At 60.5% G+C, this 57,671-nt stretch carries 47 protein-coding genes and 5 pseudogenes; 17 read left to right on the plus strand and 35 right to left on the minus strand.

Going from position 1 to position 57,671, the window contains the following annotated elements; translation table 11 throughout:
- A pseudogene (locus NKI29_RS24565) lies at positions 1-253 on the plus strand (TadE/TadG family type IV pilus assembly protein); the annotation flags it as partial.
- A 1,074-nt stretch (positions 254-1,327) separates the two neighbouring features.
- Positions 1,328-1,753: a YidB family protein gene (locus NKI29_RS24570; RefSeq protein WP_352797452.1), complete on the plus strand. Its 426-nt coding sequence runs from the start codon at positions 1,328-1,330 to the stop codon at positions 1,751-1,753.
- Between the two features lie 335 nt (positions 1,754-2,088).
- Here NKI29_RS24570 and NKI29_RS24575 read toward each other — a convergent pair whose 3' ends face one another.
- Positions 2,089-2,211, minus strand: coding sequence for a KTSC domain-containing protein (locus tag NKI29_RS24575; protein ID WP_352648747.1), 123 nt, complete (start codon positions 2,209-2,211; stop codon positions 2,089-2,091).
- Positions 2,212-2,491: 280 nt separating this feature from the next.
- Here NKI29_RS24575 and NKI29_RS24580 point away from each other — a divergent pair.
- Positions 2,492-2,822 (plus strand): annotated as a pseudogene (locus tag NKI29_RS24580) (transposase); the annotation flags it as partial.
- Between the two features lie 33 nt (positions 2,823-2,855).
- Here the strand turns inward: NKI29_RS24580 and NKI29_RS24585 are convergent.
- From NKI29_RS24585 to eglC, 3 genes are all read right to left on the minus strand, one after another.
- A complete protein-coding gene (locus NKI29_RS24585) occupies positions 2,856-4,166 on the minus strand; it encodes an HlyD family type I secretion periplasmic adaptor subunit (RefSeq protein ID WP_352797455.1) in 1,311 nt (436 codons plus the stop codon).
- A complete protein-coding gene (locus NKI29_RS24590) occupies positions 4,166-5,911 on the minus strand; it encodes a type I secretion system permease/ATPase (protein WP_352694419.1) in 1,746 nt (581 codons plus the stop codon). Before NKI29_RS24590 ends, NKI29_RS24585 begins: the two co-directional genes overlap by 1 nt.
- A gap of 97 nt (positions 5,912-6,008) precedes the next feature.
- Positions 6,009-7,400 (minus strand): endo-1,3-1,4-beta-glycanase EglC, encoded by a 1,392-nt coding sequence (gene eglC / locus NKI29_RS24595; protein WP_352725125.1) that lies wholly within the window; start codon positions 7,398-7,400, stop codon positions 6,009-6,011.
- A 337-nt stretch (positions 7,401-7,737) separates the two neighbouring features.
- Here eglC and NKI29_RS24600 point away from each other — a divergent pair, with 337 nt between their 5' ends.
- From NKI29_RS24600 to NKI29_RS24610, 3 genes are all read left to right on the plus strand, one after another.
- Positions 7,738-8,847: a sensor histidine kinase gene (locus tag NKI29_RS24600; RefSeq protein ID WP_352725123.1), complete on the plus strand. Its 1,110-nt coding sequence runs from the start codon at positions 7,738-7,740 to the stop codon at positions 8,845-8,847.
- Between the two features lie 419 nt (positions 8,848-9,266).
- Positions 9,267-10,376, plus strand: coding sequence for an OmpA family protein (locus NKI29_RS24605; RefSeq protein ID WP_352725121.1), 1,110 nt, complete (start codon positions 9,267-9,269; stop codon positions 10,374-10,376).
- An 11-nt stretch (positions 10,377-10,387) separates the two neighbouring features.
- Positions 10,388-11,641 (plus strand): caspase family protein, encoded by a 1,254-nt coding sequence (locus NKI29_RS24610; RefSeq protein WP_352725120.1) that lies wholly within the window; start codon positions 10,388-10,390, stop codon positions 11,639-11,641.
- A 74-nt stretch (positions 11,642-11,715) separates the two neighbouring features.
- Here the strand turns inward: NKI29_RS24610 and NKI29_RS24615 are convergent, their stop codons facing one another.
- Positions 11,716-12,309 (minus strand): DUF6931 family protein, encoded by a 594-nt coding sequence (locus NKI29_RS24615; RefSeq protein ID WP_031212167.1) that lies wholly within the window; start codon positions 12,307-12,309, stop codon positions 11,716-11,718.
- A 185-nt stretch (positions 12,310-12,494) separates the two neighbouring features.
- On the opposite strand from NKI29_RS24615, the gene NKI29_RS24620 reads away from it, so the two are divergent.
- Positions 12,495-13,031 carry an OmpA family protein gene (locus NKI29_RS24620; protein WP_031212166.1) on the plus strand — a complete coding sequence of 179 codons (537 nt, stop codon included), beginning with the start codon at positions 12,495-12,497 and terminating at the stop codon, positions 13,029-13,031.
- 150 nt (positions 13,032-13,181) lie between these two features.
- On the opposite strand, the gene NKI29_RS24625 is transcribed toward NKI29_RS24620, so the two are convergent.
- Entirely contained in the window at positions 13,182-13,532 is a 351-nt protein-coding gene (locus NKI29_RS24625) for a peptidoglycan-binding domain-containing protein (RefSeq protein ID WP_352725143.1), read from the minus strand.
- Between NKI29_RS24625 and NKI29_RS24630 the strand changes: the two genes are divergently transcribed.
- The 4 genes from NKI29_RS24630 (at position 13,416) to NKI29_RS24645 (ending at position 14,742) form a co-directional block, all read left to right on the plus strand.
- A complete protein-coding gene (locus tag NKI29_RS24630) occupies positions 13,416-13,706 on the plus strand; it encodes a hypothetical protein (RefSeq protein ID WP_352725147.1) in 291 nt (96 codons plus the stop codon). The genes NKI29_RS24625 and NKI29_RS24630 overlap by 117 nt on opposite strands.
- Positions 13,707-13,812: 106 nt before the next feature.
- Positions 13,813-14,046, plus strand: coding sequence for a hypothetical protein (locus NKI29_RS33500; RefSeq protein ID WP_502896724.1), 234 nt, complete (start codon positions 13,813-13,815; stop codon positions 14,044-14,046).
- Between the two features lie 34 nt (positions 14,047-14,080).
- Positions 14,081-14,308 (plus strand): CopG family transcriptional regulator, encoded by a 228-nt coding sequence (locus NKI29_RS24640; protein ID WP_352797458.1) that lies wholly within the window; start codon positions 14,081-14,083, stop codon positions 14,306-14,308.
- Complete coding sequence (locus tag NKI29_RS24645) at positions 14,305-14,742, plus strand: TA system VapC family ribonuclease toxin (RefSeq protein WP_352797461.1); 438 nt, start codon at positions 14,305-14,307, stop codon at positions 14,740-14,742. The genes NKI29_RS24640 and NKI29_RS24645 overlap by 4 nt, the downstream gene beginning before the upstream one ends.
- 41 nt (positions 14,743-14,783) lie before the next feature.
- On the opposite strand, the pseudogene NKI29_RS24650 reads toward NKI29_RS24645, so the two are convergent.
- From NKI29_RS24650 to tssL, 7 genes and pseudogenes are all read right to left on the minus strand, one after another.
- Positions 14,784-14,963 (minus strand): annotated as a pseudogene (locus NKI29_RS24650) (HU family DNA-binding protein); the annotation flags it as partial.
- A 213-nt stretch (positions 14,964-15,176) separates the two neighbouring features.
- Positions 15,177-17,510: a M23 family metallopeptidase gene (locus tag NKI29_RS24655; RefSeq protein ID WP_352725116.1), complete on the minus strand. Its 2,334-nt coding sequence runs from the start codon at positions 17,508-17,510 to the stop codon at positions 15,177-15,179.
- A complete protein-coding gene (locus NKI29_RS24660) occupies positions 17,507-17,917 on the minus strand; it encodes a DUF1036 domain-containing protein (RefSeq protein ID WP_352725114.1) in 411 nt (136 codons plus the stop codon). The genes NKI29_RS24655 and NKI29_RS24660 overlap by 4 nt, the downstream gene beginning before the upstream one ends.
- Before the next feature lie 108 nt (positions 17,918-18,025).
- Positions 18,026-20,695 carry a serine/threonine-protein kinase gene (locus NKI29_RS24665; RefSeq protein ID WP_352797464.1) on the minus strand — a complete coding sequence of 890 codons (2,670 nt, stop codon included), beginning with the start codon at positions 20,693-20,695 and terminating at the stop codon, positions 18,026-18,028.
- 5 nt (positions 20,696-20,700) lie between these two features.
- On the minus strand, positions 20,701-21,474 hold the full coding sequence (locus NKI29_RS24670; protein ID WP_352725110.1) for a PP2C family protein-serine/threonine phosphatase: 774 nt from the start codon (positions 21,472-21,474) through the stop codon (positions 20,701-20,703).
- A gap of 173 nt (positions 21,475-21,647) precedes the next feature.
- On the minus strand, positions 21,648-25,211 hold the full coding sequence (tssM, locus tag NKI29_RS24675; protein WP_352797466.1) for a type VI secretion system membrane subunit TssM: 3,564 nt from the start codon (positions 25,209-25,211) through the stop codon (positions 21,648-21,650).
- A gap of 22 nt (positions 25,212-25,233) precedes the next feature.
- A complete protein-coding gene (gene tssL / locus NKI29_RS24680; RefSeq protein ID WP_352797468.1) occupies positions 25,234-26,742 on the minus strand; it encodes a type VI secretion system protein TssL, long form in 1,509 nt (502 codons plus the stop codon).
- Here tssL and NKI29_RS24685 point away from each other — a divergent pair.
- Positions 26,696-27,007 (plus strand): hypothetical protein, encoded by a 312-nt coding sequence (locus NKI29_RS24685; protein ID WP_352725146.1) that lies wholly within the window; start codon positions 26,696-26,698, stop codon positions 27,005-27,007. The two genes, tssL and NKI29_RS24685, sit on opposite strands and share 47 nt — an antisense overlap.
- 24 nt (positions 27,008-27,031) lie before the next feature.
- On the opposite strand, the gene tagH (NKI29_RS24690) is transcribed toward NKI29_RS24685, so the two are convergent.
- Together tagH (NKI29_RS24690) and NKI29_RS24695 are read right to left on the minus strand one after the other, a co-directional pair.
- Positions 27,032-27,721, minus strand: coding sequence for a type VI secretion system-associated FHA domain protein TagH (tagH, locus tag NKI29_RS24690; protein WP_352725139.1), 690 nt, complete (start codon positions 27,719-27,721; stop codon positions 27,032-27,034).
- Between the two features lie 144 nt (positions 27,722-27,865).
- Positions 27,866-28,087, minus strand: a pseudogene (locus NKI29_RS24695) (FHA domain-containing protein); the annotation flags it as partial.
- Between the two features lie 242 nt (positions 28,088-28,329).
- On the opposite strand from NKI29_RS24695, the gene NKI29_RS24700 reads away from it, so the two are divergent.
- Genes NKI29_RS24700 through NKI29_RS24710 form a run of 3 tightly spaced genes read left to right on the plus strand, consistent with a single transcriptional unit; the run spans position 28,330 to position 31,490 of the window.
- The gene (locus tag NKI29_RS24700) at positions 28,330-30,660 is read left to right on the plus strand and encodes a type VI secretion system Vgr family protein (RefSeq protein ID WP_352692837.1); all 2,331 of its coding nucleotides are present in this window, start codon (positions 28,330-28,332) and stop codon (positions 30,658-30,660) included.
- Positions 30,661-30,672: 12 nt separating this feature from the next.
- Positions 30,673-31,098, plus strand: a complete 426-nt coding sequence (locus NKI29_RS24705) for a DUF6484 domain-containing protein (protein ID WP_352692836.1) — start codon at positions 30,673-30,675, stop codon at positions 31,096-31,098.
- Positions 31,098-31,490, plus strand: a complete 393-nt coding sequence (locus NKI29_RS24710; protein WP_352692834.1) for a hypothetical protein — start codon at positions 31,098-31,100, stop codon at positions 31,488-31,490. The genes NKI29_RS24705 and NKI29_RS24710 overlap by 1 nt, the downstream gene beginning before the upstream one ends.
- Here the strand turns inward: NKI29_RS24710 and NKI29_RS24715 are convergent.
- Genes NKI29_RS24715 through NKI29_RS24800 form a run of 18 tightly spaced genes read right to left on the minus strand, consistent with a single transcriptional unit; the run spans position 31,460 to position 51,876 of the window.
- A complete protein-coding gene (locus NKI29_RS24715; RefSeq protein ID WP_352692832.1) occupies positions 31,460-32,299 on the minus strand; it encodes a hypothetical protein in 840 nt (279 codons plus the stop codon). The two genes, NKI29_RS24710 and NKI29_RS24715, sit on opposite strands and share 31 nt — an antisense overlap.
- Positions 32,296-33,414, minus strand: a complete 1,119-nt coding sequence (locus NKI29_RS24720) for a DUF4150 domain-containing protein (RefSeq protein ID WP_352692830.1) — start codon at positions 33,412-33,414, stop codon at positions 32,296-32,298. Before NKI29_RS24720 ends, NKI29_RS24715 begins: the two co-directional genes overlap by 4 nt.
- On the minus strand, positions 33,411-34,436 hold the full coding sequence (locus NKI29_RS24725) for a beta-ketoacyl synthase N-terminal-like domain-containing protein (protein WP_352725107.1): 1,026 nt from the start codon (positions 34,434-34,436) through the stop codon (positions 33,411-33,413). The genes NKI29_RS24720 and NKI29_RS24725 overlap by 4 nt, the downstream gene beginning before the upstream one ends.
- Positions 34,433-35,536 carry a DUF2169 family type VI secretion system accessory protein gene (locus tag NKI29_RS24730; RefSeq protein ID WP_352725106.1) on the minus strand — a complete coding sequence of 368 codons (1,104 nt, stop codon included), beginning with the start codon at positions 35,534-35,536 and terminating at the stop codon, positions 34,433-34,435. The genes NKI29_RS24725 and NKI29_RS24730 overlap by 4 nt, the downstream gene beginning before the upstream one ends.
- Positions 35,536-36,063 carry a type VI secretion system-associated protein TagF gene (gene tagF, locus NKI29_RS24735; RefSeq protein ID WP_352725104.1) on the minus strand — a complete coding sequence of 176 codons (528 nt, stop codon included), beginning with the start codon at positions 36,061-36,063 and terminating at the stop codon, positions 35,536-35,538. The genes NKI29_RS24730 and tagF overlap by 1 nt, the downstream gene beginning before the upstream one ends.
- The gene (tssM, locus tag NKI29_RS24740) at positions 36,060-39,596 is read right to left on the minus strand and encodes a type VI secretion system membrane subunit TssM (RefSeq protein WP_352725103.1); all 3,537 of its coding nucleotides are present in this window, start codon (positions 39,594-39,596) and stop codon (positions 36,060-36,062) included. Before tssM (NKI29_RS24740) ends, tagF begins: the two co-directional genes overlap by 4 nt.
- 1 nt (position 39,597) lies before the next feature.
- Complete coding sequence (icmH, locus tag NKI29_RS24745; protein WP_352725101.1) at positions 39,598-40,920, minus strand: type IVB secretion system protein IcmH/DotU; 1,323 nt, start codon at positions 40,918-40,920, stop codon at positions 39,598-39,600.
- 4 nt (positions 40,921-40,924) lie between these two features.
- Positions 40,925-42,259: a type VI secretion system baseplate subunit TssK gene (gene tssK / locus NKI29_RS24750; RefSeq protein WP_352725099.1), complete on the minus strand. Its 1,335-nt coding sequence runs from the start codon at positions 42,257-42,259 to the stop codon at positions 40,925-40,927.
- Between the two features lie 39 nt (positions 42,260-42,298).
- Positions 42,299-42,754 carry a type VI secretion system lipoprotein TssJ gene (tssJ, locus tag NKI29_RS24755; RefSeq protein WP_352692816.1) on the minus strand — a complete coding sequence of 152 codons (456 nt, stop codon included), beginning with the start codon at positions 42,752-42,754 and terminating at the stop codon, positions 42,299-42,301.
- A 3-nt stretch (positions 42,755-42,757) separates the two neighbouring features.
- Entirely contained in the window at positions 42,758-44,233 is a 1,476-nt protein-coding gene (gene tagH / locus NKI29_RS24760; RefSeq protein ID WP_352797470.1) for a type VI secretion system-associated FHA domain protein TagH, read from the minus strand.
- A complete protein-coding gene (tssG, locus tag NKI29_RS24765) occupies positions 44,230-45,291 on the minus strand; it encodes a type VI secretion system baseplate subunit TssG (protein ID WP_352692812.1) in 1,062 nt (353 codons plus the stop codon). Before tssG ends, tagH (NKI29_RS24760) begins: the two co-directional genes overlap by 4 nt.
- Entirely contained in the window at positions 45,255-47,129 is a 1,875-nt protein-coding gene (tssF, locus tag NKI29_RS24770) for a type VI secretion system baseplate subunit TssF (protein ID WP_352692810.1), read from the minus strand. The genes tssG and tssF overlap by 37 nt, the downstream gene beginning before the upstream one ends.
- 1 nt (position 47,130) lies before the next feature.
- Positions 47,131-47,886 (minus strand): type VI secretion system baseplate subunit TssE, encoded by a 756-nt coding sequence (tssE, locus tag NKI29_RS24775; protein ID WP_352692808.1) that lies wholly within the window; start codon positions 47,884-47,886, stop codon positions 47,131-47,133.
- The gene (locus tag NKI29_RS24780) at positions 47,873-48,334 is read right to left on the minus strand and encodes an Hcp family type VI secretion system effector (protein WP_023678576.1); all 462 of its coding nucleotides are present in this window, start codon (positions 48,332-48,334) and stop codon (positions 47,873-47,875) included. The genes tssE and NKI29_RS24780 overlap by 14 nt, the downstream gene beginning before the upstream one ends.
- 46 nt (positions 48,335-48,380) lie before the next feature.
- Positions 48,381-49,883 (minus strand): type VI secretion system contractile sheath large subunit, encoded by a 1,503-nt coding sequence (tssC, locus tag NKI29_RS24785; RefSeq protein ID WP_023720342.1) that lies wholly within the window; start codon positions 49,881-49,883, stop codon positions 48,381-48,383.
- A 2-nt stretch (positions 49,884-49,885) separates the two neighbouring features.
- On the minus strand, positions 49,886-50,422 hold the full coding sequence (gene tssB / locus NKI29_RS24790) for a type VI secretion system contractile sheath small subunit (protein WP_352452817.1): 537 nt from the start codon (positions 50,420-50,422) through the stop codon (positions 49,886-49,888).
- Positions 50,423-50,428: 6 nt separating this feature from the next.
- Positions 50,429-51,607, minus strand: coding sequence for a type VI secretion system protein TssA (gene tssA, locus NKI29_RS24795; protein ID WP_352692805.1), 1,179 nt, complete (start codon positions 51,605-51,607; stop codon positions 50,429-50,431).
- A 47-nt stretch (positions 51,608-51,654) separates the two neighbouring features.
- Positions 51,655-51,876, minus strand: coding sequence for a hypothetical protein (locus NKI29_RS24800; RefSeq protein ID WP_352692803.1), 222 nt, complete (start codon positions 51,874-51,876; stop codon positions 51,655-51,657).
- Between the two features lie 67 nt (positions 51,877-51,943).
- Between NKI29_RS24800 and tssH the strand changes: the two genes are divergently transcribed.
- Both tssH and NKI29_RS24810 read left to right on the plus strand, forming a co-directional pair.
- On the plus strand, positions 51,944-54,694 hold the full coding sequence (gene tssH / locus NKI29_RS24805) for a type VI secretion system ATPase TssH (RefSeq protein WP_352725097.1): 2,751 nt from the start codon (positions 51,944-51,946) through the stop codon (positions 54,692-54,694).
- A 661-nt stretch (positions 54,695-55,355) separates the two neighbouring features.
- Positions 55,356-55,538: pseudogene (locus tag NKI29_RS24810) on the plus strand (DUF736 domain-containing protein); the annotation flags it as partial.
- A gap of 91 nt (positions 55,539-55,629) precedes the next feature.
- On the opposite strand, the gene NKI29_RS24815 reads toward NKI29_RS24810, so the two are convergent.
- Together NKI29_RS24815 and NKI29_RS24820 are read right to left on the minus strand one after the other, a co-directional pair.
- On the minus strand, positions 55,630-56,154 hold the full coding sequence (locus NKI29_RS24815; protein ID WP_352692799.1) for a Ros/MucR family transcriptional regulator: 525 nt from the start codon (positions 56,152-56,154) through the stop codon (positions 55,630-55,632).
- Positions 56,155-56,281: 127 nt separating this feature from the next.
- Positions 56,282-56,638, minus strand: a complete 357-nt coding sequence (locus NKI29_RS24820; RefSeq protein WP_352692797.1) for an ABC transporter permease family protein — start codon at positions 56,636-56,638, stop codon at positions 56,282-56,284.
- Positions 56,639-57,671: the final 1,033 nt, after the last annotated feature.

Raw genomic sequence — 57,671 nt, forward strand, 5'->3', positions numbered from 1 at the left:
GGAAACGTCGTCACGTGCGCTGCAAATGAAGAACTCGCTGACGCAGGCCCAGATCCAAGCCATTGCCACGGAAAAATTACTGGATTTGGGATTGAAAGACGTCAACGTAACAATAGCAATCGACGTCGCCAGCGGCGGCTTTCGCATGGCACATCTGACCGCCCAATATGCGTTCGTAATCGAGTTCCCGTATTTCGACCGGTATCCGATTAATTATGCGACAACCGTCACGGTTCCGTTGATTGGAACATAAGCCCCACTCTAGTCGGACGCCGCGGCCCGCCACCCCGGACGTTCCTCTGCCAACCACCTTTGAGCCTCTCACAGGTTGGTGCCAGAGCGGCTGTAAGACCGGCCTTGCGAAGGTTCACTTCCAGATCGAGCGCGATCATTGGCTCATCCTCAGCGACAAGGACCAGCGGCTTTTTCATATTCAGCAGCAGTGCACGTTTGTTGAACAATTCCGAGCCCGATGAGCCGAGTTAGCCTTTGCGCGCTGGCAGCTCAAGGAACAAGCCGCTTTGCCATCATTGGGTTCCAAAGGGCCGAACATAAACTTGGCAGGCTTTCAACTGGGAAAAGACATGTCCGCCCGCGAGCGACTGAAGGAGGGCAGGCCCAAGTCTTAGCCGATGAAACCGGCATTACGCAGGCGCAGGCGCGCGAGCAGATCGATGATCGGCACCGACCATGCATCATTGCTGCGCGAGGCCTGAATGCTGAAGAGCCGCGCGAGCCGGAAGTGAGCGGGCGTCGTAGAAATTACGAAGGAGCGAGCGCGTACCGATCAGTCCCAACATCGAGAGCACATAGACCAGGAGCAACGGAACCACGGATGGTTGGCTGTCGAGGGCGGCGTCCTCCTGTTCCTCGCCAAGATTGTGATCTCACCTGGCTTTCGTGACCATTATCGTCCAGCCCATTTTGCCGTCGGTCTCTCTCGAAATCCTTGTCGCCTATCTGCTCGGATCACGAGTCCCCAGGCAGGCGGCTCGGAAGCCAACCAGGACGATTGTGTCGCCATCGTTCTTGTCCATGGCGCCAACAGTGTTTTCTGCTTCACTTATGTTCCAAGTTTCTAATGCAAGATTTTGATAAGGGTGTCGCCCACAATCGGTGACGGAATATGGAAAGCCCGCGCCTCCGGAGCGAGGACGCGAGCTGCGATCTGACTCTGCGGAGGCACGGATGCTGAAGTCTAGCCAGAAGCGAGCCGAGAAGCCGCAATCGCCCGGCTAAAACCGAGCCGAATATCGGCCCAGCAGCACAACCGTGGAACCTTTCAAAGCCGCATGCCTTCTCCCTTCCTCATAGAAGGAGATGCGAAATGAGCCTTGATATAGGAAAGGTCGCCATAGCGTTGCTGGGCCTGCTTGCCTACAAGAATAGGGACAAGATCGGCGAGTTGATCGCTGGTAGGAAATCGACAAATCCCAACGCTAGCGCTGGCTCCACTGGCGGCCTCGGCGACATCCTGGACCGTCTCAGAAATGCGGGTGCGGGCGATCAGGTCGATTCGTGGGTAAGTAAAGGATCAAACCGGCCCGTTCAGCGCGATCAGGTTGAGAAAGCAATCGACCCGCAAACATTGAGCGATCTGGCTGAGCAAACCGGATTGTCCCATGAGGAACTTCTCGACCGGCTCACAAGAGAATTGCCCGACGCGGTGGACAAGCTTACGCCCGACGGCCAGATGCCCGCGGGCAACGGTCCAGATCTCTTGGACGAGGTACCAGGAGCAGCTCGTACTTAGCGCCACTGCGACAAAGCAGGCTGAAAATGAAAGCCCGTATCCCCCAGGGGACGCCGGCTTCGGGAACCGACCTGGCAGCAATCGTGTGAGGGGAAGTTGGACCTTCACCGCGAGGCGGTGTTCCAAGGTCGATCACAAAAAGTCCCGCCGCACATGCCAGGACGGCGGGACCGATCGAGCGCCTTTGCACCAGGCGGGGGGATGCGGGTTGGGCTTGCCCGGTGCGCGCGGACCGTTCGGGAACCTTAGGCGTATCACCGGCAATGCGTCCACCAACCGACGGTTGGAGCGACAAGGACAAATTCGGTCACCGGCAGGTCGGGTCATCCTGGGTGCTATCGCTCGCCACCAGACGGTACCGGATGGTTTCGGATATGGTCGTTAAAGTAGCGCCCCTTGGCGAAAGCGGCTTTGAATTCGGCAAAGGTTTTCGGCGGTACGGCCTCAAACTCGTGCAGTTTGCCGCTGGCTACGAATCAGACCGAGAGGATTTTACTGTCGGGATCGTATTCTGTTTTGCCTATCGAGGTGGAGGGCATGACGGCGGCTCGATCGAAAAGCAATCAACGAGCGGAGAGGCCGTCGCGTTTCTTATGACTGCAGCTATGGTAAGCCACCCAGCTCAATTCGGAGCGCCGCCGGCGAGAAGATGTCGATAGCGTTCGTCATCATCCGGCGGGCGCGCGCAAGATCGGCCCGACGTGGCGCGTCGGCGGGCGCAGTGGACCGGGTCGCCGCCCCATGCTCTTCGACGGGCCGATCAATGGTTTCCGGCTGTATGTCGAGAAGGTGCTCTTGCCCACCCTCAAGCCGGGCGACATCGTCGTCAACGACAATTCTTCACACGAGGACATGAGGGGCAAGGCCGTCCGGCACGCCCTCGGCAAAGCCGGCGCCAAGCTCTTCTTCCTGCCGGAAATGCTCGCCAGACCTGAATCCGATCGAGATGGTCTTTGCCAAGCTCAAGCACCTGTTGAGAAAGGCCGCCAGATGCACCATCGACGCCGTCTGCAGCGCCATTGGCGAAATGCACGATGCTCTCAGATCAAAGGAATGCGCCAACTATTTCACCGTGGGTGATGGCCGAGTCCGTCACGCGAACTCAATCCTCCCTGAATGCCCGACGGATTTGATCGTCCAAAGGTTTTACGAGGTAAGACAGCATTGTGCGGCTGCCGGTCGAGAAGAACACCTCGACAGGCATACCGGGCGACAAGGTCAGGCCCTTCAGCCTCGTCAGCTCTGCACGTGGCAGGCTGACACGCACAGTATAGAAGCTGGTGCCGCTTCGCTCATCGATGCTGAGATCGGGGGAGATTTCACTGACTACACCATTTAGCTCTGGCGTTGTCCGCTGGTTGAAGGCCGAAAGTCGCAAGGTTGCGCTCTGTCTTGGCATCAGCTGATCGATGTCCTGCGGAGCCACACGTGCTTCGACGGTCAGATCGTCTGTCACAGGGACAATCTGCATGATGAGCTCTCCCGCAGATATGACGCCACCGACCGTGTGAACGCCGAGCTGATGGACGACGCCAGTCTGTGGGCTGCGTATATCGATACGCTTGAGCTGATCCTCGGCCGAGACCTTTTGCTCGACCAACTCCGAGAGCTTTGCCTGGACGTCACGAAGCTCGGTTGCCACCTCGCTGCGCAAATCCTGGTCGATCTGAATGATCTGCAAGCGGATTTCGGATGCATGACCCTTCGATTGCGCCATGGACGCAGTCAGCTTCCCATGCTCGCCTTCAAGCCGGACTGCATCACGCTCAAGCGTCGTTATGCGATCGATTGAAACCAGCTTGCGATCCCAGAGTTTGCGCATTCCGTCGAGCTCAAGCCCGATCAATTTAATTTCCTGGCTTTTAGCATCCCTTTGCTCGGTCAAGCCGGCGACTTCTTCGGTGAGCTGAGCAATGCGCTCTCTCAACTGAGCCTTCTGGCCAGCGCGTGCCTGGCGACGAAATTCGAACAAGGATAGCTCGCCGGCCATCGCACGCCGGATCTCAGGATCGTCCTGCCGCGACGTCAGCGAAGATGGGAAGGCGATGGTGTCGGTGCCATCGCGCTCGGCTTCGAGGCGGGCCAGACGAGCCTCGAATTCATCCAGGCCCTTGGTGACGATGGCTAAATCGGCGCGGGTCACGGTTCCATCGAGACGGATCAAAACCTGGCCCGCCTTCACGGCATCGCCTTCTCGCACGAGGATCTGACCGACCACGCCACCCGTTGGATGCTGCACCTTTTTAACGCTGGAATCGACAACCAGCCTTCCCGAAGCAATGACGGCTCCGGAAAGCTCCGTGACCGCGGCCAGGCTTCCTGCCCCACCAACCAGGAGCATGCAGACCGCGACACCGCCGAACAGATAGCGTCGGATGGTCCGGTCGATCGCGGATGCCGCGTGTTGGGTCATCAGTGTGTCGCCTCCTCAGGGCCGGAGACGACCTTCAGGGGAACGCCGCCCGAACGGGTTACCTTGCTCAAGACCTCATTCTTGGGGCCAAACGCCTGGACACGGCCGTTGGCCATCACGAGTACCTGATCCAGGCTTCCTAGGGCGCTCGGCCGATGGGCGACGACGACAGCAATGCCGCCTCGCGCCCGCACGCCCTCAATTGCAGCCGCCAGCGCGGCCTCCCCTTCGGGATCGAGGTTGGAATTGGGCTCGTCCAAGATAACCAGGAACGGATCGCCATAAAGGGCCCGTGCGAGCGCAACCCGCTGTCGCTGGCCCGCCGAAAGCGCCGATCCGGCCTCGCCGATCCGCGTTTCGTAGCCTTCCGGCAGATGGACGACAAGGTCATGAACGCCGGCCGCGCGCGCAGCCGCCAGTATCTTGTCCGAAGAGGCTTGAGGTTCGAAGCGTGCGATGTTCTCGGCAATGGTGCCATCGAACAGTTGCACATCCTGCGGCAGATAGCCGACATGGTTGCCCAGCTCTTGCGGCGACCACTGGTCGAGCGTTGCTCCGTCCAGCCTGACGGTCCCGCGGGCTGGAAGCCATATCCCGGCTATTGCTCGGACAAGCGATGATTTTCCAGACGCGCTCGGTCCGACGATGCCAAGGCCGGCACCCGTTTCTAGCGCGAACCCGACATCCTGCACAACCACACGACGCTCGCCGGGTGGCGTGACGCAGATGCTTTCTACCGCAAGAGAAGATACAGGTGCAGACAGCGAGACACTCGTGGCAGTTTCAGGAAGCAGGGCCAAAAGCTGGCTCAGCCGGGTCCATGCCTGGCGAGCACTGACGAAACCCTTCCAGTGGGCGATAGCCAGTTCGACCGGTGCGAGCGCCCGGCTCATCATAATCGAACTGGCGATCATAATACCGGCTGTCGCTTCTTGATGAATGACCAGATAGGCGCCGATCGCCAGTATACCCGACTGCAGCATCATGCGCAGGATCTTCGAGATCGTGCCGAGCGTCCCAGCCAGATCGCTGGCTCTTGCGTTCGTGTTGAGAAAGTCGGCGTTGACGCTTGACCAGCGCTCGGCCATGCGCGCGCCAAAGCCCATCGCCTGCAGAGCCTCTGCATTGCGACGCGTCGCCTCCGCAAGCGTATTGCGCGCGGCCGCCTGGCTGTTTGCCCTCTTCGCAGGCTCCCTGGTGCGAACTTCGGCAAGCACAGTCAGGCTAGAGAGAATGACGGCGCCTGCCAGCGCCGTCATGCCGATCCAGAGATGGAACAGGAAGCATATTGCCAGATACAGCGGCATCCAGGGCAGGTCGAAAAGCGCAGTCGGACCAGTGCTCGACAGAAACGAACGCACCTGGTCAAGATCCCGCAACGACTGAAGGCCGTCGCCTGGGAGCTTGGTGCGCAAGGGCAAACGCATAAGGGCGGTATAGACTTGCCCGCTCAATCGCGCATCCAAAGCCATCCCGATGCGCACAAGCAACCGCGACCGGATAAGCTCAAGAACGCCTTGGAAAATGAACAGCATGCCGGCAAATATGGCAAGCCCGACAAGCGTCGGCACACTGCGGCCGGGTACGACCCGATCATAGACCTGCAGCATGAAGAACGAGCCGGTCAGCGCCAGAACATTGACGACGCCGCTCATCAGGGCAATTCCAGCGAACGCGCGGCGGAAAGAAGCCAAAACCGCAGCGAGGGTTGTTCGTGGCGGCTCGGACGAATGGGAATGCGACATCGCCTTCACATCGGTTCCAGTTCGGTCGCCGGCGCAAGGATCGTGCCCGCAATCAGGCTCGGTGTCTCCATACCGCAGCCACCGTCAGGTGTTGCGCCTAGATATGCCAATCGTTCAGCGCGTACGCGTGGATGTAGTCGATCTGCATTTCCGCAGGTGTCGCAAGCCCGTCGGCGGGCGCTCCCGCCAGGCCACCAACCGCGAGATCGACCAGCATATACATGGGGTCGTGCATATCGGAAGGCGTTGCGGCACGAGCAACTTCGACGTCGTCGAAATACCAGACGAGTTCGTCTTCTGTCCAAAGCACTCCGTAATTGTGGAACCCTTCGGTATCGGCGGCATAGGCCGTCGAGGACACTGTCGTATGAGTTCCCGTCTCGTTGGAGTGGCTTGTCAGAATGAGCTTGTTTGGATCCTGACCGAGCATTTCCACGACGTCCAGTTCCGGTGGCCAGGAGCCGTCAGCCGGGAGAAGCCAGAAGGCCGGCCATACACCTTGCTTTTCGGGCATGTCAGCCCGAATTTCGAAATAGCCGTAGGTTTGTGCGAAGGACTCATAGGTCGTCAGCAAACCTGACGTGTATTTGTAATCGTTTATGTAGGGCTGGATTGCCGCGGGAGCCTGGGCGGCGGTAATCGTGAGAACACCGTCCTGAACACTGAACGGGTTGACCGAACGCGTCGGGGCGTAGTTGGTGTCGATATACCATTGAAGCTCCTTGTTGCTCGTGAGCGAGCTGCCGTTCGCGGCACCCCACCAGAAGTTCGAGTCCCAGGTGCCGCTCGAGCCATTCCACAGGTTGAGCGTGTTGAACTCGTCCGAGAAGGTGAGTTCCAGATGCGACCTGTCCAGGGCCAGATCGAACTGGCCTGGGGTGAACTGGTCGACGGTCTTGTTGGCGAAAACGAGAAATTCGTCATTGGACAGATTAAGTCGGACGTTCGCTCCCGACTGAACCATGTTGGCGTGCACGTGCTCGAAGGAGGTGAAGCCGTAACTCCCGACACGCACGGTATCATCGACGCCAAAATCGAGGATCAGGTCACTGCCATTGCCGGGGGTCACGACGAAAATGTCCGCCCCGGATCCGCCCTTGAGAACGTCATCGCCCTGCAAGCCGTCGAGCGTCTGTTGGCCGGAGCCGCCGGCAACGATGTTGTTTAGCTCGTTTCCGAAAGCATAGTGTTTGTCGCCGGTGACCGTCAGGTTTTCGAAATTCGCTGGGAGCTTGTAGCTCATCCAGGTCGATATGGTGTCGACACCCTCGTTGGGCAGCTCGACCGCTTTGTTTTTGGAGGAATACAGATAATAGATGTCATCGCCCTTGCCGCCGTACATCGTCACGGTGACGCTACCGTCGGCGTACATTGAGTCGTTGTAGATGCTGCCATAAAGTGTCGGGCCGGAATTCGTCGCCGAATACCACTTTACGGAGGATCCGCTGTAGGGGAGTGGAACACCCTTGGCGTTCAGTACGTTGGCCATTTTGGTCCTTTCTCCTCTTGCTCGCCTCGATATCGGGCCTAACACCTATTGAGAGCAAAAGGAGCCATTACCATTTAGCCTTCGAGTTTGGAGGGTTACCAAAAGCTTAATATTCAGCGGAGCCACTTGCCGCGGGGGCCGCCTCACCCCTTCAAGGGCACAAGGCGTGGCACCCGGCGCCTGCCGCTCTCCTTCGGCCGGTCGCAATCTTAGACGTATGGCCGTTGCGCACGACGCAAGCTTGTTGTCAGGTGCATGACGCGGTGCGTCAAATGCAGCTTTGGCGATGGCGGGCGCGCTGCATTGTTGATATTCTCCGCACGGAACAGGCGCGCAAATGACACCGGATTCAGAAAAGGCCGAGGCGGTCGAGCAGTTGCTTGATACACCTGAGCTTGCAACGGCACTGGAAAGCGAACAGTTCAAAAAATTCCTTGACCAGGTGCCGATCGCCATTGCCGTTGCGAACCTGGCCGCTGAGGAGCGCGTAGTCTACGCCAACCCGGAATTCGAGAAACTGTCAGGCCTGACGGCCGCTATGCTCACACGAGGAAACTGGGCAGCCCTTTTGGGCAAAGGCCTCCACGAGCAGAAGGACCGGCCACTTGCCGAGGCCGTGGTCGAGGAAACCGATTTTGTCGGCACCTACAGGCTGGAACGCAACGAAGATAAGCCGACGATCGTGGACGTTTATTCCAACGTGATCGAGGACGACAACGGCAAGATGTGCTTCCGGCTGGTGGCGCTGGTCGACGTATCGGCCCATGGCGAGGCGGGAGATGAGCGCTCGGTGGAGGAGCTTGTCAGCGAGAAAGACACACTGCTGCGCGAACTGCAGCACCGGGTGAAGAACAACCTACAGATGATCACCGCACTGATCCGGCTGGAAAGCCGCAACGCGACCGAGGCCGACCGGAGACGGTTTGAGCGGCTTGCCGGTCGCGTCGACGCTTTGGCGATCCTCTACCAGACGCTAACGGCCGACGAGCCGAAAGAGGAGGTCGATCTTGGTGTGTATCTCAGCCAGATTGCGTCCGCGGTGATGAGCTCGCATGCAGTCGAGGGGATCCGGCTGGATATGAAGGTGGATACATATCCGGTGTCAATAAACGTCGCCATGCCGGCGGGGCTGGTCGTCAACGAATTGCTGACCAATTCACTAAAGCATGCCTTCCGGGGGCGCGACGGCGGCACGATAACGCTGCACAGCATCGTCGATGGCGACGGCTGCCGGGTTATAGTGGCGGACGACGGAATCGGCCTGCCGGAAGGCGAGGTGTGGCCCAAGCCAGGCAAGCTCGGAGCGCTGATCGCGCGATCGCTGACCGAGAACGCCAAGGCGCAGTTAGCTGTCGAGTCCAGCCCCAACAAAGGGACGAAGGTGACCATCGTTTTCAAACGGTCGGCGGCAGCAGCTGAAAGACTGCTGTCGAACATAAAGGGCTAGCGGCTGGCTCATGTCGCGGCTTTGAGCAGGTGCCTGCAAATAGGCCCGGACGCGCTTCGCGGCCTGCTTCGTATGGTCGAAATCTTCAATCGAAGAGCCGCCAGCTGCATTCCGCGGGAGAAGCAGGATGGAGTAAGCCGGGCGTTTCCCTCGCTTGGCTGGTCCAGCGTGACCGGCTTCAAGACAGCGGCAGGTAGCGCAGCGAATATTCTCCACTCAGCTCCATTGTTCGCCAACAAGACTGCTTGTTCCCGCAACACCATTTTGCCGGAGTTCCGCAGCCCGGGACCTGAGCGGAATTTACACCATTGCGGTCGATTGGCCGATGCTCGCCAAGCCTTGACAATTGTTCTATGCTCTCCTTGGCACGGCATGGTGGTGATTGCGACACGGAAGGCTGTTGTCCTGGTGGGGGTTCAATGTTCGAAGTCGTCGGAGACTGGCGGAAAACGGGCTCGAGAAGCTGGTTAGCCCTAAACACCCTTGGCTTGTTCGTCGCGCTATCGGTGCTGTTATTGCCTGGGCTGGAAAGCGCGAATGCACAGACGAATTGGACACTCGACCCGACGGCCTCCGTGCTCACCTACCAGTCGGTCAAGAAGAACACGATCGTCGAAACCAACAAGATCAGGAACATAGCCGGCACTCTTTCGTCGACGGGTGAGGCCAAGATCACCTTCGACCTCAACTCTGTCGACACGGGTGTCGACCTTCGCAATGTCCGCATGCGGTTCCTTTTCTTTGAAACATTCAAGTATCCGTCCGCCGAACTGACCGCAAAAGTTGACCCTGGGGCATTTGCCGACCTGGCGACCAAGCGAAGGGTCAAGGCAGTGCTGCCATTCCGCCTCAACCTGCACGGGGTCGACAAGGATTTCGAGGCCAATATCGTCGTGACCATGATCAGCGACAGCATGGTCTCCGTCGCTTCGGAGACGCCTGTTGCCGTACATGTCGAGGATTTCGGACTGCTGCCGAATGTCGACAAGCTACAGCAGGCCGCCAATGTGACCAACATTGTCCCGACCGCTTCCGTGTCTTTCGATTTCGTTTTCAACGCCGGCGGCAGCAAGCCCGCGGCCGTGCAGACGATCGCTGCAAGTACTGCCGACGTCGGGCCCGTCGCCACCGATGCCGCGAAAGCGAATTTCAGTGATGAGGAGTGCCTCAACCGGTTCGCGGTGCTCTCCCGCACTGGGGCCATCTACTTTCGGTCGGCGAGCGCGCGGCTCGACAACCAAAGCCGTCCGCTGCTGGCAGAGGTGGTTGGCGTGGTCGGCAAGTGCCCCCGCCTGAAGGTAGAGGTTTCCGGCCACACCGATTCCGATGGTTCGCCTGTAACCAACAAGCTGCTGTCGGAGCGCAGGGCCCAGGCCGTTGCCGATGCCATTGTTGCCGCGGGTATTGCACGAACGCAGATCACGGCAACCGGGTATGGCGAGGAGCGGCCCGTTGCGACCAACGATACGCCGAAGAACAAGGCGCTCAACCGGCGGATCGAGTTTTCCGCCACCAAGCTCGTCAACTGAGGAAGGACCTCTTGTTCCGGTGGGGCTTCGATCTGATTGCCTGTTTTGGCAGTGCCCTGCGCGCGATCGGGCTGGTGACACTCTCGCTATTATGGACATTGACGGCGGCCAATGCGGAACGCCGTGTTGCTCTAGTCCTTGGCAACTCCCAGTACCAGCATGCGCCGGCGCTGACCAACCCGGTCCGCGACGCGCAGGGTGTTGCCGATCGCCTTGCGAAGTTGGACTTTGAAGTCGTCTCCGGTTTCGATCTGACCAAATTGCAGACCCAGACGACGATTGCGCAGTTCGCAAAGCAGGTTCGCGGCGCCGACATTGCCCTTTTCTTTTACGCCGGCCACGGTTTGCAGGTTTCAGGCAGCAACTACCTGCTTCCGGTCGATGCCGCATTGGAAGACGAGACCTCGCTTGATTTCGAGGCGGTGCCTGTCGAGTTCGTTTTGCGGCAAATGTCGCGCGAGACCAGTATAAGACTGATTTTCCTCGATGCCTGTCGCGACAATCCCCTGGCCGAAGTGTTGGCAAAGGCCGCCGGCGTCAAGGGAGCGAGAAGCGGGCTTGCCGAAATCCCGATCGAGAATGGCGGTGCGGGTACGCTGGTCGCCTTTTCCACCAGTCCCAATCAGGTCGCCTATGACGGATCGAGCGAACATTCGCCGTTCACGTCCGCGTTGCTTGCCCATATCGGGGCTTCGAACATCTCCATCACCGACGCGATGAACATGGTCACCGCCGATGTTTTCAAAGCAACCGCCGGCAAGCAGCGCCCGTGGATCAATGTCTCGCTGACCACCGAGGTCGTTTTGCACACAGTCGATCTCAACGCGCCGCTGATCGTCGGCGACGCGACGGCTCCGCAACAAGCGGAAGACGGCTCGGATGGGCGCAACGCCGCCGCAAATCCGTCTGGCGCTGACGATGCCCAGCTTGCGCTCAATGTGCTGCGTCAGAAAATCCCGAGACTGGCTTCGGACGAGCCGATCTTTTTCGACCAACCTGTCGATTTCGGAGATCCAGCAATCGACGGCAAGAGTATCGCCGAGCTGATCACAGGCAAACCACTCTTCACTCCCGTGGAAGGGCTCGACAAGGCGGTGTGGGAGGGCAAGCACTGCAACGGCTGTCATGAGTGGAGTGAGGATCGGCTATGCGAACAGGCGAAAAATTTCGCCGCCAACGATGTCTCCGTTCTACGCCTGCAACATCCGCTTGGGACACGCTTCAAGGTGGCGCTGGCCAAATGGGCGCAAGGCGGCTGCAAGTGAGATCTGCGCCCTTCGCTTCGAAAACCCCTGGTCAATCAAGACCATGGAGCTGCCTCTATTGGAATGGTTCGGGTCTAATACGCATCAGCCGATTGGCGCTGCGCCTCGATCTCGGCCAACTGCAGGCCCATTTCAACAAAGGCGGAGAGAACGGCAAAGCGGTCCGCCAGTGCGACGCGCGCCAGCCCTGCTAGAACACCGGCATTGACTGCATGGGCGGCAGGATGTCGCTGCAAGGCCGTTGGCGCGGCTGCGCCGACGACAGATCCGGCAACGCCAAAACCATTGTCACGCCATTCGGCAGCCAAGGCAATCCAGGCGCCCGGCGTTGCCGGCGGGGTTGCCGCAGCCTCGCTTACTGCGGCGCGGTGGCGGGGACTGTCCGGTTCGCTGACCCAGTCGCGAACAAGCGCGAGCAGCTCTTGATCTGTCTTATCGAGCAGCTCGCTCAGATGCCCCAAGCATTCATGGGCCCACCAGACCGCAGCCCGATCAGGAAGCAGGTAGGCACAAAACGTGATCGCCTCTTCGGGAATGGGCCCGGCGAGGAGATCGCGGCAAAACTCGATCGAACGCTGCTCGGTTGGAAGGGCTCTCATGTCTCTGGCGACAGCGGGACAAGCCACAAAAAGATCCCGTGCCGTTTTGAATCGGAGCCCATTGGCCATGACGCCACGCCTTCATCGAGGACCAGTCGTACTCAAGCCCCCGGCGTGGCGCCGGTCAAGTCTCAACTCGTGGGGACGGGAGATCGGCCGACGCAGCCAGGCTCGGCGTTTATTGACAGACAAATGCGTGGGAATTTGGTATATTCACGCTTGGTAATATCGGATGCTCAACAGGAGTAACCGCTATGCGGTGGGCCAGTTCACCCTTGGTGTTGGCGGTCGTGGCTTTCTCGACCCATGTTTCCGCCGACCCTGTCCAGAAATCAGAAGACATCGTCAAGTTTTTTGCTGGCGCGGCCGACCTCGGCAAGTCTCGGGGGATTTGTGTCGGCACGGAGGAGCAGTGCAAGAGCAAGACCAAGGCAAAAGAGGGGCCGGCCGACAAATCCAGTCTCGACATGCTGATCAATTTCGGGCTGGATTCGGCCGAACTCGACGCGACCGCACGCGCTGAACTCGAGGAGTATGCCAAGGCCCTGAAGGACAGCCGGATCAGTACTTTCCACTTCGTCGTCGAAGGCTACACCGACGCTTCCGGTCCGGCGCACTACAATGAGCGGCTGTCGCAGCGACGAGCGCAATCGGTGACGTCCTTCCTCACGTCCAGTGGCATCGAGGCTGACCGCATCAACGCGATCGGGTTGGGCGAAGCGCATCCGCGTAGCCCCAATCCATACGACGCCGTCAACCGCCGCGTGGAAATGCGTATAAAGGCCGAGTAGCGTACGGATGCCGCCTGAAACTGTGCAGCAGTGCGTCAGGAACTGAGTGGCAAGCGCAGCGGCAGTCAGGCGAATAGGCTTGGAACGATCCCGGGCAGTTCTTGAGCACGCCGCCCACCACCACACCGGAGCCGAAGAGCAACGCCTTGGTCAGGAAGTCGTTATCCTGGGGCGGCGGAGGATCGTCCCGCCGCACCACGGTCTTGCGGAAGCGCCGTTTCTGAACGACCTGCTGTTGTTTGCGGGGTTCTGCGCCACCGGCCGCTGGGTGCGGACCTTCTGCGCAACCTGCTTTTTCGGCTGCGTCGTACGGGCTTGATCGGCAGTATATCCGGCACGCACGGCTTCCATCGTCGGATTTGTCCGAACCACGAGGAATGCAAGTTGCTCGCGCGGCAGATAGGTGGTCGGCGGAAGACCATTCTTGGCTTGCCAGATGCCGATCGCCCGGCGGGTCTGCGGACCTATGTTTCCGTCGATGCGGCCAAGTTCGTTGCCCAATCCCTCGATGCGCAGTTGCAGGTCGATGCGGCTTTCGCGGTCAAGACCGATCGCACTTTCTGTCAATTCGGTGCCCGCTGTTTGCTTACCTGGTCCGAAACGCCGACCGATGTGCGCACCGCAAAATCCGAGCTGGCATTCGCCTGGTCCTCATCGCGCGCCGCGACCTGTTAGTTTTGGGCTTTGGGCGTGTTCAACTTATCGATGCTCAGCCGCGCACAGCGGCGAAGCGACCGTTCGGAAACTGATCGATAATGAGCATGAACCCAACGATGGGGTGGTGCTGACCAATGCCCGAAATTCGAATATCGGCGGGCTGGCCGCCTTCGCGACGGGCATCGTGTCGTTTCTTTCGCCCTGCATGCTGCCGCTGGTGCCGGGCTATGTTTCGTATGTAGCCGGTCTCGCAAGGGATGCGGCGCCGGTCGGAAGCCCGCTTATCGGCGGCGGGATCGAGCCTCCATTTCGTGCGCGATTGTACCGCTTGAGTATCCGTCGTCGCTACTCTATATGATGCGTGATGATTGATGCGCACCGAGGAGCGCGATATGAGAACGACACTGGCGATCGATGACGACGTCCTGATCGCGGCCAAGGCCATGGCCCGGCAGCAGGACCGAAGCGTGGGCGAGATCATCACCGATCTCGCCCGGCGCTCGCTGCGCCGCCCGCAAGCCGGCGGCGAGCGTAACGGGATTCCTCTGCTGTCGCCTCGGCCGGATGCACCTCCTGTCACGCTTGAGACGGTCAATGCCTTGCGAGACGAACTGCCTTGACGTTCCTGCTCGACGTCAATGTGCTGATCGCACTGATAGATCCTGGCCACGTCGCCCATGACGACGCGCATGGCTGGTTCGAAGAGACCGGTAACGCGGCATGGGCTACGTGTCCCATTACCGAAAACGGCGTCCTGCGCATCGTCGGCAACCAAAGATATCCTAATTCTCCCGGTTCGCCCGCCATCGTTGCGCAAATCGTTACCAAGTTGCGGGCTCTGCACGGGCACAGCTTCTGGCCCGACGATGTGAGCCTGGTTGGCTCCGGCGATATCGATGCGGCGAAAATCCTGACCTCGGCACAGGTCACGGATACGTACCTTCTCGCGCTCGCCAAGGCGCGCGGCGGCCAACTTGCCAGCTTTGACCGCAAGCTGTCAGCGGCGGCGGTGAAGGCCGGGAAGACTACACTGCACCTGATCCCCACAAGGTAGACCGCGGGGCTCTTTCTGTCAGGGTACATACCGGCAAAGGATCAGCCGTTGGTGGCCTTAGCCGGGGTGAAGGACAGCTTCTTCGAGGCGGAGATCTTGATGGTCGCGCCCGTCGACGGGTTGCGGCCCTCGCGTTCAGGTGTTTGCTTCACCTTGAAATTGTCGAAACCGGGCAGGCTCGGCTCAGCACCGCCATCGGCCGCATCAGCGATCGCCTTGAATTCTCTCGCTGCCGGACGCTTCTACTCGAAAATAGCCGGCCATTCTTGCAGAACGTGACGAATACAACCGCCGTGGCGTCTTGGCCACGGTTCGATAGTGCGCAGACCAGAAAAACATCTGCTAACAAGGTCGAAGTACAGCACTCGTTGGACCGAAAACCGGTCGTCTGCGTGCACCCATGCGGTTACGATTTGCCGGGGCCATGCACAGGCTCAAAGCGCATTCTGAACAGAGCTCAGCATCGCCGTGATCACCTGTTTGTACTTTGCGAACTCGGGCGATGTCTGCCGGACCTCCGTGGTGGTCGTCGTCTGCTGGCCCGCGGTGGTTGTGGCTGGGCTCAGCTTGCGACCCATCTTTCTTTCGGCCCAGTCCGCGACATAGCTGGCGGTCTTGCCCGTCAGAAAGGGATTGGCCTGAATGACGGCTGACCCGAGCACGGCGCTCAATTGCGCCGAACCCGATGCCGACAGCACCTGATGCGCGCCCTCCATGCCGAGAAAGTGGCAGAGATAGAGCCGGCCGGCTGTGATCTGGTGGCCGCGCGCCCGAAGATAGGCTTCGCCTTCTCGCGCCAGATTGCGAACCATCTCGCGCGAGATCGTGGCGTCGTATCGTAGGGCGAGCAGGTCGGCAGTCGAGAGTGTGCGTGCAAGTTCGGGGCGGTAAGTGTTCATCATCCGGATCCAGGTCTTTGTGATGAATTGGCCGGCGCCGGTCGCTGAAGAATTTGGGTTCTTGGCACGGGCGCTGCCGCCACTTTCGACATGAACGATACGGTCGGTGAGCGTTTCCACGGCGGAAAGATCCGAAGCGACCGCGGTAACCGTGCCCAGTGGGTCGATCGCCGCGCCATTCTGATAGAGTTCGAAATGCAAATGCGGTCCGGTCGAAAGGCCGGTCGTGCCGATATAGCCAATGATGTCGCCAGCCTTCACCTTGGTGCCGACGCCGCCCTCGATTGCGAATTTCTGCATATGAGCGTAGCGCGTCTCGCGCCCGTTTCCGTGCGAAATCTTGACCAGATTGCCGTAGCCGCCCCCATCGCCCTGGAAGGTAATTTCGCCATCAAAGGCGGCTGCGATCGGCGTGCCGACCGGCGCCGCCCAATCGACGCCCTTGTGGATGCGAACGGTGCCTAGAATTGGATGCTTGCGCGGCCCGAAGGTCGAGGTCAAGACCCCGTTGACCGGTGTGACCATGCCGTTGGTGACCGTCAGCGAGCGGACCTGATCGTCGCCTGTCACGCATGCAAACTGGCCATCGCCCTGCTGAAAGACGAAACAGTCGAGACTTTTTGTCGTGCCCTGGACACCCACATATAGCACCCGCCCGGCGCCTTCGTCCTTGCCGCGCGGCGTCTGCGAATAGATCAGCACAAGACGCTGGTCCTCGCTTGCGAAAGCGTCCAGATCCTGTCCTCTCGACAGATACATGATCGCTTCGCCGATCACGCCGGTCGGAACGCTGTTGCGTGCCGCTGTCGAGTAAATCGCGTCGAGCAGACGATACTGCCTTTTGTGTGCGCCTTCTTCCGGCGCACCCGAGTAGTTGAACAAATCTTCGCGTACCCAGGGATCAGCCCCCGAGACGAACACGCCTGCGCCATCGCGCGTCAGCGTCCCGACAAAAACGTTCTTGGCGTAGATCGACACCTGCATGAGGGACATTGTTGTCGTCTCGCGGTTGGGTCGGTATCCACGCAGGGCGACGACATAACCCGGTTCCAGGCCGTCCCGGCTAAAGAGCGCCTTCAGGGCCTCGCCTGCCAGCCTGGCGTCCTCGGCGGAGAAATGCGCATCGAGCGCAACGCTGTCCAGACTGCGACTGTTGAGGATCTTCACGAAAGTGTCTTCGGTGGCCTCGAACCGCTGATATTCATTCGTGACAGTTGCGACGCTGGTGTTGTTTTCGATCTGGGTCTTGTGGAACGCCGGAAGAGCTGCATCGCCTGCATCGATTGTCTCACCCCAGCCGGCCTCCGGGTCGTCGGCTTCGGCCAGTTGATCGGCAGCAGGCGCGGGTTCATCCGGGGCAGGAAATGGCTGAAGATTGTTCTGCAGATCGCTGGAGGCTGCTGGAGCCGTCTTTCGTTGCGCCTGGAAGAATGCAAAATCCTCCTGCGTCGACGGTATGGTGGTCATGAATTTCACGCTGGCGCTAAGCATGACGTCGGACAAAATCTCGATCTGTGGCGAAACCCCTGCCGGGTCGAGTTCTGCCGGACGCGGAATCACGCGGCCTTTCGTTGATGCGCCGTTATCGGGTGCGAGCGTGATCCACATAGGGTCCCCCGCCAGGCCGATAATCGCAGGCACGTAGACAGATGCATCGGCCGGCACATCGTCGGCTCCTTCTACCGCGCGCAACTCCTCGTCTTCGTCGCCAAATGACCAATAGTCCGCGGTGAGGTAGAAGCCGACGGCGATCGAACACAGGAAAATCAAGGCGAAGCCGGCAAAAAGCCTGCGCCAAAGCGTGCGCCGGCGAAGGGCGGCGCGCGCCTGCTTTTTCGCCTTGAAGCTGGTGTCGATCGCGTGCGTCACGGAGTGCTTCCGGTCAGGAAAAACGTCCACCGCACCTGTTCAAGTGTGTCGACTTCAACAAATCGCGCCGCGATATGGCCGCGCTGCCAGCACTCGTCGATGCCGCGTATCGAGAACCGTCGACGCTCGATGCACATTTCGGTCGACCCGGTCAGGATCGCGTGGCCAAAAACGTCCGTGGCGTAGATGTAGATGTAGCGGTTCGTCAGTTCCTCGCGAATGACGTTCACGCACTGATTTGCGCCGATGGTCCACCAGCCATCGGTCTGGTCGGCATTGTCGATTGTCTGGCCGATAGCGAGGTTGACGACGTCGAGTGTCTGATTGCAGACCGTGAATTCGGCGCGCGCTTCATTGCATGAGAGCACGGCCAGGAGTGCCGCGCCCGAAACGACCGCAAGCCTCATGCGGCCTGTCAAGACAAGCAACGCTCGAAACCGATCGCGCTGCTTTACGGGCAGGCCGTCAGACGAGCGGGGCAAAGGCGAGCGGTGGCGTTCCATCGGGCGGCCATGTTAACCGCCGAGCCGGAAATATTTGGCACTGGCCGAGAACTGAGACCCGTTGGTCTCGATTTCTTCGAGAATTTTGGGCAACAGTTGCGAGGCCGGCATTGGCGTAGAGAACGCAGCCGCCTGAATGTCCTGGGGGCCGGTGATCACCATAATGATCTGCGGTACGGCCTTGCCTGCAGCCCTGTCGGCGGCGCCGAGGCCGATCGGGATGCTGAAGGTGGCCTTGTCCGACTGTACGACCATGCGATCGTCGAGGTTGAACATCATGCCTTTGTGGTCGATCAACAGCACGCTGGAAATGAGCCCGCCATGCGTCACCAGCGTGCCGCTGATCGGCGTGCCGTTCGGCACCGATGTTCGATCGAGAACCAGCTGCGGCTTGACGACTGCAGTCTGGCCCAGAAAGCGCAGGAAGTTGGTGACTTCGCACTGGGGCGGCTCGATGAGGCGCACGCTTATGTCCGGTTCAACGTGGAACTTTGCCTGGAAATCAGTCAACATTTGTTCGAATGGATGAACCGCCGTTCCAAATCCTTCGATGGCCGCCGTCTTGTCGGTTATCGACGTGACGGCCGCATAGAAACAGTCGCCGCCGCTGAAGTCGCGAACCCACGAGACCCGTTGCGCTACGTCGTCGATGACCGGAGGAACTTCCGGCTTGGGCACGTTCAAGGCGACCGTGGCCTGGTCTGGCTGTCTGGCGGCTTGCTGGTCGGCCTGCTGCCCCTTTGCGCTCATCGCATCCGCCTGGCCTGCAGCCGGCTCGGGAAAGGGCGCGGCCGATTTCGCCTCCGCCGGCTGGCTTGCCTGTCGTTCAGGCTTTTGGCTCACCGCGACATCGGGCTGAGGGGCTGGCGGCGTTAAAGCTTTTTCGGCTGGTGGAGCGATTGGAGCGATCTTGCTAAGCGGGGGAGGCGTCTTCGGGCTGCCGCCGGCCGCGATGTCGGGCTGAACTGCCGGCGACATTTTTTCGGCCGGCGGCTGTGTCGCGCTTGCTGACGATTTCGGTGTTTCCCTGGCTTGCAGAGGGATCTTGGTGGGCTCTTCCGGCTGCGGCTTTTGGCTCTCCGCGACGTCGGTGCGCGGCGCTGGCGGCGATGACGTTTTTTCGGCCGGTGTTGGGGCTGGAACGAGCTTGTCAGGCGGCGGAAGCGTTGTCGGGCTGGCGTTGGCCGCGGTATCGGGCTGAATTGCCGGCGATACGTTTTCGGCCGGCGGCAGCGCTGCGCTAGCTGATGGCTTCGGGGCTTCCCCGGTTTGTGGGAGCATCTTGGGCGACGCTGCCGACTGCTTTTGAGGCACAGCCGCCTCTGCCTGATTTTCAGTTGGCGAAGCGGTGGTCTGCGTTTGCGGCTGCGCGGGTGGAGCTACCTCTGGCGGCACATTGTCCGTCGCGACCGGCTTTGATGCCTCTGGTGCGGGCTCTGATGGTTCTGGGGCGGACAACGATGTCGTGCCTGCGCTCGGCGTGGTAGGCGTCATAAAACCGCTGACATAGAGGCCAGCAACCGCGCCGAGAGCCAGCGTCGCGAAGGCAGAAATCGCGATGGTTCGGGTCTCTGTGGATTTTCCAGGCCCGCCACGCCCCCCCGCGGGGGGCGGGCTGGCGACTGCTGAAGCCCGCGGTTCGGACAGCAGCGCAGGCCGGACATGCGGGACGAAGCGCTGCCCACCGGAAGCTGCCGTCACAGGCGCGTTGCGCCCCAAATCATAGGAAGGCTGGGCCTTGGGCTCAGGCGCAAGGGTTTGCCCCGCTCGTGGCAAACCCGGCCGATCGCGGGTCGGGACGAACGTTGGTGGCGTTGTCCCTTCGTCCTCGTCACGCGTCATTCTGGCGATTTCCGCCATGCTCACTGGGCGGTCTCGCGGATCCGGCTGCAGCATGGCTTCAACAATGCCACGAAAATCGTCCTCGATGTCGGACAGGTCGGGCACGGTCCGGCGCTTTTCGATGATCTCGAATTGCGACCCGCTCATGTCGATCGGCTTCCCGCGCAGAGCGGCAACCAGCACCAGCCCCAGGCTGTAGATGTCGGATTGCTCGCTGACGTCGCCGCTGTACAGCCCCAGCTGTTCGGGCGAAACGTAGTTGTACTTTCCCGCGAATTTTCCGCCGATCAGGGTCTCCCCGCCGACGGTCGCCGATCGCGCAATACCGAAATCGATGATCTTGGCGTGGTCGACTCTACCCCCTGGCAAGATGATGTTATCGGGCGAGAGGTCGCGGTGAATTGCTCCCGCTTGATGCACGGCGCTCAGACCCGACGTGAGGCGATGGCAGAGCTTGCGTACCTCTTCAGTCGGCATCGGGCCACGTCGCATGATGTCGTACAGCGACTCGCCGTCGACAAATTCCATGGCAAGGTAGGGACGGCCGATGCCTGGATCGATGGTGAAGACGTGATATCGCACGACCGCATCATGCGACAGGTGATTGAGGATTGACGCTTCCTTGCGGAACAAGGACAAGATCGTCGGGTCGCGGGCAAATTCGGGCAGGACGATCTTGATCGCGACGTGGTCGCCAGTCTGGATGTTGTGGCCACGGTAGACCTCGCCCATGCCACCGAATGCGATCCGCTCGTCAAGTTCGTAGATGCCGCTGAGTTGCGTGCCGACCGCGGTATTGGCCAGTTGCGGCGATATTCGCGTCTTGTCGTCGGCGCTCATCAGCCTCAACCCTCCGCTCTGGACAGATCAGGGTAGGGGGGGTGTCCGTTGTGCCCGTTTGCGAACTTCACCAGCACAATGGTGACATTGTCTGTTCCGCCCCGCGCCAGCACCATTTGCAGCAGATTTTCGCAAGCCGCCTGAGGGGTCGCAGACACCACCACGGCCCCGATTTCGGCGTCGGTCAAATGCGCCGTCAGCCCATCTGTGCACAACACGAAGATGTCTCCCGGCATAATTTCGCCTTGCTGGAAATCGATGACGATTTCGTCGCTGACGCCGACCGCATGCGTGATGACATTGCGGCGCGGCCAGGTGAGCGCCTCGGCTGCGCTGATCATGCCGCGATCGAGAAGTTCCTGAACTTCGGTGTGGTCCCTCGAGATCTGCGAGATCGAGGCATTACGGACCAGATAAACCCGGCTGTCGCCCGCCCACAGGCAGGCAAATCGCCCATCCATCGCCAACAGGGCGGCAACGGTGGAGCCGATGGTTATGCCGCGAGATTCGGAGATCCTGCGGATGTCGGCGTTGGCGCGGCTCAGCCTGTCTTCGAAGCGCGCACGAAGATCCGGCGCGGAACTAGCAATGCCGATCGTGGCCAGATGATCGACAATGCTGGCTGAAGCGACCTCTCCGGCTTCATGTCCACCCATTCCGTCGGCCACCACCCACAGGCCGGTTCGTGGCTCGACTAGATAGTTGTCTTCATTGTGCTCACGGACACAGCCATTGTGGCTCACGCCGAAGCTTTCAAAGGAAAGGGCGACATCGCTCACCTTGCCACCAAGCGCTTCTCAAAGCGTCCTCTGCGGCGCATCTTCAGGCGCTCGCTGCTGCCACTTTGCCACAGGCTGGAATATTAAAGTATCGAAATTTAGCTTTGAGCCCGTGACGCGGGATCGCAGCCAGCTTTGGCGCCCTAGTTGCACCAGGTGAGGCTCAAATCCTCTCAAAACGCCTTCGGGCAGCTGAATGCGGAAAGTGCGGGAAGTAAGAAGGGACTGGGTCCGGAACCGGTCTGGATCGTGTAGCTGACGTCGCGTCCGCCGATTACGAAGCGCGCCTCAACAGTGCCGTCTTTGCTGGTGATCGTCGCCTTGTCCAGCAACCTCTTGAGCGACCACGGCCCTTCGAAGCTGATAGCGGATTCGCGGCCCGGCATTTCCGGCATCAGTCTCAGACTGGCGGATGCCGAGGCCGCACCGCTCGGCCAGGACACAGTGCTTGGCGTGTTACCCGCCTGATTGCTCTGGACGATCTGGCCATCGACGTCGAGCACCGCAGTATCTGCATCACCGTTCAGCGAGAACGGGGTAAAGGTCAGGTTGACCGACGGCATTGACCCACCCGACGGGAAAAATGCGCCGCGGATCTCAGCAGCCAGCTGAAAGTTTTTCAGCGTCGACTTCGACAGGTCGCGCCCAAAGCGCGCATCCCGTTTCCAGCTCCAGTCCTGGCCGCTCATGTCGATCAAGGAAGCAAGGTTTTGTGCGAAGAACCGGTCCATCAGGCCGCCTGGAGAGAACAACTTGGCGAAGTCCGCCATCGCAACATCCTGGGTACCATCGCCGGCGAAGGGGTAGCGGCCGTTGACCGCCTCCTCGCAGGGCTGCGTGACGGCCTGGCCGAGCATCTCGTTCAAATTCGTCAAGGAAATTTCAGCCGCGTTGCCCTCAAATTCGTTTGCAGTTGCGTTGACCATTCTGCCGAGTTGCTTGGGCAGACGCGATGCATTGGCGCGAAGGGTGGCTATCTGCAGCTGCAGGTTGGCGTTGACACGTTCCGTCTGCAAGGGGACCTCGGTTGCCAGTTGCAGACTCTGGTGGATGTCGCGAAAATTCTGGGTCAGCGCATCGATGGGTCGGTGTCCAAAAGGCCCGCTTACCAGAGCCTGGAAGGACCTGAACTGCGCTTCGATGTTTGCCCCAGGGCTCTGGCTTTGAAATTTCGCGGACCCCGTACCGGCACGGCTTTGCGACTTTGCGGAGCTAATTTGAATGCCGATGCGAGCCAGGCCCTTGGCCATGTCCGCGACATCCTGATACTGGCGCATGAGGGTGCCGGCTATCACCCCAGTGCCCGAGTCTTCGCCGGAGACAGGGTCGCGCGCCAGGGCTGTTTCCTCGGCAATCGCGGTAAAAAGCTGTTCGATCGGCGAGCTTGGTGCGGCAACGGCGGAAAGCGCGACATAGTGCGGCTTGTCGTTCAGCATGGCTTTGAATTTCAAACCATCGAGAACGCTGTTCCACGCGGCTGCGAACTCCTTGCCGTAGCGATCGAGAAGTTCGGGGCCGAGCTGGAGCAACTCCTGATCGATGCCGCCTTGCTCGCCGCCACCGCCCAGGACCCACTGGTCGTCGACGAGCGTCTGCGCAATGCGCGAAAGCTGTCCGAGATAAAAGCTGTTGAATCCGGCATGGGTGTAGAGACCGGGAATACGAAGCTTCGACAGATCGCCGCCATCGACGCGCTCGAACACAAGCTGCGCTTCCGGCCCGCCTTTTTGCGAAACAGAAAAATCGTCCAGCGCAGCCGCGTACACCGCCGACTTGATCAATGCGGACGCACGATCGGTAAGGCTCATGCGCCCGAGTGAACGTTGGGCGGCTTCCACAAGCGGCTGGTTGAGTTCGAAAACCGGATCATAGGCATCGTCCAACGCAAGCATGGCGCGCAGGTGCTTTTCGAGCTGCGCACGTCCTTCGCGGTTGCTCTCGCCTGGATACCGGTTCTGTTCCCAATCCTGCTTCATCCAGGAGATGATCAATGCGTCATCGACCTTGGGTGCCTTGCCGCCGAGCATCAGGTAGATCTTGAGCGGTTCGTAGAGCGCGGCGGGCTCAGCCGTCGTCGCCTGGACGGTCCGCTCCGCCTGCACAAGCAGACGCGACCGCAACATTCGTTCCAGTGCTTGCCGGTAGGCCGTTGTCGATGCCGAAAGAAGCCTTTCCCGCTGGCTAAGGCCGATCGTTTCCTCGATCGGGGTCGGTAAGTCACTGGTTTCAAAACCGGCCGGCATGTTGCGCAACTGGTCGAGCGGCCCGATGACGTTTTCAAGGTCGACATCGGTGACCGTCGTGCTTTTGAGCAGAGCGTCGGCTGTCTCGCGATATTGGCTCGTGGCCTGCGTCGTGGAGGCAATCAGCGAGCGGTTGGCCATGAAGCTCATCCCGAGCGCGCCAAGGGCCGCTGCAGTGATCAAGGCTATGATGCCAAAGCCGCCATATCTGAGGGCCGCTGCCCGCCTCTCGCTCGCTCGGTTATAGGAAACCCATCCGGATTCGGCGAAAATGACATCAGTCAGGAGATCGTGCAAAAAGAAGCTCTTGCCGGTCCCGGACAGGTGGGGGCGGGAATTGTTGCCGAAACTGCGGCCGATTGCGCCCAACACTTGATCGATCGGCGTTCCCTCTTGGGTCCCCGACGAGAAGTAGAGCCCACGCAAGCTGACGTTCACTTGGCTACGGACCGGATCGAACAGGCTGGTCACGAAATTGGCAATTCGGCCCTTGAGCGCGTAAAACTGGGCCGGAAAGCCAAAGATCGATATGCGCGAGACCGGGTCAGGCTCTTCCTGCAGGCGATCAGGCATCTCGTCCGCCAAGCGGATCGCCAGTGCATCGAATTCGGCCGAAGCCTCACCGGCCATGTTCTTGTTGCGGTCCGTGGTCTGGAATGTCGCGCCCCAGACCTTGCGCCTGCGCGGCTCCTCGAAACTGCCGAAATAATCCATGAAGCCGGCAACAAGATCGGCCTTGGTGAACAGCAGGTACACCGGAAACTGGATTTTCAGCGTCTCGTGGATCTCCCTCAGGCGACTGCGCATTTCAACGACATGGGCGTCAAGCTGCTGGTCATCGAGGCTGATGAGATCGGCAAGGCTGATGGCCAGGATAACCCCGTTGATCGGTTGTCTGGTGCGGTGTTTTTTGAGCAGTGACAAAAACGCAAGCCAGCTCTTGCTGTCGCTTCCAGCATTGGAATCCTGCGTGGTGTAGCGTCCCGCCGTGTCGATCAGCACAGCCTTTTCGGTAAACCACCAGTCGCAGGAGCGGGTGCCGCCAACACCGGCCACCGGCTGGGCGTGTCCTGAACCGGCAAGCGGAAAATTCAAACCCGAATTGACCAGTGCCGTCGTCTTGCCGGCGCCCGGCGGGCCAATGACGATGTACCAGGGAATGTCGTAAAGGAAATTGCGCTTGCCGCTCGACCGCTTGAGTGTTGCGATGGCCTCACTCATGCGCGCCTCGAGCACCGGTGAATCGTCATTGCGCCCGTCGTTGCGGGCAATGACCGTCTCGATCGCTTTTTGCGCCTTTCTCACATGCCAAGCGCGCACTCCGTAAACGAGGGCCGCGGTCGCCATGATCGTGCCGATGATTGTCGCACGCAACCAGACAGGTCCCAGCGGCCGGATATCGGCGAAGCGGATCAAAGGTCCAGCAAACCAGATCGCCGCCGCAAAACCGGCCAACGCGGCCGTGCTGAATATCCGCGGCAGCCAACGCATCATTGGCGTTTCCCACCGGCGGTGTTCACAGCGTTTCCTCCTTGAGGATCATCACGTCGACACGGCGGTTCTTGGCGCGGCCCTCGGACGTCGCATTGTCGGCAATTGGCTCATCTTCGCCCTTGCCCTCGGCGGTTACTCGCGAGGGATCGCTAAGCTTCGCGGCGATCATTGTCTCAACAGCCTTCGCGCGGGCGACCGAAAGGTCAAAATTCGATTTGAACGTGCTTGATTTCCGTGGTTTCACATTATCCGTGTGGCCAACGATCGTGATTGGCCCTGGCTCGTGCTCAAGGGCTGCGGCAATCTGTGTGGCCAGTGGCAGAAACTCGGGCTTCACTTCGGTCTTGCCTGGCTGAAACAACAATTGATTGTTGATCTCCACTACGATGAAGTCGCCTTTTGTGCCGATGGTCATCCCGCCGCGCTCAACTTGCGTGGGCAGTGCTGAGCGGATGCGGTCGATCTGGCCGGTCACGGCAGGCGAGGCGGCTGTCACCGGTTTGGCGAGTGGGGGTACCACACTGGCGCGCTCGATCGTCACAGGCGTCGAGGGATTGAGCGCCAGCAATTGTCTGGCTGCAGCATCGCCTTCATCGGTCATGAACGCCCGCAACGTGAAGAACGCGGCCGTCACCAGGGCTGACGCCGCTGCAGCAACTCCCCAGAGCGGCAGGCGGGTCGAAGACGGCACCATCATAGCGGCCATGCCTTGCCAGCGGGGGGAGATGTCCTCTCCGGCGCGGGCTCTGAAGTAGCGAAGCGTCTCGTAGACGTCGCGCCGCACAGGTTCGAGACTGGTATCGTCGCGCGCCAGGCCACGATACTGGCCCTCAAATCCCAGGGATAGGCAGACATGCATCAGCTCGAGCAGGTCTAAGTGTGGCTCAGGATTGGCCAGCACCTTGTTCAGTGCTTCGTAAAAGCCGGCGCCGGTGGGCTCGATGTGAAAGAACCGCGACAGCATACTGTGCTGTGCCCAGGTGTCCTCGCCGGCCCAAGGCAGGTTGCCGACAAGATCGTCGGCCGTTTCGCAAAGGGCAAACTTCGCGATCCGCGTATCCTCTTCGGGAACCCCTGACTTCTCCAGCGTCCAGTCGAACCTCTCGATCGCATCGGCGATATGTTCGGCCAATGGCGCCGCCTGTCTTTCGACCGGCACGAGCCTGAGATGCCCGAACAGGACGAGCAACGGTGCTGACCCAGCGAGGATCGGATTTGCCGTCGAATATTTTACCGTGTCTGTGGCGCCGAGCAGCACCTCCTGCTGAATGCTCGGCCTTGACCCGGCCGCCTCGGCTCTGGCCGCTGTACCGGACGATGCTCCCTGATAAAGAATGGTTCCGGATCTCCAGTCCGGCGGCATATGCCGACCTATGTCAGGATCGAAAACTGTCGATTCCTTGACATGCGGGGGCGCGACGGTCTTCGCAATCGGTTCGTTTGCGGCTGGTTTCGCATTCTGCCCGCGTCGTGGATTGGTGCGGATGACGGTCTTGCGGACCGGGCCGAAAGGATCGTCCTTCGAGCTCATCGCCGATATGCCGCTGCCGTGCAGTGTCCGCGCTCGCGTGCGAGAGGCGCCAGATCTTTCCTGGCTGGATAGGGCAGGCAATGGTCCTTCCGGCAAGGCGGTCCGGAGCTACAAGAAACTATGGCGCCGCAATGTGACATTTGCCGCAGACCCCCAGGTCAATCAGGCTTACCCGCTTGGCGAACTGTCGTATGTGATCGTAATCCCAGATGTTGTCGATTGGAACATGATGCGGCGCGCCGATGCGTCTTTCTTCGTCTGCTAAAGCGCCGCAGTCTGTTGGGCCGGTCTATTTTTGCTTGTCAGCTTTTGCATAGGCTTCGCCAAAATAGGCCAAGAATATATCAAGCATGCCGTTTTCGTGTGGTTCCTCCATGCTCCTCCACGTCCCGACAAACGCGTCCCATGCTTGGGCCTTCTTCGAGGTAAACGATGTCGGCGGGAGCTTTTTACCGATCGCCTCCGGCGAAAGGTCATCAAGCAGTCGCGAGAGCGCTGCTTGCATGGCGGCATAGGTGGCAAATTCGTGCGCCTTGAGATCGCGGAATGCGTCCTCGACGCTGTGCCTGGCATCGAGATAGCCGGCCCTGCGCCGCGCGAACATGATTTCGAGTATGTCGTCGGTGCCTGGGACAAATTTGAGAGGATTGTTTTCAGCGGAGCTTATCATCGTCCGGTGTGGGCTCTTGGCTAATGTCTTTGCAGCCGCACGTGCCTTCAGCAGCATGGCCAGTTGCTCGACCACCGTGCGCAGCACCGCGCCGATTTCGGCAGCGACTTCATGCGGATCACGCAACTGGAACAATTCCGGCGAAATGCCTGCGGCGATTGCAATTTCCCGCAGCACCTCGTCTGTCGTCGAAGGCAAGGTTGCAGGCAGCGACGATGTCGATGGCGGCGCTTGCCCGAGCCATCGCTCTGCCGAACTGAAAAAAGGCTCGCCTCCGGAATCGGGCAGCCGATCGGCCGCGACCGGCATGTGTCGTTGCGTCGAACCTCGGTCAGCCTCCGGATGACCTGGCGTTGCGTGCTCGTCGTCAATCGATACAAGGATGACATAGCGGCCGACCAGGAGCCTGTCGCCGTGGTCTAGCCGGCGCGGACCGGTGATGCGTTGGCTCGATCCATTGATGAAAGTGCCATTGCGCGAAATGTCGTGCAGCCAAAACGCGCCTGCCTCGTATCGGATCTGGCAATGCCGGCCGGAGATGAACTTGTCAGGGTCGGGCAAGATCCAGTCGCAATGTTCGCGCCCGATTTTGAAGCTGCGATTACGCGATCTGTAACCGGGCGACACGCCAGCGGGCAGGGCATCGACGTTGCTGATCTGCAGACTGATTAACATGCGAAATCGCCTGTGTGATCGCTGGCGGCCTTGCCGACAGGATACTCCATGTTTTTAGCGTGGCTAATCCCAATATTCGCATCCCAGTCGGTCCTATTCGTGGTCAGCTTTGGCCTGCACAACAAACATGTGGTACGCTCGAAATGGACTGGCAACCATCAGGGTTTGATGTGATTTCGAGTTCCTGATTAGGATCTTCAAATCCACTGGGCTGGCCGCCAGGCCGAGGAGGGGCACGACCCATGCCAAGTGAACAACGTGCCACGGTTGTGCAAACGCCAGTTGGCGCTGAACTGTTGACCTTTACACATCTCGTCGGGCGCGATGAGATCAGTCGTTGTCTGGCCTATACGGTCGGGTTCGTGAGCCCCAGCCACGATATCGATCCGCTGGAGATGCTGGGTGGCCCCGTCTCGATCGAAGGTGAAGCCGACCCCCAGCGCTGGTTCAGCGGCATCGTGTCGGAGTTTCGCCTCACCCGGATCGAGGATCGACTGGCCTATTACGAAGCAGTCGTCAGGCCATGGCTCTGGTTTCTCGGCAATACGACCGACTGCCGTATTTTCCAGAACATGAGCGTCATCGAAATCGTCGAAGAGGTTTTCTCGAAATACAGCACGGCAAAATTCGAGAAACGCCTGCAAGGTTCCTATCCGCCGCGCGAATATTGCGTGCAATATGATGAGACCGATCTCGACTTCGTGCAGCGGCTGCTCGAGCATGAGGGCATCCTGTATTTCTTCGAGCATGGCGAGGGCAAGCACACGCTTGTGCTCGCCGATGCCATGAACAAGCTCAAGCCGGCGCCGGGGTACGAGAAGGTGCCCTATCACTTTGAAGGGCAGGGCTCCCGGCGCGATGTCGAATACATCACCGAATGGATTCCGGGCAGCTCCGTGCGGCCGGGCGCCTATGTCCATACCGACTATGACTTCAAGAAGCCGGGCGCCGACCTGATGGCCAAATCGGCCCAGCCGTTCAGTCATAAGCTGGCTACGGGTGAAAATTACCGTCAGCCCGGCGCGCATCTCGAAGTAGGCCGCGGCGACAGCCTGGCGGCAATCCGGCGCGAGGAAATCCAGGCGGTGCACCAGCGCATTGCTGCAGTCGGCACCGTGCGCGGCCTGTATTCCGGCTGCACGTTCAAGCTGGACGGTTTTCCGCGCGAAGACCAGAACCAGGAGTATCTGGTGGTCAGCGCCGAATACAGGCTGTTCGATCCGGGCTACAGAGCCCTTGCCGATGTCGAAAGCGAAAACTTCAAGGTGATCCTCGGCGTGGCGCCGACCGCCTTGGCCTATCGCCCGCCGCGGGTCACGACACGGCCGATCATGCGCGGCCCGCAGACGGCGACGGTGGTCGGCCCGTCCGGCGAGGAAATATTCACCGACAAATATGCACGGGTGAAGGTGCAGTTCCACTGGGACCGTCTCGGCAAGAAGGACCAGAACAGCTCCTGCTTCGTGCGGGTCTCGCAGACCTGGGCCGGCAGCGGCTGGGGTTTCATCCAGATCCCGCGCATCGGCCAGGAGGTGATCGTCGACTTCATCGAAGGCGACCCGGATCTGCCGATCATCACCGGCCGGGTCTACAACGCCTCGCAGATGCCGCCCTACGGACTGCCGGGCAGCGCCACGCAATCCGGCTGGAAATCCGACTCGTCGAAAGGCGGCGGCGGCTACAACGAGCTGATGTTCGAGGACAAGGCCGGCTCCGAACTGGTCAATTTCCAGGCGCAGAAGGACCACAACCTTCTGATCAAGAACGACCGCACCAAGCTTGTGCAGCACGACCAGTCCGACCGCATCGACCACGACGCCAAGCACTCCGTCGGCCACAACCTCGACGAGGACGTCGGCAACAACAAGACGGTCAAGGTGGGCGTCGACCAGACCACGGATATCGGCAACAACGATACCGAGACGGTGGGGGTGAACAGGTCGCTGACGGTCGGATCGAACGAGACGATTCACGTTGTGGCGAATTCGACCGAGAATATCGATGCCAACCATTCGCAGACCGTAGGATTAGTTCAAACAATCACTGTTGGCGCGGCTCGTATCGATTCGGTCGGCGCCGCCGAGACCCGAACCGTCGGGGCGGTGCAGATGAACACTATCGGGGCGACACGGTCGGTCAGCGTGGGTCTCGGCCAAAGTCACGACATCGGCGCTTCCGACAGTTGGAAGATCGGAGCCAACCAGGGCATCGACATAACTGGCAACCAGAGCGTCAACATCGGCGGTGGGCAATCAACAGAGATCGGCAAGGCTCGGACAGCCAAGGTAGCCGCGGATGATATCACCGATATCGGCGGAGCCCACGCGCTCAAGATAGCAAAGGGCAGCGGGATTACCATTGCCGAGGACGGCTCGATTGGTGTCGGGAAGAAGCTGGTCATAGACGCCGGAGACGAGATCACGATCAAATGCGGCGACGCCTCCATTATAATGAAGAAGGATGGAACGATCGGCATCAAAGGAAAGGACATAACAATAACCGGCAGCGGCAAGATATTCGCCAAAGCGTCCGGTGACATTGTCATGAAGGGTTCGGAAATCAAACAAAACTGAGGAAACCGTCAGGTGGCAAAGATCATCGAACGAATCGAAGGCGTCGTAATCGGGATTTTTCTCGGTTTCGGCGAAGGTGGCCCGCTCGTTGTGTTTCCGGGCAATCCGAAGGATACGGCCCTTCCGGCTCGTAGTCTCGCTGAGCTGAATTCCGATATGATTGGCTCCGAGGTCGCATTGTTGTTTGAGGACGGCGACCTAGGCCGGCCACTAATTGTCGGGCGTATCGTTGAACCAAAGGGAAAATCGGTAGCTCCTCATGTCGTCCGCGACGGCGAACGGGTGAGAATCACAGGCGAGGAACGCATCGAACTGCGCTGTGGCAAGGCCGTGATCATCATGGAAAAGGATGGCCGCATCACCATTCGCGGCACCTATGTGACGAGTCATGCCAGTGCCGCGAATCGTATCCGGGGCGGTTCCGTGAATCTGAACTGATGCCGGCGCCCATCCTACGCGAAATCGTCCGCCAGCACGCCGAAATGGCGGCGTTTCTATGGACTGTCTACGACTACAATCTGCTGCATCCCGGCGAAAATCCCGAGATGGACGATGAGCGGATGGCTAGATTGGTCGAGAGACTAGAAGCACATCTGGATGGGCTGCGGTTGGCCGGAGATGCGGGAAAGGAAATCGTCAAGGAGCGCTACGACGAGTTTCCTGAGGCTGGAGAGCTTTTCGTCCTTCGAATGCTGACGACCAGATCGACTGTTCGCATCGTCGATCTCAATCTTGAGAAGGTTCGAAAATATCTCACCAATGCGGGCACATCGGTTGCGGCTAGCGTACGTGCTCCTGGTCAGTCTGGTATTTCCCTCCCAAAGAAATAGCGAACTCCCGGTCTGAATTCGAACAGGTCGACTTCGTCGAAGAGTTGCTCAAGGGCAGCGGCCGCAGGTTTTCGGTTCAGCTGAATATTCTTGTAAAATTGCGAAAGGTCGAATCCGGTGAATGCCTCTATTAGGTTTCTGGCGGTAACGACGTCTTCGTTGTCATAGGTCTCCCCAAGGGTATTCAACAAATTGAGCGCCAGATCCTCAATGTTTACGGGCTTGCCGTAGAGAAAGGACTGGCGCGAAGAATTAGGAAAATTTGCACGGATCTCATTGATTTTTAGCTCAACGGCTTTCGCGTATTCAACTACGTCATATTGGCGACGCCCAGGTTCATACTCATCGATCGAATCCGGCACAACTTGCGGTCCATCGAAGATATCTCCGACCGAAGCCTCCAAGGTGATCGACAAATGGTATGGAAGGTCGGTATCGCTGTCGACGGTGACTTCATCTCTGTAGAACCAGACCGCCTTCTGCGTCGCATCCAAAATGCCGCTCCTTGAGAGAGCGATGCAGAGCCATTCAATGGATTGGCTATCTTGCTGCAGCGATTGGCGAATTGGGTCCGCCACATCCAGGAGCAAGGTCCTTGGTGTGACGTACGGCAACAGCGCAAACGCGTCGATAACTACTTCCACCGAGGGGGAGGCTTCGAAGACTGTTGGAAACATTGCAGATGATGCGAAGTTTCCCTTCTTGCACTCTTCAAATATCTGCAGCAGCCGCGCTCCGGCTGGCGTCGAACGGCTGCGAAACTCGTTCGTCCCGAAGTGGAAAAGTTTGCCGCGCGCCGAGAATGTCATGGATAAGGGTTTATTCCTTGAAGCGTGCCTTGCGCCTCATTGATTTTGTCGCATTCGCCGGAAAGGGCGCCTTGGCCTATCAAGTTCTTGGGGGAATCGGGACATCCACCGGCATCTATGGGGGTCATGTGGTGCACTTTGCCCGTGTTTGTTCCGGTGCCTTTGCCGTCCCGTTTTATTATCGCTTTTTTCACAGAATCGGTAATTCCAAGTATTTTTGTACGGACATGATGCAGTATGTCGACGTGAATAAGGTCTTTTTCGTTCTTTCTTCCAGCGTGCTTGGTTTCTAATTCTCTCTTCTTTTCCGGGTCTGCTTGCTCAAGAATTTCGGAATAGCTACGCGTTCCCTTGAAGTGGACACCGCAATCTTTATCCTCCTCATGCAGGTTTGGGCATTTTTCTCCCGTTGCTCGTGCATTTGCTACGGTCTTAGACGCCTCCTTGCGTTTTTCGTACTGATCCCACGCTTTCATGCGAGGCACCAAGCCTAACGTACCGGCTTTGGCTGTTTCCTCAATATTGACGATCTTAGCGTTCGCCCGCTGCATGCGCTCCTTGTAGTATTCGGCCTCGGGGACAGTATCACACATCTCGCCGTTGGCTTTCACCTGATTGGCGTGGGCGGGTTCTGTCCCGCAGCACGGGCACTTGGTCTTTGGCGCCGACCCGCCACCAGGTCCCGGTCTCCCCACCTTAGCCTGCGGAGGTGTGTTTCCAACCTGATCGCTTGTATGATTGTTTGTCGAGATATCTGAGAACCGGCTGACAGGGAGGCTGTCCGCCTTTACATTGCTTGACCACGCTCGCGCGTATTCCTTACTGGTGTTAGTGGACGAGATGACTCCTTTCTTGGCTGCGCTGCCGGCTTCCGTGCCAGTGGTCTTGCTGTAGTCCGATTTGTCCTTTTGGGTGATGTTCTCTCCGCCGATTTTGACGGTACCGGTGCCCTTCTCAGTATCCGAGTCCATTCCAAATGACGGATACGGGATCGGTACCCCTGGCGGTGTCGCTGGATTTTCGGGCGGAGTGAAACAGACATCTGGAAAGGCCGCGATGACCTTGTTGCCCTGGGCCTTTGCGGCCACCTCCAGTCCGTTGGCGAAGACAGTCACCAGGCGGCCCTCGCAGCCAGCACGGCAGCTCCACAAGCGCCTGCATCGTTGGAAGCCTCGACAAGCACCGGGTTCCCCGTCGCGTAGTTCTTTCTTGCCGCCATTAGTGCCATTCCGAGCATCAGAGGCGTGACCGCCGCACCAACATTGCCAAGGGTTTCCGCAGGCGACCACAGATCCTGGGACGGACACGGATTGCGCACCAGCCGTATCGATGCCAGCGCCGTCTGCTTAAACCAATACTGTTCGCCGATGAGATCTGAAATTCGATAGCCGAGGCGGTTCATCTCTATTCCAGTCTCACCCAACGCATGGCGATAAGCGGACGTCATACCGTCCGCCCTGAGCGGCAAGTCTTGCTTGTTGTAAATAGAGGCCGCCTCGCGCGAAAGGCCTAGTCCCGCTAGCCGAAATCCCCCCCGCCTCGGTGGCCCGCACAAAACTGCCGCCGCCGCTTCCCCAGGAATAAACCCGTTTGGATTGTCGGACGTTAGGAGTCGACGCTCCTTAAGGTAATACGTCGTGGCCAAGGTCGTCAAATAGCTATCAACGCCGGCAACCATCACGTATGGTATTTCGCCCGATACAATCATCCGACGCGCATGATCAAGCGCCACGTGTCCGGACGGTCGCCCATGGGCAACCACCCGTGACCGCGAATGCTTTTCGACTTCGGTGATCTCGGCGATACGGTCGAGCAGACGCAGCGTGCTTCTTACCGGCCGCCCTGGGCGGTCTTCCTCTGCCAAGCAAAGGATCAGCGCGGCTTGCCCACGCGCTTCCGGAACTTCTTCGAATGCCTCGACAATTGCGCCTGCGGCGAGATGCGCCATTCGTTTCTCGCCGATCCAATTGCGTGGCAGAGGTACCGGCGCGCCGATCAGCCACTCGTCATTTTCATCCTTGAAACGCGTTTCCTGAAAGCCATCAATCCCAGCCCGGATCGCTGCGCAAGCCGATGGTGCGTCAAGGCCAACCGCCGTAACCATGCCGACCGAAAGAATGTCGAGTGCCGGCCTCACGTGTTCTCCGCCTTCTGCGCCGCAGTCGTTTCATCGAAGAGAGAATAAGCACGAGCCGCAGCTCGTATCCGCACCATTGCCTCGGTCGGCGGGCCGATCCAGCATTCGCTGAAATCGAGAATAGTACGGTGAATGCGCTGCGATACGCGCCAGACCAACGAGAAGCGTCTGTTCTCCGGGTCGAAGAGGACAGTGTCTGGAAAGGTGACGCGCTCGGGGGCCTTCTGCCTACCCTCGAACAGCGTCAACGGCAATGCTGTCGATGGCAGCCGAAAACTCACCCGCCCGTCAGGTGTCAGATTCACCAGTTGCACTTCTTCGCCACCTCTTGGCAGGTCGATCTGCTGGTCCGGCGGTGCCATCTGGAAGTAGCGCTCGTCGAAATCCTGGGGCAGGAAGGGGAAGACATTGTCGATCCAGTTCTGGTCATAGGTGCCGCCAAATTCGATGCGTCCCGGCCAGCCGCGGCCCATCGGACCGAAACTCATCGGCTTATAGTCGCCGAATGGCGAGCGGATTTCTTCACCGACAGCTTGCGTATTCGGTAGCCGCAGGCCGGGAATGAGGCGCTGGTTCTTGGTTCGCGACCAGCCGGTGCCGACCGGGTTGTATTTGTGACTCGCTGGCAGTTTGTCCTCTGGATCGAGCCGGTCGGTGCCACCCCAGGCGACATCGTAGGAAATTGCCATGCGCAAGAAGGGCTGTGGCGACGTGGCAGTAAACACTGGCCCGACGGAGCGCCACTCGCGGTGGCCCACGACCTCGAAGAGCTTCGACCAATTGCCCACCTTGATGCCGACCGGCACGCGTTCGGCCGGACGTCCTCCCGGCGCATAGGCAAAGGCATTGGCAATCACGTCACAACGCGGCTTGCGGAAGGCGAAATCGGTTTCCCATAACGTGGCCGAATAACCAGGCACGCCGGTGTGCGTGTCGGCCATGACCAGCGGAATCTGTTCCACCGATTTTTGTACCGGTCCGCCGGGCGTGGCGGGAAAGTCGAACGTGCCTTTGACCACCACGACGATCCACTCATGGCCGGCCTTGTCCATGCCCATGGTGAATTCGTGCGGATACCCCATCTGGTTCCAGATCTGCATCAACTGGTCTCCCAGTTGGCGGCAAAGATCTGCTCCAGCGTAGCTTGCGGCGACAGCGGATCGACGTCGAAAATGTCCGAACGCGCTGTCCACATCACCATATCGCTGATGACCTCTTCGCCCGGCTCGACAGGCGGTACTGGCAGCGCGCTTAAAGCGGTATCCAATTCGCCAGGCGTCAGCTCGCCCTGCTGGGCGGCGACGGCCGCTTCTTCGATCCCGGAAAACCACGCATCGGCGCGAGCCAGCTGAACGGAAGCCTCAGAAAGCTGCGCGACGACGCTCAACGGAAACTGCCTGCCAACCCTATCGACGCTCTGCAAGATAATGCCCGCCGACGCGTCGACAAAGCCCGGACCCGTTAGGAACCGTAGCGCCGTGCCGCGCGGCCAGGTTTCCGAGCCCATCAGCGGCACAATGTGCTGCGCCAGCCAGCGGTCCCAGACGCGCACAAAATCCCCCGGCAGCCGCCGCGTGACGAAATCGCCGGTGGCAGGCATCTTGCCGTAAAAGCCGGGCAGGATCATATCTGCGGCGGACATGAAAATTTCTTGAACATTTGCAGGTTGTACGGGTTTTCGACGCTGGCGGCCTTGAGTTGGAAATCGGCGTACATGCCTTTTGTGCCAAGGCGCAGGCTGTAGACGTCCGACAGCGAGGTGCCTGTGAAGCGACCGCTGCGCAACATTCTCAGCCACGCCCAGCTGCCGGTCTCGTTGAGCAAGATTTCGGGCGAGCCATCGATCGGCTGGAAGGCAAGCGAGATGACGCCCGTGCCGTCCTTGCCAGGCCACGTCATCGGCTGCGGCCTCGTTGCGTTGTTATAATAGACGAGGTTCTGGCCATCGAGATTGAGCGTCACGCGCGCGACATTGGGCGACAGATCCTTCGGTTCGAGCGTGAAGCTCATAAGCGGGCCAGTACCGCCGGGAAAGAGATCATCGCGGATCCGCCTTGCCTGTTCAAACGCGGCCAGTGCCGAGGGGTCGAGGCCGAAATCAGCGCGCCATTTCCATGGCTGCGCCGACGTGTCGACATAGCTGATCAGGTGGTCGTTGATGAAGGTGTCGATCAGTCCTGCTGGTCCGAACAGGCGGGCGAAGTCGCGGACATTGACGTCGACGGCGCTGTCCGGGCTGAAAGGATAGCGGTTGTTGAGTGCTGCCTGGCAGAACGGCAGGATGTCGGCGCGCCAGATGGCGTTGAGCTCCGAGGTGACCGCCTTCTGCGTCAGCCCGCTGGTATCGCCAGCAATGCCGCCCAACCAGTCGTCGACCGGGTCGGGCAGGATCTGCGCCTGCCTGGCAACCGCTCCAGTCAGTTCGGCGAGGCCGCCCTGTTTCTTGATGGCGTCCTGGGGATCGGGATTGGCCGTCACCGTCTGCAGCACGTTGGACAGTGCGGTGAGCGCGACAATGGCGGCGTCGAGCGCCGGCGGCTGGCCGTCGACCTCGGCGATGGCACCCTTGAGCGGCTTGAAATGCTCGGCTACCAGACTGCCGGTAAGATCCACTTCGTCGGCGGAGCCCGCACGCGGCAAAAGCTTTGCTCCGGTTTTTACGATCTTGCCAAGCTTGCCCAGCTTGCCGAGCAGTTTCGAGCCACCTGCCGCCGCGGCCTTGTCGTTTGTCGGCGCTTCATCGGATCGCGTAAGCTCGGTCTCCTGGACCACCGCGGTAACCAGGCGCTTCAGCGCGGAGTCGGCGCTTGAAAGATCCTTGAGGTTCTCACTGGCGACATTGAGGTCGGTCAATGGCGCGAGCCTCATGTCGCGCAGGAAGCTGTCCCATTGCGCGATATAGTCGTCGTAATAAAGCTTCAGAATATCCTCTGACAGCGCCGACACCGAGGTTTCGGAATTTTCCGAGCAACCGCCGGCGAACACCGCCCGGTCGAGTGCTGCCTGGGCGGCGACATCCTCGACCCGGTCGAGAATGGCGTCATGGAAGCCGGCATAGGTGAATGCTCCCGAAATGCCGACCCGAAGCGTCTTGTCGGAACGCCGCGCAAAGACCTTGGCGCCGTTGGGGCCGGCGAAGTTGGCAGGAATCCATTCCTTGAGCGCAGCCACCGCCGGGTCGGCCAGCAGCTGCTTGTAGGCACGCGCCGGCAAGGAAATCGTGCAGACGGTTTTCAGTGCCTCTGCAACCAGTGCCTGGTCCGGGGCGATATAACTGGCGTCAACCGCCATGCGACGGATCGCGGCAAGCTGGTGCTCTTCGGCGTCAGCTGTCGGAAAGGGGGCAGCCGCGGCGAATTCAGGCAGACTGTTGACCCACCAGCTCTGGGCGAAGTCTGGATCCATCTGAGAAAGGCCGGTCATCATGCGATAGGTCTTCAGCGCGCCAAGCATGAAATCCGGATCGCGGATCTGCCGCCACATCGTCGCTTCGAGCAGCGCCACCATGTGCGGCTCGAGAACGTTACGCAAAGCATGGTCGTAAGTGTCGGTCTGTGCCCGCACCAGTTCCGCCGAGGATGATGGCCCCAGCAAATCCTGTGCTGCGCCAGGCGGCGGGGTGCGGGCATTTGCGACCTCATCCAGGGCACTGAGGGCGACATCGATGGCAGGCTGTTCTACGGATGCCGGGTTTGCCGCGGCCGAGGTCAGTGGCGTTTGCAGCGCCTCGAACTGGCTTGCCTGGGCCGTGATCGCGTTGCGGTTGTCGTAGTAGGACCAGGTGAATAGGCCGCTGACCAGCAGGGCGGCTGCGGCACATGCGGCGGCCGCGCCACGCCAGATCCAGGCGCGGCGGCGTTGCGCCAGCGGATCGAAGGTGCCGAGGCCGGCTTCCTTGAAGATGACTTCTGTGAGCAGGTTCTTTAGGAAGAAGCTGCGTTTTTCGACACGCGGCGCGGCCAACGCCCGGCGCGGCGGAAGGCCGAAGGAGGCAGACAGCGCTGCGGTCAGCCGATCGATGGGCGCCCCTTCCTGGGTCGCCGACGTCAGATAAAGGCCACGCAGCCAAGCGGCCTCCTCATACCGGCTTTCGCCGAACATCGCCTCGATCAGTACCTGGATCGGCTCGGACAGGCTGGCGAGTTGGGCGGGAAACCTGAAGATTTCGGCGCGGGCAGCAAGCTTGTCTTCGTCCTCCAGCCGGGGCACCAGCCGCCGCTCGAGCTCGGTTGCTAACGTCGCGATTTCCCGCTCGATGGTCCTTGCATCGACATGCGCGTCGAGTGCGAACGTAGTCCCCCAGACCTGCTCGCGCGCAGCCGTCGACAAACCGCCGAAGAAAGCCTCGAACCCCTTGATCAGGTCGGCTTTGGTCAGCATCAGATAGACCGGAAGGCGGATTTCGAGGCGATCGTTGAGCTCGGCCAGCCGACGGCGGATCTTGCGGCCATGCGCCTTGATGGTGTCGTCGCCCTCCGAAAGCACATCGATCGAAAGCGCGACGATCACACCGTTGAGCGCGCGACGGCCCCGGTGCTTCTTCAAAAGGTCGAGAAAGCCCAGCCACTCCACTGCGTCGACGTCGGGTTGGCTCTCCTGTTGGACATAGCGGCCTGCAGTGTCGATCAGAACCGCACTCTCCGAAAAGAACCAGTCGCAATTGCGCGTGCCGCCGACCCCTTGCAGGTCGTCGGTCAGGTCGATCGGAAAATTCAACCCCGACTGGCGCAAGGCCGTGGTCTTGCCGGTGGCCGGCGGCCCGACGATAACGTACCAAGGCATCTCGCGCAGGAACTTGCGACCGCCCAGTTTGCGGCGCTTCAACTCGGCCATGACCTCGGCGAACTTGGCACCGACGGCAGCGACATTCTCTTCGCCGGGACTGAGTGGCTTCTCTACCGCCGGCGCGGCGATTTCGGCGACGAACATCCGGTTGGCACGGATCGCCCGACGCTGGGCAACGATCAGCCAGATCAGCCAGAAGATGACCAGCAGCGCGATGATGACGATGCGCACATTGTCCGAGGCGAAAGGGTCGTAGGGCCCGACCCTGACGATCGGCCCGAATACCCAGATCACCAACGAAAGCAGCGTGATCCCAATCAGTGTCCACAGCCAGCGCGATGTCAGGACCGCCCAGAGGAAGCGCAGGATGAACATCTCACAGCCTCTTTTCGACCAGCACCTCAACGCGCCGGTTCAGGGCCCGGCCGTCGCGCGTGCCGTCGTCGGCCACTGGATCCGTGGCTGCCCGGCCCTCGGAATGGACGCGTTCCTGCGGCACTCCGTTTTGTACCAGCATGTCGGCAATGGTCTGGGCGCGAGCCTCTGACAGTCGCTGGTTGGTCGACAGCGGATTGGTTCTTTGCAGAGGGACGCCGTCCGTATGTCCGAGCACAGTGATGTTGCCGATCAGGTCCTGATTGGCCAGGATCACCTTGGCGATCGAGCCGATCAGCGGCTCGAATCCTTCCGTCAGCGTTGGCCGCGACGACTGGAACAGTTCGGGATTGGAGGCCTGGATGACCAGCTTGGCCAGCGAAACGCTCTCCGTGCCGCTCAGAGCCGATCTGAGATTGCCCGGCGCGCCGGCCTCAAATTCGGGCAGCAGTGCGAAATCCACGGTCTCCGGCGGCGGGACATCGACCGTTGGCGACACGCGCCTGATGTCGCCCCGTGTCGGCGGCGGCAAGGCGCGGACCAGCGCTGAAAGCTCAACCGCCTGGCTGCTTAGTCCCACCGAGAGCCCGACATAAGTCGCGGTGGCGATAACCGCTGCGGCCAGGGCCATCACCCAGATCGGAACGATGAAGCGCTGCGGCTCATCGGATGTGATGACGCCTTTCCAGTTTGGCGACAGCGGGGCATTCTCGGCGTCGGCATCGCGCAGGAAACGTGCCGCCGCCACACGAACGGCATTGAGCGAGCGATCGCCCGACCGGCCGGGCACGCGATACTTGCCGCGAAAACCGAGTGCCAGGCAGTCATATTGAAGTTCCAGCAATTCGCGATCGCGGTTCGGATGGCGTTCCAGTTCGTCGAGCCGTGTGAAGAACTGCGTGCCGGCGTCGACGTCGCCGCGCAACATGACCACAAGCGGCTGACGCGGCCATACGCTGGCCCCGCCCCAGGGCGTGTTCAGGGCCAGATCGTCGAGCAAGGCAGCCACTACCCATGCTGCCTGATCGGCCCGTTCCATCGACGACCCCGCCGCCATTGCCGTGTCGCGTGCCCGAACCAGTTCTTCGAGCAGCCGAGTGCGTAACACTTCCGGATTCTCCGGTGGCAGCGCGCTCTCAAGCTCCGGCGCAAACTCGAGCAGGGGCGCGAAGGCGTTGACAAGGCCGTTCGGGTGGGTGCGCGAGCGTTTTACCGGCCCGCCCGGCAAGGATGCCGCCATCGGTCGCGGCATCGGCGTGCCGGTCAGCCTGATGCGAGTGCGTTCGCGATCCTCCGACAGTCCGAAAGGATCATCCCGGCTCATGGTTTCACCTGTTCACCGAATAGCAGTCCACCTGCGGTTCGCTCGGCAGTACACCCGAAACGCCAATGACGAAGCCTGGGGCACCGAGCAGCGATGCCCAGTGCTCGCTTTTCTGGTCGAGCTCAAGGCACAGCCGATCGCCGTCGTAAGGAATCTCGCGCGGTTGCGAATGAAGCGGTTTCAGCGGGATGCCGGGCAGGCGGGACTTCCACAGGCCCTCGAACTCATCCGCCGAGCCCACGGTCGCCTGGTTGACGAATATCTTGCGTAGCGCGTCCTCCGACAGTTCCGAACCGACCCGGATGACGATCCGGCTGGCCACCAGCAGCTTCGGATTGTCGATGCGGATTTTCCAAACATTGGTCGAATGGCGCATGACGGGCAGCGCGCGCGATTTCGGCTCGATGTAGCGCAGGCTCAGGATCAGTGAGCGCAATGCATCCGCCAGCGCCGAAAACGGTGGGCCGGGCGCCATGTGATCGTAAGCCGGCAGCTCGCCCAGTCGCCGCGCGCTCGAGCCGTAGGTCGCCATCGAGCCGGCAAGCCCGGCCAGTTCCAAGTAAAGTTCGGCCGGATGGAAGACATCCTGCGCCAGCATATGGGCCAGTCGCGGACGCGCCGCGTTGGCGAGGTTGAGCATCAACAGGTCTTCGACGCTGCGCCCTGGCCCGCCCATGACCATCTTGCCATGCGCCTCGGCGATCTGGTCAAGGCCTGTGACGACTTCCAGAAGCAATTGCCGGTACCAGGCCACTGCACCAGTAACCAGGGCCGGTGGCAGGAACGTCTCGTCTAGCGAAACGCCGCCATCGGCACGAACCCCCTTGATGCCGGCTATCGGCAGGGCGGTATAGCCGCCGACCGATTTGCCGGGTGCAAGCAACAGCGATTGCGGTCGGGCGATTTCGATTTCTTCGGGATCTGAACCGCCCTGGACGGCATCGCGCACCGAAACGATCCGTCCATGATAGCGCGCACCGCTGGGTGACGCATGCGCCGGATCGAAGCCAACGCCGCCGGCCGGCTCGAGGGGCAGGGCGACCAGCACTGGGCCGGCGCCTGTATCCGGGGTGACCGGCAGCGGACGCGGCGCGTCCATCAGATCCGGAATGGAGAAGGGGGTTCCGTCCGGGAAAATGCCTCGTGCAGACAGGATCGAGATCTGGCCGGCATCGAGCAATGCCTTATCCAGGGTCAATTGCTGAAAGCCGAACGTATGCAACTGGCCGGCCTGCAACGCGCCGCGCACAGTCGCCTCGAAGAAACGATCCTGCTGCTGGAAATGCTGGGTCCGCAGAAAAAGGCCCTCGGACCACAGCACCCTGTTTGCATCGCTCATCCGGCTACTCTCTGCATCGAGCTCCCCTTGCCTTGGCCGTCAGGCGGAAATGCCGCCGCTGCCGAGTGTGACATTGATCGTAAAGTTTGATCCGGACGAAACCGATTTGGTCGTCCGCCAGTTTCGCCCGCCAGGCTCACGGATAAGTGCAACGAAGCCCAGGGCCGTCGCATCCGGTTCGACCGTAATGGTCTTGGTCGCAGTTTTTCCAGGCGCGACGGCAATCTGGTCGGATCCGATGAGATCACCTGCCAGTGCCGAGCCGGCATCCCCCTGCAAGGCAAAGTAGTCGGCAGAGTTGAACTTACCGGTGCTGCGCAGCCGCATGACCAGCATCGTCACAGGCCGGTCGCCGCCGCCTGGTCCAGGGTTCATGCCGGCCGCTCCTGTCAGCTTGACCGTGATGACCGACGGTTTTGGCGGCCCGGCGCTTTGACAGGCCGTAAGCAGCCCGGTCGCACCCAAGGCAACGATAAATTCTCGTCGATCGATCATGTCTTACTCCTCCTCATATGCATCCCGAAAATCGGCGCCGATTTCGCCGAGAAAGCTCTTTTCCGCGCTCTCGGCGATTTCACGATGGCGTTTCTGGTAGAGCTCCCACAGCCTGGCGCCGCGCCCGCCCGACAACAGCGTGCCGATCGCGGAACTCGATTTCAGCTCTTCTTCGATGGCTGCCGGCTCAAAACGGTCGACCATCCGCCGCAAGGCAGCCTGCACGCCGCGCCAGGCGCGCACGTGATGCTGTGCCAGATCGCGAACCGCATCCGCGATAGCCGCTTCGCCGGCGAGAAATCCGGGGCTGCGTTCGGCGATAAGCATCACGATTGAGTCGTCGACCGTGGGCAGAAACTTGAGTGGATTGACCTCGGAGGCTCCGACCATTGTCTGGGCAACGCGGGCATTTCCCTTTTCTTCGGCACGCTTGCGCAGCAGCTGCATCAATCCTTCCATCATAAGCCGGTATTCGCGGCCGAACTTTTCCATCTCGGCGACGGCGTCGCGCCCGGGAAAATCGGCTTCCGCGACACCCATACCGCGCAGGAATGCGGTGCGAAGCGCCATGTCGGCGTGCTGCCTCGCAGGCGGCTGGCGGGCTGGGCTGGCGGCTGCGCCTGCCCGTATTGGGGGAGGGGCATCTGCCCCTCGCACGGGCACGTCCCAGGGATTGGCCGCTTGCTGTGGCTGGGCGTCGCCCTCGCGCTGCCCGGTTGAGCTGGCGCCGCTTCCCGGGTTGGGCGCTGTGGCTGGACCAAAACCGAAGTCGTCGCTGAATTCCGGCAGCTTTGCCGTCGCAGGCTCCGTAGCGCCGTTGGGGAACGACACCGACTCGAGGCCAAATGGGTCTGTCTGCTTGGGTGCGCTGGCTGGTTCTGGATAGTTTGCGGTGCCTTTGGATACTGGTGTTGCGATCGGATCGAGGCTGAACGGGTCGTCGAAAGCAGGCGAGCTGCGCTGTCTGGAATTGGCGCGTTCGAACGCACCCGGGATCGGCTGCTCGAACGGGTTCGGCAGCTCGGCTGGACGTGGCCGCTGCGGCTCCTCTTCCACGGCGGCTGAAAAGAAATCGTCACGGCCGATGCTGACCGGCGCCCGAGACGCCAGCGGTGAGCGCTCCGGAACCGGCGCTGCGGCTGCTGCTGTAGCTTGGGCACTAGACGTCTGCAGATCGACATGCACGATGTAATCGCCCAGTCTCAGCCGCATGCCATTGCGAAGACGCGTCGACTTGCCGGCGCCGAGCGGGCTGTCGGAGTCGTCTATGAACAATCCGCTGCTCGACGTATCGGTGACGAAATATCCGTCGCGCCCACCGCTGATCCTGCAATGGGCGCGCGAAACGAACATGTCGGGATCGTCGATCTGCCAGCCGGCGTCCGCGCTGCGGCCGATCACCAGTTCCCCCTCGTCAAGCCGGGTCTCCCGTACCGCCTGGGTGCGTGGCCCTTGCTCCAGCGTCAGCAGCAGACTCATGCCGCGACCTCCGCCCCTTCCTGCCGCCAGCCGACTAGTGTCCGCAGCCGCATGTCGTCAGCATCGCCCCTTTCAGCGGGCCGCGCAAGCCACGCGGTCCGGGCGAGTTGCACGGTTCCAATACGCGGCGGCGGAACGGCATCGCGCGCCAGCACGATGCGCAGATCGACGTCGAGCGATGCGCCGACCATGTCCCTAACGGCTTGCTTGAACAATTTGAGGCGTTGACCGCCCGGCAGGAACGCCTTGAACTCCTCATAGCCCAGCGGGCCGACGCGGAGCTCGATCCTGCTTTGACGGTTGAAGACGCGCGGACCGATCGTCGCTTCCCGACCGAGCCCTGCGTAGGCTTTGCCAACGCGGGTCTGGAGCGCGGCTGGTATGGTCATCCAGGCAGCGATGAACTCCCTGATCTGGACCGGCACCTTGAACGCCTCAGCCAGGAACAATGTCAGCCGCTCGGGGCCGTCGACCTGATTGGCAAGCGAAGCGGCCTGGCGCAGCTTCACTGCGTCCAGTTCGGGGTTGTAGGTGCCGGGAAGCCCTATTCCCGCCATGGCTTCAAGCATGGCGCGAACGCGCCCACCTACCGGGCGCTCGACCTGAACCGCCGGATGCGCATCCGCCCACGCCCTGTAATACAGCGCAATCATGCGGTTCTGAAGAATGTTGACGAAGTCCATGAACGTCGTGTCGCTGGTCTGCTGCGCATCGGCGCCGGTGAACCAGCGTTGCGACAGGCGATCGAGTACCCAGCGCGTCAAATGCAGGGGCATCGGACCTTCAGGCCCCATCAGACCAATGTTTGCGACCGTAACCCGAGCGGGCGCTTTGTCAGTCGCTTCGCGGAATTCTGCCAAGTCCTTGGCGAAAAAGCTGAGACGGACATGCTGCCCGAGCCGCGACGGCTCGCGCTCCGGCGGGCCGGAATAGCCGAACAGCCCGCCTCTTCGTTCGAGTCGCCGCAACAACTCGAAGAAGTCGAATGCATCCGACAGCTCTTCGGACCGGCCAGGCTTGTCTAGATCAGGTAGCGATTGCCGGGCGTCATGGGCCATGGCACATCCTCCTGCTTCTGCAGCAGCCATGTGCGGGTTCGCACAAAGCCGTTTATTCCGGCATGACGGGCAAACAGCCGTGCCAGCAAGGCCGAAAGCAGCAAGGTGCTCTGCCCCGCCAGAACCGATTGATCGACATGCAATGTCACCTCCGTGCCTCGTCCGAAGCACATCGGCCCATCGATCTGCAGCCGTTCGATGACCGACCGGGAGTCGATGCGCACGATCGAGTGCACATTGCGGGCGAGGCTCGGGTCTCCCCTGTCGGCGTAAAGCTCAAGCAGCGCATGCAGCGGATCGACGCCGCGACCTTCTTTTGCAAGGCTTAGAAAGTTGAGCGCGAGCTGCGCTACAAGCCGCCAGGCGAGATTGTCGGCTCGCGATTCACCCGCCGCGCCCGCCGGCAGCGCTGCGGGGATGGCTGGGCGAGGCGGGCGCAATGCGCCGAGAAGCCGGATCGTCTCGACCGGATCGCCGGCTTCCAGAGTCAAGGTAGGGTTGTCGTCAAGAATCGGCAGATCGCGGTTGGTGCAGAGCGCCACGACGTCGACGCGCTTCAGCGGCCGGTTCGGAGGACTTTCCGCGGGACGCGAAATCGCCAGGAAAACGTCGTCGCCCGTGTATGAAGTACGGGTGAGGCCGTCGCGCCGTTCCTCCTCCGTCGGGCGGCGTGGGCGCCGTTCGGTGGAATAAACCCAACCGCTGCCGCGGTTCTGTCCCAGGCTGAAGAGCTCCGGGATTGCGGCGTCGCTCCCCTCGCTGTCGGCGTCCTCGACGCGGATAACCCGATAGATTTCGAAGTCCCGCGCTCGCGTGCGGTCGGCATGCAGCACCTGCCGCGTCTTGCGTGGATCGAGCTCGACGACGTTGCACTCACGTTCGAACAGATTGATGATCGGCGTTGCGAAAAGTTCAAAATCGGCCGCCGTCACATCGGCAACTTCAGGCACCGGACGCCTGAAGATGAAGATTATCTCGAGTTCGGCTGTGCATGTGCGCACGATGGGCTGCAATCCCGAAACCCGAGCATAATGAAAGCGCTCCGGCATCATGAAATATTCGCGCAGAAGACGGTACCCTTCGAAGGTCGGACGTGTACGAGGCATCAGCGCCTCGTCATCGTTGATGCCGACCATTTCAGGTACCGGCAACGGCGATATCGGGTTGGCCTTGCCTTCCGGCCGTGCACCAACGGCCGCGCAGGCGCCGAAAATCGCGTCGAAAAGCAGTGGTGCCTTGGTGCGCGCGGAAAAGTAGAGATCAAGCCGGTCGAGCGACAGTTCGTCGAGCTTGCCTTTTCCGGTACGAGCCAGCGTGATGCGAAGCGCCGCCTCGCCATCCACACCGCCGATCCGCGCGATGCCGGCTGCAGCCAAGGCGCTGCGATCCTGAAAATAGCCGACCGAGGTGATGGCAATCGGCCACAGCGTGATGTCCTGGGCGGTGGTGAACGTGCAACGCGTCGACAGGCCTGGCTGGAGGCTGGAAACCAGACGCGTATTGCGTTTGACGACATGGCCCCCAATCATTGTCTGGACCTGCTGGCCGGGTTTGAACACCACCACGGCCGTTGCCGGCGCCGGCGTGACAAGATCGGGATAGAGAACATCAAGGACGGCGCGCGAGAAACGCGAGCGTTCCGCATCGACCTTGAGTCGGGTCCGCGCGGCCAAAAAAGCAACGCCGTCAAGCAGCCGCTCGACGTAAGGGTCCGGACAGGGGACCGTATCGAGTGAAAGGTTGCGCGCCACCGCGGGATGCATGTCGGCAAATTCTGCCGCGAGCGCGCGGATATGGGTCAGTTCCTCCTCGTAATATTCTACGAAGACCCGGTCCATCTCAGGCTTCCCTAAATTCGGTCCGAGCCAAGCCGTTATCGAGATTGATCGTGGTGCGCAGGCGCATACGTTCGGGCGTGGGCGTCATGATCAACACCGCATCTATCTCGATCCTCAGGCCCACGGTTTTGTCGCCAAGGGTTACGGCAACCTTTGTTGCACTGTCCTTGAGACGCGGCTCGAAGGTGGCAAGCACCGAGCGGATCTCGCGCGCAAGGGCCTCGCGATCAAAGTCGCGGGAAGAACGGCCCGAGAAGGAAGGCACTCCGTAATTGACGACGCTGCGACGCACCTCCGGAAAATCGGCGAGCGACGGTGGGTTGTCCGTGGCCTGTTCGCTTTCAAGGTCGGAAAGCAGCGGAACGGCCTCGAAGCGCTCGGTATTGAACAAAGCCTCGACATCGCGCCGCACGGCTTCCTTGAGCACACGCGCCGACACCACCACGCCGCGGCTTTCGATTTCAGCGCGGTGCTGGCTCTGAAAGGCCAGGCGATGCAGACGCCGCTTCTGGTCGGCCGCCAACTCCGCGTCGGCGTCGATGAGCCGCGCGCTGGCCGCAACAAGATTGTCCAGCCGCTCCGCGCCAAGCTCGTCCTGCAGTGCCTGGCGCAGCCCGTCTATCTCGGAGGTCATACCCGGCAGATCGTTTACGAGGCGGTCCCATAGAGAGGGCTGGACGGCTTCGCGCTTTGCTCGCGAGCTGCCGCTACCCAGCGACTTGTCCGCGCCGGGCCGCCGGGCCTCACTTGCCGACATAGACATCCATTTCGATTTCGTCGTTGTCGTCGTAGACGAACTTTATTTTCTTGTAGGCAAAGCTGACCTCTTCCTCGATCAGGTCCTCCTCATCCTCGGCCTGCGACATGTCGTATTCCATGATCGAGGCGTCGGTGAGTGTGACGACCAGGTAATCCTTGGTCTCGCCATCAATGGTCCGCCGTGCCGAAAACACGACTTCGTCCAGGGCCTTGTTTTCGAACAGCGCCTTTTTCAGGTAGGGCGAGGACTTGTCATAATGCTTGGTGAACTTGATCATACCCAAGGATACACGACCGCGGCGCGAGAGCGAGTTTGGATCATAGGGTGCGATCATCTTGTAATCGACGCCATGGATTTCGATTTCGTCCTCATGGCCATCACGAGTGCTTGGACCTTTGATATCCGGAACCTTTAGAAAGCCATCAATCTTCGTATTTGTGGGCATTGTCTTTCTCCACCGCTTTCAAAAACCAAGATGTTGTTGCTGCAAATCAAGTCTTTACGGACGGAAGTTCCGAAACCAGCCGGAGCGAGGCATTGATACCCTCCAGCTGATAATGCGGGCGCAGATAGAAGCGGGCATTGTAGTAGCCTGGGCGTCCCTCCACGCTGTCCACCTGAACCTCGGCGGCGGCGAGCGGGCGCTTGGCGCGCGCCTTGTCATCGGCAAACGCCGGGTTGGCCAGCACATACCGGTTGATCCATTCGGTCAGCCAGATCTGCATGTCGGAGCGCTCCTTGAACGAACCGACCTTGTCGCGCGCGATCGCCTTGAGGTAGTGGGCAAAGCGCGAGACCGGGAAAAGGTAGGGCAGGTTGGCGCTCAGCCGCTCGTTGGCCTGCGCATCGGGGTCGACCAGCCGTCCCGCCCTTGTCTCGTCGTCCTGCAGCGAATGGGCGCCAATGAAGGCGGCGAGATCGGTGTTTTTTCGATGCAGGATGGGCATCAGGCCGAGCTTGGCCAGCTCCGCCTCGCGCCGGTCGTCGATGGCGACCTCCGTCGGACATTTCATCGCTATCGAGCCATCATCGGTCGGGAAGCTGTGCACTGGCAGGTTGAGGACCGTGCCGCCATTTTCGACGCCGCGGATCTGCGTACCCCAGCCATAGAGCTTGTGGCTGCGGTTTATGTTCACGCCCATCGGGAAGGCAGCGTTCATCCAGACATATTTATTGTGGTCGCCATGCACCTCCTCCTCGAAGGTGAAGCCCTTCACCGGAACGGTATCGGTGCCATACGGCAGCCGCGCCAGAACGCGAGGCATGGTCAGGCCGATGTAGCGTGCATCCTCGCTCTCGCGCAGCGACTGCCAGGAGGCATAGGCGGGGTTGGAGACGATCTGCTGCAGGTCCTGCGGATTCGGCAATTCCTGCCAGCTATCCATGCGGAACAGGCGAGGCGAGGCAGCTGCGATAAAAGGCGTGTGCGCTGAGGCGCAGATGCCGGAGATGTTGCGCAGCAGACCGACGTCGCGCGGGTGGTTGGAGAATTCGTACGCACCGATCACACAGCCGATCGGCTCGCCGCCAAGCATCGAATACTCGTCCGTGTAGACTTTCTTGAAGATCGGGCTCTGATCCCACATCTGGCCCTCATAATCCTCAAGCGTGTCGGCCAGCTGCTCCTTGGAGATGTTCATCACCCGGATCTTCAGCTTCTGATCCGTCTCGGTATTGTTTACGAGATACCACAGGCCACGCCATGTGCCCTCCATTTCGCGCACTTCCGGCGCGTGCAGGATCTCGTTGACCTGTTCGGAAAGCATCTTGTCGATTCCGGCAATCAGCGACTTGATCGACTTGATCGCATTCGACGAGATGGTCGTGGTATCGGAACGTGTCTGCGCTGCAAGTGCGAGATTGCGCACCAATTGCTGCAGCTTTTCGCTGTCGTCCTTCTTGACCTTGAAATCCTTCTCGAGGAGTCCGCTGAATTCTCCAAGATCAATGGTTTCCGCCTCGGCGACGGCGGCGGTTTTTTGCTGTTCGGCCATGGTCATTCCCCTGCCTTGTCGTCCGCCAGTGCCTGGCTGGCGATCTGGCCAAGAAGCGGTTCATTGTTCAGCAGTTGCGCAATACGCTTTTCGGCGTCGACGCGCCCGTCCATGAAGCCGAGAAGTTCCTCGAGTTGGCGGCGCATCTTGAGGATTTCGGCCAATTGGGGCACCTGCTCGGCAATCTTGTCCGGCGCAAAATCGCCCATCTTGGTGAAGGTGAGGTCGAGCGCCAGCTCCTCGTCCCGCTCGGCGCCTTCGGCCTGGGGCAGCGTATTCTTCACGCGGGCTTTCACGCGTGGTCCAAGTGCCTCCATGAAACGCGGGAAACGGTTCGCATCGGTCTCGACAAGGGAGCGGTCCAGTATCGACTTCGACGCTTCCTTGGTCTGCGAAGCGCCTGAAAGGTCCGCCATGACGGCCATGACGAACGGCAGCTCGATTGTCGTTGGACTGCCATAGGTTTCCACGTCATAGGCGATCTGCACCCGCGGCGCGCGATTTCGTTCGATGACCTTGGCTTTGCTTTCGGCTGGCATTGCTTGCTACCTTTCATCCTTCTGAGCCGTCTTCTTGGCATCGGGAACGCCGGCAAGAAGCCGGAACTCCTTCAATCCCGACGGGGCGAGATCTTCCATCAGTTCTACAAAATCCATATGCACCATCCGGCGCACACGGCGGGCGAGGTGGGGAATCGGGCTCGACGGTTCGGTGCGGTCATAAAAGGCGACTACGAGGTCCAGGCATTTCACCACGTCGTCGCGCGATGAAATCCTGTCAGGGAGTCCGGTGCTCGAGTCCGCGCAGCCAGCCACACTTGCCATTGCATCGGCTCCATGACCGTTTCGGGCAGGCATTACCGGTTCTGCAAGCGAAGGGGACGGCTTTGCCGAGCCATTCGCCATCGCGCCGGCAGCCGAGTTGCGCTCGAGGGTTGTCAACAAACGCTGCAGGAACCGTTTTAATTCCGGAACGGTGGTCCCGCCGCTGCCTTCAAGGCGAGCGTTGAGGGCTGTCTCGATGGCTTCCAGTGCCGCGACCGCCGCGCGCGCATTGGCGATGAGCGACTGCATTTCCTCATTGGCTTGATCCGCCTGTGCCGCGCACCCGGCACGGACCCGATTCAACAGTTGTCCGTGCGCACTGACAAGCGCTGCCTTTTCGGCCGCATTCAATCCTGACGCTGCTTCTTGCAGCATGACGCGGTCGTCGAGCGCAGCGTGTTCCAGGTCGCGTCCGCTGATCGGCCCGATCGAGCGTGGCGCAAAGAAAGTCATTTGCCGCAGGTTGGCCAGCAGCCCGTCCTGACCATTTTGAAGGTCGAGCAGCGCGTTGATGCGGCGCAAGGCGGCCTCGCGAGGCGACGTGTTGGGGCGCAGCGCCGGGTGCATGGTTTCCCAATGCAGGTCGAACGTCCGCCCAATAAGCGTCAGACCCTGCGCCAACCCGGCCAGTCCCTGCTCGTTGGCCAGTGCGCGTGTGACAATTACAATCAGGCGCAAGTCGCGGCCACGCGCGCGCAATTCCTCAGCCTTGGTGAGCACTGCTGGCCAGTCAACGGGAATGGTGCTTTGCGAGACCGGCCTGTTGTTGCCGTCATGGACAACCTTGACCTGGGGCTCCGTCAGGCGCTCCAGTTCGTGAAACGCCGGATCGTTACGCAAATCCTCTCCCGACGGATTTTCACCGTCGAGCGGAGCAAGCCAGAGTGCGACGTCGATCACACCGATCCCCCAGTCGCCGGCCCTGAGGCCGACCTGCCCCTACGTTATCACACGGTTGCGCTTTTCCACAATTCAGCGAGTGCGGAAAAATTAACAAAAGCTAATGCAGCCTTGTCTTGATTGTGGAATCCGAAAGGCGTGATTGCCGAGCCCTGGACCGGAAATGTCGTGCCTGGGATCTCAGGCTCGTGGTTGTTTGCAGCCGGCGATGCAGGATCTTCCACCAATGATGGGAGCCCGCATAATCGGGGATCGAAACCTTTGTTCATCCCGCACTTTGTCAAGCGGCTGCTTATGTGGCAGGTTATCCACTTGCAGAGTGCAGGAGCACGTTCGATGGAACAGCGCCGGTCATCGCAGAGTTTCAAGCGCAAGGAACTGGTCGGCAAGCTCAATCCTCTAGGGTTGCGCGCCTTCAAGGCAGCGGCCGACAGCGCCAAGCTGCGCGGCAATCCTTACGTCGAACTCGTCCACTTCATTGAGCAGCTCGTGCTCTCCGACCGCTCGGATGTGCAAATGATGATCGCCGATGCGGGACTGGATGCGAGCCGACTTACGGCCGATATGACGCGCGCGGTGGACAAACTGCCTTATGGCGCAACCTCGATCGAAGAGTTTTCGGACCATATCTTCCACGCCATCCAGGAGGCATGGAATCTGGCAACACTGGAATTCGGCGTGGAGGAGGTTCGCAGCGCACATGTTCTGCTTGCTTGCCTGAAGACACCGGTACTGGAAGGCCTGCTGTCGAAGATCAGCGGCGAGTTCGACAAAATTGACGCCGACGCCGTAGTGGCGCGCTTCGCCGATATCACGGAGGGCTCACTCGAAGCCGGCGCTTCGCCTACGGTCGCCGCGGCAGAGGCGCCGCGGCGGGTTCCGGGCGGGGATTCGGCACTGGCCAAATATGCCACCGACCTGACTCAGCGCGCCCGCGACGGAAAGATTGATCCGGTCGTCGGCCGCGATCCGGAGATCAGGCAGATTGTCGACATACTGATGCGGCGCCGCCAGAACAACCCGATCCTGACCGGGGAGGCGGGTGTCGGCAAGACCGCAGTCGTGGAGGGTTTTGCTCTGCGCATCGCCAAAGGCGATGTGCCGCCCCCACTGCAGGGAGTGAGCGTGCGCATGCTCGACGTTGGATTGATGCAGGCAGGCGCTAGCGTAAAGGGTGAATTCGAAAAGCGGCTGAAGGCCGTAATCGACGAAGTTCAATCCTCTGAAGCGCCGGTCATCCTCTTCATCGACGAAGCTCATACCCTGATCGGTGCCGGTGGTGCTGCCGGAACCGGCGACGCTGCCAATCTGCTCAAGCCGGCGCTGGCGCGCGGCGAACTTCGCACGATAGCGGCAACGACCTGGTCGGAATACAAGCAGCACATCGAGAAAGACCCGGCACTGACCCGCCGCTTCCAGGTGATAAAGATCGACGAGCCTTCGGAATCGGTTGCCATCCTCATGTTGCGCGGCGTAGCCGGCGTTCTCGAACAGCACCACGAAGTGCAGATATTGGACGAGGCGATCGACGCGGCGGTCGCCCTGTCGCATCGCTACATCCCGGCGCGGCAGTTGCCGGACAAGGCGGTCAGCCTTCTCGACACCGCCTGCGCGCGTGTCGCCGTATCGCAGCACGCCACGCCGGCCGAGGTCGAGGACATCATGCGCCGTCGTCAGGCGCTGGAGGTCGAGCGCGGCATTATCGGCCGCGAGGCTGCAATCGGCATCGAAGTGGCTGAGCGGCAGGCACGGGTCGAGGCTGGGCTTGCTGAGACCGAACGCACGCTAGCAGCCGCGCAACAGCGCTGGGAGCGCGAAAAGGCGCTGGTGGCCGAGATACTCGAACTGCGCGCCAGGCTACGCGGTGACGGCGTGCCTCTCGATGCCGTGGAAGGGCAGGAGGCCGCCACTGAGACAGAGAGCGTGGACCTGCCGGAGACCGAACGGTCCAACGCCGGGACGAAGGTTGCGGCGGGAGGCGGTACTTCTCCTCCCGATCCGGCTGCCGATCTCGCTCGGCTGCGCGAACTGATGAGCGAACTGGCCGAGGCGCAAGGCGAAACACCGCTGATCCTGCCATCGGTCGACCGCAACGCCGTGGCGGCCGTGGTCCAGGACTGGACGGGCATCCCGACGGGGCGGATGCTGTCGAGTCAGACCGAGAAGGCGCTGCGGCTCGCGGCCACTCTGTCCGAGCGCGTTGTCGGACAGGATCACGCCATGGAGATGATCGCCAAGCGCGTGCAGACCAGCCGCGCCGGTCTCGGCGCTCCGGAAAAGCCGGTGGGTGTATTCCTGCTTTGCGGCCCCTCGGGCGTCGGCAAGACCGAAACCGCCTTGGCACTGGCCGAAACGCTATACGGCGGAGAGCAGAACCTGATCTCGATCAACATGTCTGAATTCCAGGAGGCGCATACGGTCTCTACCTTGAAGGGCGCGCCGCCCGGCTATGTCGGCTACGGCAAGGGAGGAATTCTCACCGAGGCGGTGCGACGCAAACCCTATTCGGTGATCCTGCTCGACGAGGTCGAGAAGGCGCATCCAGACGTGCACGAAATCTTCTTCCAGGTCTTTGACAAAGGGATGATGGACGACAGTGAAGGTAGACGCATCGATTTCAAGAACACGCTGATCCTTCTTACGTCGAATGTCGGCTCCGAAGTGATTATGGACCGGACAAGGAATGGCACGGTCCGGGCAGGGCTCGACGAACTGGACACCGCATTACGCAGCCCATTGCTGAAAGTCTTCCCTGCGGCCTTTCTCGGCCGGGTGGTGACCATCCCCTACTTTCCGCTTTCGGATTCGATGATCGAAGCGATCACCCGTCATCAGTTCGCCAAGATTGCTCGCCGGCTGCGCGCGACCAACGATGCGGAATTGGTGATCGGCGACGGTGTAATGGATCTGGTCAAGACCCGCTGCACGGAGATCGAATCCGGCGGCAGAATGATTGACGCCATCCTAACCAACACGCTTCTTCCGGAACTGAGCCGCGGCGTGCTGAACCGGTCGCTCACGGGCGAAAAGATGACGAAGGTCACGGTTGGCGCCTCAGGCCAAGGGTTTACCTATTCCTTCGAATAGGCCAGGCGAATTATGGCGGGCCCCTTTCGGCCGATTACTGCATTGAGCTGATGTCCGCTAATTGATACCTGCGGCTTGCACGCGCTCAGCTCGCTATCCGAGGACAATCATCGCCGCCATCGCCCGCAGTTCTGCCTGCTGGAAAAGCGCGCAGCCGACCGGCGAGCGAGATGCGGTGCATAGCAGAGGGCACATGATGACTTTAGCAATCTCGCCCTCGGAAGCTGAATTTTCGTATGATGACTTCGATTTTATCTTGCGCCGGGAGTATGCGACGTCATGGCCCGCAAAAGTTGGAGGACCCATGCAGCAGGTCGAACATCGAACGTCCCGCAGGTCGTTCGTTTCGGAGGTCGCAGATGCGCCGCGTGACCAGATCGAAGCAGGCTTCTACGCGCCTACTGACAAATTGCCGACAGAACCCCGCGCTTATCTAGCACGCGTTCACATCCTCGGCGGACAGGTTGGGAGCCTCAAGGCGCTCGGGCCTTGTCTTGACCGCTTGGTACCGATCACCAACGGCACGGAGCGATGAGCGTCAGCCGGCGCCCCAAAGCCGCCACCAACAACTGGCGCGAGGCGCCAGCGTCACTTCGGATCGCCGCCACCTCGGCGTGAAGGACGGTGAGGTTCACCCCGGTCGAAGTCGAATGAGAAATGCTTCCGCATCTTCGCCGGCGCTACCGAGTTCGGCGCCGCATGGAAGAAGACCTCGCGCGCGGGCCGCGACTATCACTCGGTCAAGCTCGATGATCCGAGCTTCCCCGCTCCGATCTATGCGAGCCTGGTCGAAACCGGGACCGAGGGCGAGTTCTCCCTCATCTGGTCCCGCCCCACCGCAGAGTCATCCGCCCAAACGGAGCACCGCCGCAAAAGGCGGGGCTTCGCCATGTTCAGGTCCGCTGCTGACTAGCACATACGTCGGGTGCAGCACTCTAAGCTTTAACGGGTGCCTTGCGCGCCTTCCTCACCGGCGACTTGATTGCGGTTGTCGCTGCCGCGGTGCGAACAGCTCGTTTTGGTTTTTCTGCCGCAGCTATTGCTGGCACTGCTGCCTTGCGCCCCAGGCCTATCGATTTCGCCAGGGCCGAGCGGGTAGCCGCGTAGTTCGGCGCCACCATCGGATAATCCGAGGGCAGGTTCCATTTCTGACGGTATTGGTCAGGGCTCAGATTGTAATGCGTTCTGATATGCCGCTTCAAAGATTTGAACTTTTTCCCGTCTTCCAGGCAGATGATGAAATCAGGTGTCACCGATATCTTAATCGACACCGCGGGCTCCAGTTTGACTGCGGCCGGAGCCACGGGCTTGCCGACCCCTTGCAAAGCGGCATGGGTGTCCCCGATCAGCTTCGACAACTCGCCGACCGGCAGAGGATTGTTCGAAACATAGGCGGAAACGATGTCGGCGGTAATTCGTACGAGATCAGCCTGGTCGTTTTGGTCTGGAGAAACGGTCATCGAGTTTTCCTCTTGTCTAATGGCGCACGTTGAAATGGATGAACTGTTTATTGCCAAGCAGGCAAATAATTCATTATTCCGCAACAAACCCTATTCCCCGCAAATATCAAGCCGGCAAGCTTCGCTTTCATCGCCTCCAGACAAGCTTGGACGCGCTCGATGTCGGCAGCCGTGCTGGTCGGGAATACTGAAAGCGAGCAGCGACTTCGGACAGCGCTGCCCTATTCCCGTGCGTACGGCACGCGAGCATGGCCGGGGCGCTGGCCCGCGAGCGACGGATCATCAGCGCGATGATCGCCGCAACATAGGGCATCATCAACATAGATTGGTAGGGAATGGCTATGCCGATGCCTTGGATTTGCAATTGCAGCGCATCGAGGAAGGAAAACACTAGTGCCGCTACCAAAATCGGGTAGGGCCGCCACAGGCCGGCGATGACGATGATGATCGCCAGCCAGCCGCGTCGGTTGGTCATGTCCGGCACGAAACGCGCCGCTTGGCCGACAGAAAGAAACGCGCTGCCAGCCCCGCCATCAGGCCGCCGAAGACCACGGCAGCATACTGGACCGGTGCAGAGGCATCTCCATGGGATATTTTCGCGCACCTACGCTCACATATGCCGGATAGTATAGCGAACTCGTGCACGGTGCCTGCCGCCATCTTCATACCTGATGGCGCCGTTCGCGTCCGTCTCGACCAGGCCAATAGCGACGTCAAAGTCATAGTCCCCATATAGCGAGACATTGTTGTTCACGACGCTGAGCTGGACGGACGTGGCATCTGGCTTCGCTATGAGGCTCTGACGCTCTACTCGCAAATGTTGGACTCGAGGACGTGGCGCCGCCTCGGAAGAGGTAGGCCCGCTACCGACGATGATCTGCCGAGGTTCGTCGAACGAGCGCTTAGAACAGGACCACCCTTGCCGTAGGTGTGGGAGGTTGAAGGCCTGCAAGGTCCTGGGTGGCTTCTCGACCAATGTGGGCATTTGGAATTCGATAAAGGACAGCCGGCCAAGGCCAGAGCTCCGTAGCATGCACCCGCACTCCAAATACAGCCATCGCATTAAGACGCAGGCCGAATAAATTTTCGCCAATATTCCGGACTGAGCGGCTAAGCAACGGTGGAGCAACCGTACGTTTGTTACATCCAATTGAAGCCAATCGGGAATAGTCCCAACGGGGCGTGTCTTTGGGGATGGATTGGATGAGCAATGCGCAAAGGGGACTCCAGTTCTAGGAGCATCGCTGCATTTCTAAATAGGGCCGAGTATGGCGACACAGTTTCGATGAAAACGGCACTGAAGCAAATTAGGCAGGCTGCGCCTTGTTTGGTCGCATCCGACGAAGAGCAACCGAGGCGATCGTCGAAGCAGCTGCCATGGGCCTGTCTCAATGAGTGGCATATTATCCTGGCGATTTGGCCTTGTTGAAACAGTGGTCTTTCATCGTGTCTGCGCCGAGGCCGGTATCTCGGTTAGTAGCCAGCAAGCGGAGCGCCTGAGCATGACCGCAATGGCA

This window comes from Mesorhizobium sp. M0678, from assembly GCF_040320505.1.
GTDB lineage: Bacteria > Pseudomonadota > Alphaproteobacteria > Rhizobiales > Rhizobiaceae > Mesorhizobium.

Bases quoted from the DNA above. Each gene is read 5' to 3' on its own strand.
- NKI29_RS24570 (WP_352797452.1), top strand. From the start codon at position 1,328: ATGAGCCTTGATATAGGAAAGGTCGCCATAGCGTTGCTGGGCCTGCTT.
- NKI29_RS24585 (WP_352797455.1), bottom strand. From the start codon at position 4,166: ATGACCCAACACGCGGCATCCGCGATCGACCGGACCATCCGACGCTAT.
- NKI29_RS24590 (WP_352694419.1), bottom strand. From the start codon at position 5,911: ATGTCGCATTCCCATTCGTCCGAGCCGCCACGAACAACCCTCGCTGCG.
- eglC (WP_352725125.1), bottom strand. From the start codon at position 7,400: ATGGCCAACGTACTGAACGCCAAGGGTGTTCCACTCCCCTACAGCGGA.
- NKI29_RS24600 (WP_352725123.1), top strand. From the start codon at position 7,738: ATGACACCGGATTCAGAAAAGGCCGAGGCGGTCGAGCAGTTGCTTGAT.
- NKI29_RS24605 (WP_352725121.1), top strand. From the start codon at position 9,267: ATGTTCGAAGTCGTCGGAGACTGGCGGAAAACGGGCTCGAGAAGCTGG.
- NKI29_RS24615 (WP_031212167.1), bottom strand. From the start codon at position 12,309: ATGGCCAATGGGCTCCGATTCAAAACGGCACGGGATCTTTTTGTGGCT.
- NKI29_RS24620 (WP_031212166.1), top strand. From the start codon at position 12,495: ATGCGGTGGGCCAGTTCACCCTTGGTGTTGGCGGTCGTGGCTTTCTCG.
- NKI29_RS24640 (WP_352797458.1), top strand. From the start codon at position 14,081: ATGAGAACGACACTGGCGATCGATGACGACGTCCTGATCGCGGCCAAG.
- NKI29_RS24660 (WP_352725114.1), bottom strand. From the start codon at position 17,917: ATGAGGCTTGCGGTCGTTTCGGGCGCGGCACTCCTGGCCGTGCTCTCA.
- NKI29_RS24665 (WP_352797464.1), bottom strand. From the start codon at position 20,695: ATGAGCGCCGACGACAAGACGCGAATATCGCCGCAACTGGCCAATACC.
- tssM (WP_352797466.1), bottom strand. From the start codon at position 25,211: ATGATGCGTTGGCTGCCGCGGATATTCAGCACGGCCGCGTTGGCCGGT.
- NKI29_RS24685 (WP_352725146.1), top strand. From the start codon at position 26,696: ATGACGGTCTTGCGGACCGGGCCGAAAGGATCGTCCTTCGAGCTCATC.
- tssL (WP_352797468.1), bottom strand. From the start codon at position 26,742: ATGAGCTCGAAGGACGATCCTTTCGGCCCGGTCCGCAAGACCGTCATC.
- tagH (WP_352725139.1), bottom strand. From the start codon at position 27,721: ATGCCGGTCGCGGCCGATCGGCTGCCCGATTCCGGAGGCGAGCCTTTT.
- NKI29_RS24700 (WP_352692837.1), top strand. From the start codon at position 28,330: ATGCCAAGTGAACAACGTGCCACGGTTGTGCAAACGCCAGTTGGCGCT.
- NKI29_RS24710 (WP_352692834.1), top strand. From the start codon at position 31,098: ATGCCGGCGCCCATCCTACGCGAAATCGTCCGCCAGCACGCCGAAATG.
- NKI29_RS24715 (WP_352692832.1), bottom strand. From the start codon at position 32,299: ATGACATTCTCGGCGCGCGGCAAACTTTTCCACTTCGGGACGAACGAG.
- NKI29_RS24730 (WP_352725106.1), bottom strand. From the start codon at position 35,536: ATGCAGATCTGGAACCAGATGGGGTATCCGCACGAATTCACCATGGGC.
- tagF (WP_352725104.1), bottom strand. From the start codon at position 36,063: ATGATCCTGCCCGGCTTTTACGGCAAGATGCCTGCCACCGGCGATTTC.
- tssM (WP_352725103.1), bottom strand. From the start codon at position 39,596: ATGTTCATCCTGCGCTTCCTCTGGGCGGTCCTGACATCGCGCTGGCTG.
- icmH (WP_352725101.1), bottom strand. From the start codon at position 40,920: ATGAGCCGGGATGATCCTTTCGGACTGTCGGAGGATCGCGAACGCACT.
- tssK (WP_352725099.1), bottom strand. From the start codon at position 42,259: ATGAGCGATGCAAACAGGGTGCTGTGGTCCGAGGGCCTTTTTCTGCGG.
- tssJ (WP_352692816.1), bottom strand. From the start codon at position 42,754: ATGATCGATCGACGAGAATTTATCGTTGCCTTGGGTGCGACCGGGCTG.
- tagH (WP_352797470.1), bottom strand. From the start codon at position 44,233: ATGAGTCTGCTGCTGACGCTGGAGCAAGGGCCACGCACCCAGGCGGTA.
- tssG (WP_352692812.1), bottom strand. From the start codon at position 45,291: ATGGCCCATGACGCCCGGCAATCGCTACCTGATCTAGACAAGCCTGGC.
- tssF (WP_352692810.1), bottom strand. From the start codon at position 47,129: ATGGACCGGGTCTTCGTAGAATATTACGAGGAGGAACTGACCCATATC.
- tssE (WP_352692808.1), bottom strand. From the start codon at position 47,886: ATGTCGGCAAGTGAGGCCCGGCGGCCCGGCGCGGACAAGTCGCTGGGT.
- NKI29_RS24780 (WP_023678576.1), bottom strand. From the start codon at position 48,334: ATGCCCACAAATACGAAGATTGATGGCTTTCTAAAGGTTCCGGATATC.
- tssC (WP_023720342.1), bottom strand. From the start codon at position 49,883: ATGGCCGAACAGCAAAAAACCGCCGCCGTCGCCGAGGCGGAAACCATT.
- tssB (WP_352452817.1), bottom strand. From the start codon at position 50,422: ATGCCAGCCGAAAGCAAAGCCAAGGTCATCGAACGAAATCGCGCGCCG.
- NKI29_RS24800 (WP_352692803.1), bottom strand. From the start codon at position 51,876: ATGAACAAAGGTTTCGATCCCCGATTATGCGGGCTCCCATCATTGGTG.
- tssH (WP_352725097.1), top strand. From the start codon at position 51,944: ATGGAACAGCGCCGGTCATCGCAGAGTTTCAAGCGCAAGGAACTGGTC.
- NKI29_RS24815 (WP_352692799.1), bottom strand. From the start codon at position 56,154: ATGACCGTTTCTCCAGACCAAAACGACCAGGCTGATCTCGTACGAATT.